Origin of the sequence: Shewanella sp. Isolate7 (assembly GCF_022398425.1) — a bacterium.
GTDB lineage: Bacteria > Pseudomonadota > Gammaproteobacteria > Enterobacterales > Shewanellaceae > Shewanella.
Genome location: NZ_JAKEVJ010000002.1, coordinates 1 through 57,671, shown reverse-complemented (window position 1 = coordinate 57,671; position 57,671 = coordinate 1). Strand labels below are relative to the sequence as shown.

Sequence of the window (57,671 nt, the reverse complement as noted above, 5' to 3'; positions counted from 1 at the left end):
AGACGCCATCCGGGTTAGGGAATTCGGCCCTTAGGGTTACCGAGCCGGTGTTTTCATCCACGCTCACCTCGGCGAACCTTAGAGAACCCATATGCTCATATTCTGTGCCATCTTCCAGGATCAGACGCACATCGGCATTGTCGGCCGCCTGAAGTTGTCCCTGCTTAAGCTTGGCCTTGAGGCGCAGTAGCTGGGCGCTAGACTGGGCGATATCGACATTGATGGGATCCAGCTGTTGAATCGTCGCCAGGGCATCGCTCTGATTGGCGGTGACCAGGGCACCGGCAGTCACAGACGACTTACCGATACGGCCCGAGATAGGCGCCTTCACCTGGGTGTATTCCAGGTTAATCTTAGCGGTATTGATCGCTGCCTTAGCCACGGTCACGTTAGCCAGCGCCTCTTTATAGAGGGCGTCGGCCTCGTCGAAATCTTGTTGGCTGATGGCATCTGTCTTGATTAGGGCCTTATATCTGGCCGCCTTGGCCTTGGCCGAGACGAGACTGGCATTGGCACGGGCCAGATCGGCCTCCGCACTGACCAGCGCCGCCTTATAGGTCGACGAATCGATTTGATAGAGAGATTGACCCTCGGTCACCTCACCACCCTCGACAAAACCGCGCTCTGTGATGATTCCCGTAACCTGAGGACGTACCTCGGCTTCAAGGTAGGCCTTGCTGCGACCCGGTAGCTCAACCTGAATAGCCTGGGACTGTTCGACAACCTGAACCACCCCAACCTCCATGCTTTGTGGAGCTGCCGCCGAATGACCTGGGTTCTCGTCCTGGCCACAACCTGTTATCCATAACGCCACACTAACTAACGAGGCAATTTTTACTATTTGCCGCATGAGAACTCCTGATCAAAGCCGCAACAAAAAGTCCCCATGCACGATCGAGGTGCTATGGGATATTTAATGTGAGCAAAATTAAAAAAAGATTTAGAAACTATTTATCTCACACCTCGCTTAGTGCAACAAGAACAAGTAGGCGGAGATATTGTAAGTTAATGCAAATTTTTATTTTTAATCATGTTTTCTTGTTAAGAAACAGTTAAAGATTGCAACTTTGGGCTCAGTTTTAGCGTTTTTTGTGTCTAAATAGTGATCTTCGTTATTCGATCATGATGAAAAATAACACCATATGAAACATGAGGTTAAATCAAAGTTATTCATAATTGTTCACATCTTTATTTGATCAGTTCATCTGTGCCAACAAGGCCATTCACAACTTGGACTTATAGTCGCCTCATCAGCCAAACAACAGCTAGATGAGATGAAGATGATGAAGACCTTAACTCAGTTAAAATGTTCGATACTCCTTGGCAGCCTGTTAGCCGCTGGCGGCGTCATGGCCGAGCCGCAAAGCACACAAGTCTTAGGTGGCAATATCATAGGTAAGCTGACCTTTGCTTCCGATTATGTCTTTCGTGGTGAGTCAGAGACCATGGATGGCGATGTCCCTGTTGTGCAAGGCACGCTGGGATGGGGAAATGATCAAGGTTGGTACGGCGGTGTTTACGCTTCAAACATCAAGTTTGCCGATCCTAACCTGGAAATCGTCACGGCTCCCTACATAGGTAAGGCTGGCACCTTCGGCGATTCAGGCATTACCTATGATGTCATGCTCTTCTCCTATCTCTATCCTGGCGCCTCATACTCTAACTACACTGAGTTATGGCTCAAGGTGGGCAAACAATTTGGCCAGGCCAACCTGCAACTAGAGGTTACACCCACCGTCGATGACTGGTTTGGCGTGGACGGCTGGCAGGGCGTCAACTATGCCATCCACCCAAGCTATCAGTTTGAAAATGGCATTAGCCTCTCGGGCAGCGTAGGTTATCAGGATCTCGATGGTAATGGCGCCGAGGGCTGGGGCCATTGGAACCTGGGGGTAAGCAAGACTTTCGCGGGCCTCAGTTTTGATCTCAGATACCACGGCAGCACAGTGGATGAGAGCCATAAGGTATACGGCACACAGACCAAGATTTTTGATGACCGAGTCGTTATCGGCGTCAGCAAGAGTTTCTAAGCACTCGCAGTTTCCAATCTCTGCACGTTTTGCCAGCCCTCGGGCTGGCTTTTTTGTATAGGGATATACTTATCCCCAGTGCTCAGGGATGAGCATGGAGGGGATTTGTACATGGCCAAAAATGTTCCCTACATTTTCTGGCATTCCACCTTCCATGGGGGTCAGCTCCTTCTCCCCTAAGCACAGGGGGGAGCACTTAGTTATATCCTGTTGTCGCCCACGCCACAGGCGAGAATACGGCTGATATCTGCCAGGGAGCGACCCGATTGAGCCTGCCAGTCGTTGAAGGTTTCCTGCACCTGAGCCAGACCCCGCTTCGAGGTAAAGCCGGCGTCGACCAGCTTATGGGCCTGAAAATACCCCTTGATATCCTCAGTCAGCAGAAAGGTATCTTTGCCTATGGTACGCAGAAAATAGGGCCCAGTGTTGCCGCCTAGACGGCATCCCAGGCGTTTCAACTCGGCCCAGAGTCCGACGATATTCTCGCTGGGCCAGTCGGCAATAAACTTGGCAAAGCTGCCGTGGGCGAGCTTAATATCATGCAGCATCAGGGCGTTGTCATAGATCGCCATGGTCTTTTTCAGGTGACGTATTAGCTCAGGGTCGCTGGCACGCTGCTGAATCTGCTCCGGCGACAACATCAAGATCTTATGGGGCTCGAAATTGAAGAAGGCCGCCTCATAGGCGGGCCACTTGTTGTCGACGATGCGCCAAACAAATCCTGATTGAAACACCTTCTTACTCAACTCGGACAGCAACTCGGCATCCGAGTATTGAGCGATCTTCGCCTGAGGTAACACCTCTGGCAGACGGGCAGCTAGGCCCTCTTCTCCGCCTTTGCGCTCACAGGCACGCTGATAAATACTGTCGAATGATTCTAATCGCGCCATACTGTTGGCCGCTCCTTAAATACTTTTTGAACCCTGATTACGTGTCACGCCTTGCCATGGATCACCCACCAGCAGACTCGCCATCACGCATCAGACTTTGACTTATTGGTTATCATCAACAATAAATAACCCATATATGGGATTATTTTTACAACATTAGTAAACAATAACCAGAGATGATTGTTATCGGCTTGCCCTAAAGCTGGTGAGGTTAATTATGGACGCATCACAACTCTACCGCATGTTGGTCTTTGCCAGCGTGGTCGAACAGGGCTCGCTAACCCGCGCCGCCGAGTCACTAAACATTAGCCGCTCTATGGTGAGTCAGCACCTGAAGAAGCTGGAACACAGGTGTCAGTCGCGCCTGTTAAACAGAACCACCCGCAGCCTGTCTCTGACCCAGGAGGGTCAATCCTTTTACCGCTACTGCGCCGAGCTGCTCAAACTCGCCAAACAGGCGGAGACCTCCCTAAATCCCAGCGATGCCGAGCTGCAAGGCAGCATCACGCTTGCCGTTCCTCAAGCCCTAGGCTATGAGGTCATCGCCCCCATCATCAAGGAGTTTCATCGAGATTACCCTAAGGTGCATCTCTCCTTGCTGATACAGGACAGACAACTGGATCTGGGCGAACACCAGATCGATGTGGCAATTCAGATAGGCGCCGCCAGTCAGCCCGGTGTTAAGGAGATCAAGCTGGGCCGCTTCGATGAGTTACTGGTCGCCAGCCCGGAATACCTGGCCCACCATAGTGCGCCATTGCACCCAGATAATCTCAACCATCATCATTGGATCGGTTTAGCCGGCGACAGGCTCCCCAGGCACTGGCAGTTTGAAAACAGCGAGGGTGAGCGCGTCCGCCTGCAGCTCACCCCCTTCTTCAACTGCAACAGCCTACAGGGTACCCTGAGCCTGGTGCGCCAGGGGCTGGGGGTGGCCCTGCTGCCCGCCCCCTTGATAGACCAGCACCTTGCCAGTGGGCAGCTGGTGCATCTGCTACCCGACTATCACCTGGGACGTGGCGCCCTCTACCAGGTGCATCCCTACCTTGAGGTGATCCCACCCAGAGTCAGGGCGCTGATCGAGTTGCTGACCACCCGTCTGACACCGCGCACGACGGCATAAAGCAAGGTAAAAAGCAGGCCAGATGCAGGATTTCGGACTAAGATTAGCTTATCGGTTCTGGGCAAGTGGGAGGTGCATTTGATGGAACTGTTTTACCATCCCCTGTCTCGATATTCCCAGAAAGTCTTGATCGCCCTATACGAGAAACAAGCCAACTTCTATCCCAGGGTGATAGAGCTGAGCGATCCCTTTTCCCGTAACGAATTTAAACAGCAATATCCCCTGGAAAAATTACCCCTGCTCAAGACACGTACCGGTGAGCTCTTGCCAGAGTCCAGCATCATCATCGACTACATAGACCATGAGTTTTCCACCGGCACCCGGCTGCTGCCACAGGATTACCCACAGCGCCTACAAGTGCGCCTGTATGACCGTCTCATCGATAACGACCTGAATAATCCCCTCTACCTGCTGGAGCAGATGGATGCACGAGAAGAGGAGAATCCGCTCAAGGCGAGACAATTAGAGAATGAGATCATGCTGCTTCTAAGCGAGCTGAACGACAAGTTAAGAGAGAATCACTGGCTCTGTGGCGATGCCTTTACCCTGGCAGATTGCGCGCTGATCCCTTGCCTGAATCACGCCAGAAACCGCTTCAAGCTGTACCAGCTAGATCCCATCGACAGATACCTGAATCAGGCTAACACTCGGGGTGCCTGGATCCAGGTACAGGAAGAGATAGAGTTAACCAGCGCCGCGGTGCAGGCGGGTTTTCGCCCTATCCCTTAGTTGGCAGGTAAATTACGCTCTTTCTTCAGCGTGAGGAAGGCTTTCCACTTCTCGACTTCCGGTGGCAGGCTCGGCGCTGGGCCATCGAAGCCCGCCTCTTTCAGCATATCCGGAATAGGCACCTGTTTACGGTTATTCACGAATACGCCTCGCACATGCACGATACAGTGGAGCGTGTCGTCGCTGACGAAGCGCTGCTCGATATAGAAATATTTCTCGTCCCACCCCACCAGCCGGCTCTCGATATCGAAACGACGCAGCGGTTTGATGTCGCGGATATAGGTAAACTCGGCGGCGTTGACTATAGGTAGCCACTTGAGCTTCAAGAAACGTTTCAGCAGCCCCATCTCGGCCAGCATATAGGTGCGAGCCAGGTCCATCAGGGCGGGATAACGTGAGTTGGTCAGATGCAGGTTGATGTCACAGTCCATAGGCAAGGCGCGATAACTGATCTTACTCGTACCCAGAAAATCGATACTCCGGCAATGGCGCACCCGCCAAAACATCAACCAAAACAAACGAAAATAGAGGTTCATCTCACCTGGCTCCCTTAAATGAAGGGCAAAGGCTACCAGAGGTCTGACCAGGTGACAAGCAAGATTGCGCCGAGGCAAGCTTAGGGCCTGTTTATCTTTCGCATTCATTTTTGCAGCATTCTGTATCGCTTTTATACGAGGCAGAGCGATTGTAATCTAGTGTGCTAGATCAATGAGCGATAACGCAGTAGAAAAATGATACAGACGCTGCCCGCAGGGTTCGTCTTGAGCACGTTCAACGCTTTGTTACTCGGCTTTTTATATAGAATAACTATAACTGCAAGCCTCATGCCGCGATTTGAACGTGCTCAATTGGAACAAAATTTGTTCTCAAAAGGTCAACAGGCCCTAGTCACCCTGGCGCGATAGGCGGACGATTAAGGCTAATCCTTGAGAGTCAGCAGGTGCTCGCTGTAAAGCTTAACGTCTTCCCAATCGGTGTAATCAATCACCGCCTTGGGATCTGTTGGGCCGTCGGTGATCTTCATGATCAGCTGGATCATCCACCTGTCGTACCAACGCCAGGAGGGGTAATCCACCTTACCGGCGATCACCTTGACATCATCAGGCTTCCAGGAAGAAAGCTCGATAAACTTCTGTAGATACTTGTTGTTCTCCGGAATCCGCTTCTCCGGGTTACGGGCCACCACGTTGACACTAAAGAAGCTGTTAGGCTTGGCCGCCAACTCGGCCTGATAGCGGGTCACAAATTCGAACACTGACTTGTGGTAGCTGCCATAGAGCACACAGGCACCTACGGCGACATAGTCGTATTTTTCCCAATCTATACGCTCAAACTCGCCAATGCGCAGGGCATCACAGCTATGTCCCAAGGTGTTCAGGTGCGCCGTCATAGCCTGGGCTATCTTGGCCGTATGACCGCCGCGAGAGTAATAAACAATTAGTACTGAGGCCATAAACGACTCATCTGTATTGGAAAAGAGAGTCACATTGTTGCAGCAAAGCGCGGGAGAAACCTCAAATTGGATCACAATTTAGTTAAGGTTTTTGTGAAATACACCACCAATTGGATATTTAACTCGGGGTAAAATAACTACAAAATTATGAGCAATCCTAAAAGGACACAGGTCGGCTCTCGTTGAGTTACCCAGGCTGGCTGAGTATCATTGCTTTCACTTCCCCATTCAATTAGAACAATCTAATTAATAGAGTACAAGAGAGTTGCCGTATGCAAAAAGATATTGATGTAGATGCAATGGTCACCAATGCCCAGAGCGCAGCCAAGTGGCTAAAGGCAATAGCAAATCCCTATAGACTGATGATCTTGTGCCAGCTACTCGACAACGAACTGAGTGTGACACAGCTGAATGAAAACGTCCCCCTGAGCCAGTCGGCGCTGTCACAACACCTGGCGGTATTGCGCGCCGAAGACTTGGTAGCGACCCGTAAGAGCTCACAGATCGTCTACTACACACTGAAGAACGAGCAGGTCACCGAGGTGATCTCCATCCTCTACAAGCGTTACTGCGCATAAGCCCTGGGAAGATGAAAGCCTTTAACGTTCGCTAAAGGCTTTCGCAAACTCCTGCACCTTATCCCAATCGGTAAATTCAAACGTGCCCGAGGTATCTGTTGGGCCCTTGGTGATCCACATGATGAAACGGATCATGAACTTATCGAAGAATCGATACTTGGGATAATCTATCTTACCGGCAAACACCCCCAGCTGCTGCGGCTGCCACAGCGACAGCTGCAAAAACTTCTTCATGTAGGGATTGGTTTCCGGCGTGTTTTTCTCCGGCTTTCTCGCCACCACGTTTACGGTAAAGAAGGCGTTCTTCTTGCTGTCTAACACGGCTCTGTGACGATTCACATACTGGAACAGTTCGGGTCTGTGTTTACCGTAACGAATGCTCGCCCCTATGAGGACCTTGTCAAAATAGGACAGGTTGACCGACTGTGCCTCTTCCAGGCTAACCATGGTCACCAGCTGATTGTCCGATTTGCACTGCTCGGCAATCTGATCACAGATAGCTTTCGTCTGACCGTCTACGGTCGAATAGATAATTAGGGTACGACTCATTAATTCTTCCAAAATGTCGGTGTAAACAACACCAATAAGGTAAACACTTCCAATCGGCCGAATAGCATGGCCACCACCAACACCCACTTCTCGCCATCGCCTATGCTGGCATAGTTACTGGCAACCTCACCCAGCCCGGGCCCCAGGTTATTCAGACAGGCCGCGGTGGCGCTGAAGGCGGTGATATTATCCATGCCCAGCGCCATCAGGATCAACATGCAAACCACAAAAACGAGGGCGTAAGCAGAGAAGAACCCCCACACCGCATCTATGATGCGGTCCGGTAGCGCCTTGCCATTGATGCGGATGGAGAACATGCCCCTTGGGTGCACCAGGCGTTTGAGTTCTCGGGAGCCCTGCAGCAACAGCAAGATCATCCGCATCACCTTGATGCCACCCGCGGTCGAGCCACCACAGCCACCGATAAAGCTGGAGAAGATCAGCAGCATAGGCAAAAACAGCGGCCACATGTGGAAGCTTTCGGTACCAAAACCGGCCGTGGTAGAGATAGACACCGCCTGGAACAGGGCGAAGTCGAAGGTCTCTTCGGCACTGTCATAGATACCCGTATGGTACAGGGTCGCAAAACAGATCAGCGTCAGCGCCAGCTGGATCACGATGAGCGCCTTAAACTCGGCGTCTCTCAGGTAGACCTTGAGGTTGATGCCGCGGCGGGTAAAGGCCGCAAAGTGCAGGCTGAAGTTCAGCGCCGCGATCAACAGAAAGACCACACACACCATATTAATCGCCGTGCTGTCGAAATAGCCCATGCTGGCATCATGGGTCGAGAAGCCGCCGATGGCGATGGTCGAGAAGGAGTGACTGATGGCATCGAACACATCCATGCCGGCGATCCAATAGGCGATAGCACAGGCGATGGTGAGCGCCAGATAGATATACCAGAGCGCCTTGGCGGTCTCCGCGATTCGCGGCGTCATCTTACTGTCTTTCACCGGCCCGGGGATCTCCGCCCGATAGAGCTGCATGCCCCCGATCCCCAACACGGGCAAGATGGCCACCGCCAACACGATGATCCCCATGCCACCCAGCCATTGCAACAGGTGGCGGTAGAAGAGGATCGCCTTCGGCAGGCTGTCCAGCCCCACCAGCACGGTCGCACCCGTGGTGGTGAGCGCCGAGAAAGACTCGAAGAAACTGTCGGTGAGCGAGAGATCGGGCTGACTGGAGAAGATAAAAGGTACGGCACCTATGGAGCCCAGCACTCCCCAGAAGAGCACCACCAGCATGAAGCCTTCACGGGTACGCAGATCCTTCTTATGGCGTCGGTTGGGATACCAGAGCACGAAGCCGAGCAACAGGCTGAGAAAGAAGGCCTGCAGAAAGGCGGTGCCCCCGCCATCTTTGTAGATCACGGCAACTAGCGCTGGCGGCAGAAGCGACAAAGAAAACAGACCCATGAGCAGGCCTGTAATTCTTATTATGGTTCTATATTGCATTAGGGCGTTTTTATTATTCCGTTTGCGAAGACGCACTGGCACATTCTCGCATAGTTTATCCCGGCAGTTGTATAAAATTTATTGGCACTTTGTGACCCGAGGCAAAAAGCCCTTTGCGAACATGTTAGCCTGCTCCCGAATTAGTCGGAAAACTCCGCCTTAAGGCGTCCCTGGCTTAACGTCGCCAACTCCTGATTGAAACGATTCTGGTTCGCCCTGGGCATCTCGAAACTCAGGCTCACCCTGTCGGTAAATATCTTGTCGCAGATCTGGCCGTCGCAAAGTTCGAGAAAGTGCTCCACATCTTTGAGCTGATGATAGTCACACGCCAGCCTTCCAGGATATCGGATCTGTTTAACCTCTGTCTCCAGCTGTGCCAACCCCTGTTTAACGCCAGAGCTGTAGGCGCGCACTAAGCCGCCGACCCCAAGCTTGGTGCCGCCAAAATAGCGCACCACAACCGCACATATCTCACCTATCCCGGCACCTTGCAGGCTCGCCAACATAGGGCGGCCTGCACTGCCAGAGGGCTCACCATCATCGCTACTGCCCATGGCCACATTATTGTCGGGCGCACCGGCGATAAAGGCATAGCAATAGTGATTCGCCCCCGGATACTCCAACTTAATGTTAGCAAGTGCACACTTCAGCAATTCTTCAGACGGGCAATGAAAGAGAAAAGAGATAAAGCGGCTATGCTTTATCTCTTCTTCTATGGTGATCGGCTGAGCCGGAATGGGATAACTCTCGCTCAAAAACGCCTTACCTGTTAACCATGCAGACCCAGATCACGGGTCATATTCTCGTTACGATCGCTATGGACAATCACGTTGTCTTCGATACGAATGCCACCGAAAGGACGCACCTGATCCACCATAGCCCAGTTAATCGACTCGGCGCGGCCATCCTGCTTAAACTCGTTGAGCAGGGTATCTATGATGTACAGGCCCGGCTCAATGGTCAGCACCTGGTTGGCCACCAATGTACGGGTGCAACGTAGAAACGGATGCGCATCAGGCGGCGCAATATGCGTGCCGCGCTCGTCGTGGAGGAAGCCCCCCATGTCATGCACCTGTAGGCCCAACATATGCCCCAGGCCGTGAGGGAAGAAGGCGCTGGTGATCCCCTGCTCTATTAGTCCCTGCACATCGCCTTGCACCAGCTTGAAGTTCAGCAGCAGCTGCGCCAGCTTCTCGTGAGTCGCCAGATGCAGATCCACATATTTCACGCCGGGACGCATCATGTCGATGATATCCAACTGTAGCTTGTCCATGGCGGCGATTAGGTCGCCGAACAGGTTCTTCTCAAAGGCATAGGTACGGGTGATATCCGAGGCATAACCATGGAAACTGCCGCCGGCATCGATAAGGAAAGAGAGTCGCTGCTTGGGCGACACATGCTCAAGCGCCGTGTAGTGCAGTATGGCCGCATTTTGGTTCAGCGCTATGATGTTGCCATAGGGCACATCGTTCTCACCCATATCGGTCGCGGCCAGATAGGCCTGCTGGATCTCAAACTCGCTGGCCCCCGCATAAAAGGCGCTCTTGGCCGCCACATGACCACGCACACCTATCTCACTCGCCTTGCGCATGCAGGCCAGCTCATATTCTGTCTTGCTGGCTCTGTGATAATGTAGGTAGCTCATTACCGCTTCAGGGTTGCGACTGCCAAAGCTGAGTACATCGGCGACATCCAGGTGCTCACCAATATAGGCCCACTCTTGCAAGTTAGTCGGCAGAAGATCCGCCACCTTATCCGCCTTGGTCAACACCTTAATCTCTATCTCTGCAGTCCAGAAATCATCGGGCAGATCCGCGACCTTATGCCAGAAATCCACCGGACGATAGAAGATGAGCTGCGGCTTGTCCCGACCATTCACTATCAGCCAGCAGTGGGGATTATCGATAACCGGAAGCCAGGCCTTGAAGTGGGGATTAACCTTAAAAGGGTAATCCAGATCATCGAGAAACTGACGATGGGGCTGACCCGAATGAATCACTAAGCCGGCCAACTGCTCTCTTGCGGTGATCTCGGCGACACGCCGGTTGAGTTCGGCAATATGGGCGGGATAAAGGGTGGCTAAGTTTTCCATAATAGGCTTCCTGTTATTCTTTTTCGGCCCCTTCTTTCACCCCTCCCTTTGGCTGAAAAGGTGTAATGAAAAGGCGCTATTTTTAGTACAGCGACTATGATCTAGTGAGTCTAACATAAGGGCAAAAATCCCCCTAATCGAACAAAATTAAACGAGTGTTTAAATTGGGTGTTGAAATTTATCTGATTTAGACGCACACTGAGCAGCAACTGGTCAAATGATGGCCTGCTGTAAGATAGAGATTTTTACCCACGCTATAAGATTCTAATAGTGGGTGGCGCTCTTTAAGCAATAAGGAAGCAAGCAATGATCTACCAAAGTCCTACGATTCAAGTGGAATTACTTGAAGACAATATCGCTCGGCTCTGTTTTAACGCCGAGGGCTCAGTCAATAAGTTTGATCGAGAGACCCTCAATTCTCTTAACGACGCACTCGATGCCCTGACACAAACTCAAGGCGTCAAGGGTCTGATGCTCACCTCGGGCAAAGATGCCTTTATCGTAGGCGCCGACATCACAGAATTCCTGGGACTTTTTGCACAAGAAGATAGCGTGCTACAGGGCTGGTTAGAAGACGCCAACAAGGTGTTCAACAAGCTCGAAGATCTGCCATTCCCCACCCTGTCGGCCATCAAGGGTTTCGCCCTGGGCGGTGGTTGTGAAACCATCTTAGCCACGGACCTGCGTATCGCCGACACCACGGCGCGCATCGGCCTTCCCGAGACCAAGCTAGGCATCATTCCAGGCTTCGGCGGTACCGTTCGTCTGCCTCGCGTGATTGGTGCAGACAACGCGCTGGAGTGGATCACCACAGGTAAAGATCAACGCCCGGAAGCCGCCCTCAAAGTTGGCGCCATCGACGCGGTTGTCGCCCCCGAAATGCTAGAAACGGCTGCGCGCCAGATGCTACAAGATGCCATCGCCGAGAAGATAGATTGGCAGGCCCGTCGTCAGCGTAAGTTGTCGCCACTCACCCTGCCTAAGCTGGAAGCCATGATGTCTTTCGCCACTGCCAAGGGCATGGTATTCAAGGTTGCCGGTAAACATTATCCGGCGCCTATGGCCGCCGTCGAGGTGATCGAGCAGGCCGCCGAGAGTGAACGTGCCGAGGCTCTGCAGGTAGAACATCAGGCCTTCATCAAGCTGGCCAAGACAGACGTGGCCAAGGCGCTTATCGGCATCTTCCTCAACGATCAGTTAGTAAAAGGCAAGGCCAAGAAGGCATCCAAGCAGGCAAGTTCGGTTGACTCGGCCGCCGTGTTGGGTGCGGGTATCATGGGTGGCGGTATCGCCTACCAGAGTGCCAGCAAGGGCACGCCTATCGTAATGAAAGATATCAATCAGGCGGCATTGGATCTTGGGCTAAATGAGGCGGCTAAGCTGCTCACCGCACAGATCAATCGCGGCCGCTCTACACCGGCCAAGATGGCGGGTGTACTCAACAACATCCACGCCACCCTGGACTATGACGCGCTCAAGCAAGCCGACGTGGTGGTGGAAGCCGTTGTCGAACATCCTAAGGTCAAGTCGACCGTACTGGCCGAGGTAGAGCAAGTCGTTGCCGACGATGCCATCATCACCTCTAACACCTCGACCATCTCCATCAACTTACTGGCCAAGAGCCTACAGAAGCCAGAGCGTTTCTGTGGCATGCACTTCTTCAACCCGGTACACAAGATGCCGCTGGTTGAGGTTATCCGCGGCGAGCACAGCTCTGAAGAGACCATCGCCTCCGTCGTGGCTTACGCCGCCAAAATGGGCAAGACGCCTATCGTGGTCAACGACTGCCCTGGCTTCTTCGTTAACCGCGTACTCTTCCCCTACTTCGCCGGCTTTAGCGGCCTGCTGGAAGATGGCGCCGACTTCGCGGCCATCGATAAGGTGATGGAGAAGCAGTTTGGCTGGCCTATGGGCCCCGCATACCTGCTCGACGTAGTCGGTCTGGACACGGGTCATCACGCCCAGGCTGTAATGGCCGAAGGTTTCCCAGACAGAATGGCGAAACAAGGCAAAGACGCCATAGATGTCATGTTCGAGGCCGAGCGTTTCGGTCAGAAGAACGGCAAAGGTTTCTATCAATATTCGGTGGATCGCCGCGGTAAGCCTAAGAAAGAGGTCGACCCGCTCAGCTATGAACTCCTCGGTAACGCCTTCGGCGAGCAGAAGGAATTCAGCAGCGACGAGATCATCGCCCGCACCATGATCCCTATGATCATCGAGACGGTACGTTGTCTGGAAGAAGGCATCATCGCCACGCCAGCCGAAGCCGATATGGGACTCGTTTATGGACTCGGTTTCCCTCCATTCAGAGGAGGTGTGTTCCGCTACCTGGACACCTTAGGTGTCGCTAACTTCGTCGCCCTCGCCGATCAGTACGCCCATTTGGGTGGCCTGTATCAGGTAACCGACAAGATGCGTGAACTGGCCGCCGCCAACGGCAGCTACTACCCAGCCTAATCACCCGGAAGGAATAGAATAATGAAACAAGCAGTTATTATAGATTGCATCCGTACTCCCATGGGCCGCTCTAAGGCTGGAGTATTTAGAAATGTACGCGCCGAGACGCTCTCTGCCGAGCTGATGAAGGCGCTGTTGGTGCGCAATCCTCAACTAGACCCTAACACCATAGAAGACGTCATCTGGGGTTGTGTACAGCAGACGCTGGAACAGGGCTTCAACATTGCACGTAACTCGGCGCTACTGGCCGGTATCCCGAAACAAGCCGGCGCCGTCACGGTAAACCGTCTGTGTGGCTCGTCGATGGAAGCCATCCACCAAGCCGCGCGCGCCATCATGACAGGCATGGGTGATACCTTTATCGTCGGCGGTGTCGAGCATATGGGTCATGTGCCGATGAACCACGGCGTCGACTTCCACCCCGGCCTGGCCAACAATGTCGCCAAGGCCTCTGGCATGATGGGTCTGACCGCCGAGATGCTGGGTAAGATGCACGGCATCACGCGTCAGCAGCAAGATGAGTTTGCGGTACGTTCACACCAACGTGCTCACGCGGCCACCATAGAGGGACGCTTTGCCAACGAGATCCATGCCATCGAAGGTCACGATGCCAACGGCGCACTGGTCAAGGTGATGCATGACGAGGTTATTCGTCCCGAGACCTCACTGGAATCATTGGCAACACTGCGTCCGGTATTCGACCCGGCCAACGGCACTGTCACCGCAGGCACCTCGTCGGCACTGTCAGACGGCGCCTCGGCCATGTTGGTGATGGAAGAAGAGAAAGCCAAGGCACTGGGTCTGCCGATTCGTGCTCGCATCCGCTCAATGGCGATAGCTGGCTGTGACGCGGCCATCATGGGCTATGGTCCAGTACCGGCCACTCAGAAAGCCTTGCAGCGTGCAGGCCTTACCATGAATGACATAGACCTTATCGAACTCAACGAGGCCTTTGCCGCGCAGTCGCTGCCTTGTGTGAAGGATCTGGGCTTGATGGATCTGGTCGATGAGAAGGTTAACCTCAACGGTGGCGCCATCGCCCTGGGTCACCCGCTGGGCTGCTCGGGTGCACGTATCTCGACTACGCTAATCAACCTGATGGAAAGCAAAGATGCGACCTTAGGTCTGGCAACTATGTGCATCGGCCTGGGCCAAGGCATAGCAACGGTATTCGAGCGCGCATAACCCGCCCCCCGAATATTAGCCTGATAGAAGGAGCGACCGAGTCGCTCCTTTTTTGTTTCACGTGAAACCTGATGATCTAGGGCCTGTTTATCTTTCGCGTTCATTTTTGCAGCATTCTGTATCGCTTTTATACAAGGCAGAGCGATTGTAATCTAGTGTGCTACATCAATGAGCGATAACGCAGTAAAAAAATGATACAGACGCTGCCCGCAGGGTTCGTCTTGAGCACGTTCAACGCTTTGTTACTCGGCTTTTATATAGAATAACTATACTTCAAGCCTCATGCCGCGATTTGAACGTGCTCAATTAGAACAAAAATTGTTCTCAAAAGGTCAACAGGCCCTAGGGTTAGCACTCTCAGGACTTTCACTTCATCGCCACACCTGTAATACCAATCACAGTAAACATGTGATCAGAAATAGCGCAGGAAAAACGCTTGAGAACAGAGCAGGATTTTTAGATAAGTAGTTATTCTACAATTAAAAATACTAATACAGTTATCACGCGTTTTAACAAGCTAGAATGATCAATTGTTTATTACGATTGGTATAATATCTTTACTGGAAACCCTAACGGAGATGAATGCAGATGGAGATAGTCCGGCTGATCGACAAGCCCGAGGCCATAGCGCAGGTCGCTGCTTGGTATCACGAGGAGTGGGGGCACTTAGGTGCCAATCGCACTCAGGCTGAGTTGACTCATACGCTAAGCCAATATCTGCAACTCTCGGGGATCCCGTAACTCTGGCTCGCCTTAGAGGACGGCCTTCCCGTCGGCGCGATTCAACTCAGATATCAGGAACACCCAGAGTATCCAGTCGATAGCGTGTGGCTAGGCGGCATCTATGTAATATCTGCTAATAGAGGACAAGGCATTGCCAAGAGACTGATAGCCACCGCAGAGCATTACGCATTAGCCTCAGGCGCCGACAGCCTGTACCTGCAAACGGAAGCAAAAAACCTCGCCCTCTATCACAGCCTCAACTGGCGGGTTATCGCTACACTTCCCTACTCAGACCTTTTGGTCAAGGTTATGCGTAAATCGCCAATAAGAGAGAATCATGACACCCGCAACTAAGATGCTCGATAAGGCCAAGATCCCCTATCGTCTCCATCAATATCAACACGACGCCAATGCAGGCGCCTATGGCCTGGAGGCCGCCGAGAAGCTGAATCTTGCTACCGAGTTAGTCTTCAAGACGTTAGTGGCCGAACTGGACAGTGGCAATCTTGTGGTCGCCATCATCCCGGTAGCTAAGAAGTTAAACCTTAAACAGCTGGCCAAGGCGGCAAAGGCTAAGAAGGCGGCCATGGCTGCGCCGGATAAGGTTCAACGCAGTACAGGCTATGTGCTGGGTGGGGTTAGTCCGATAGGACAGAAGAAACGTCTTGCCACCTTTATCGATACAAGTGCCGAGCACTTGCCCGAGATCTATGTCAGTGGCGGGCGCCGTGGCCTGGATATCGAGCTCACTCCCACAGACCTTCAAGAGGTGACTCAGGCACGTTTCGTCGCCTTGGTATGATCAGGCCTGTTTCACGTGAAACGTCCTTAGAAGGATCACAAATCCAGGGGGCATGACTTGGCTTAACCGTCCGGCTAGCGTAATATTAGCCCCCTCTATTTCATCCGGTCTCACTTCAATTAAGGTTTACGATATGAGCGACCCTTTTGCACAAGCACAACACCAACTCGATGCCCTAGGGCTACGTTGTCCCGAGCCAGTGATGATGGTGCGAAAGTCGGTGCGCAAGATGAGTGACGGAGAGACGCTGCTGATCATTGCCGACGACCCTGCAACCACACGTGATATTCCCAGCTTCTGCGAATTTATGGATCACACCTTAATCGCCAGCCAGACAGACTCTACCCCTTATCAGTACCTGATCAAGAAGGGGCTCTAAGCCAGCACTTGCCCTAGCGTTCAAGGCTGTAATGCATTCGGCGCAGCCTTATCTGCAATCCTTTTCCCTCGTCCCCTAGCCTCGCTCGGCACACTGCCGAATCCCCTTGCCAGCGGCTCGAGTCACGGTTTACACTGAGATTCGGCATTCAAAAGGATTTTAAATAAAATGGCAAGTTTACAAGGCATTAGCTACAAGGTAGTCAAAGGTGGACCCATGCTGGAAACCTCGGCGGCACTCGTCACCACCAGCACAGGAGTCGCACAAGATGTATTTGGAAAGCCAGGTAAACGTCAGGTCACCCTACTGTCGGCGCAGCAATGGCAAGATGCCTGTCAGACACTCGATACCGAACTCCCCTGGACCACACGTAGAGCCAACTTACTCATAGACGGCATCAGCTTCAGCAAGCAAGACCTAGGCAAAATCATTCGAATCGGCTCGCTCGAACTGGAGATCACCGGCGAAACCGATCCCTGCAAGAAGATGGAAATGGCTTATGCGGGACTCGAGGCAGCCCTGCGTCCCGACTGGCGCGGTGGCGTCACCTGCAGGGTGCTTAACGATGCCGAGATCAGTATCGGCGATAGCGTAGAGCTAGCCGAATAGCTCGGATTAAGCATCCTCCTCTGGCAGCCACCCTGGCTGCCAAACTATCCGCCCTCCAGGGTTAGCTTAAGCTTCAACATAGGCTTCGTCCCTGGCCAAAACTCCCCTGTCGTATCAACATTCACAATGCCTCTCGAGCCCGCCAAACTTAAACCGGATTTAAGCCCAACTTAAGCCACCCAGGCTATGCTCACCATTCACCAAATGTCACAGAAATTAGGTTTTACTGTTATCGAATTTATGCGATAACTAGGGCTGATTATATACAACACCTCTATGTAGCCACTCTAAGGCGCCCAACCAAGGATAATAATGAAACTGGGAACTCCTATGCTAAAACAAAAATTAACACCCCTCTGCGCGGCGATCGCCCTCAGCCTTTCCCTGCCCAGCTGGGCGGCGGACAAAGATGCCGACTCAGCCTGGCAGGTGAATGCTCCGACCAAGGCCCCACTGGAACAGGTTAAGATAGACGTCACCGAAGGCACCTGGATGAACGTCAGTGTCAGCCCAGACGGCAAACATATCGTATTTGACCTACTGGGTGACATCTATCAGATGCCTATCGAAGGCGGCGAAGCCAAGCCACTGGCTCAAGGCATCGCCTGGCAGATGCAACCCGTCTATAGTCCCGATGGTAAGCATATCGCCTTCACCTCGGATGAAGATGGCGGCGACAATATTTGGGTGATGAATGCCGACGGTACAGATCCTCGCCCGGTCACCAAGGAAACCTTTCGCCTGCTCAACAGTCCAGCATGGAGCCCGGATTCTCAATACCTCATCGGCCGTAAACACTTTACCGGTAGTCGCAGCCTGGGTGCCGGCGAAGTCTGGCTCTATCATGTTGCCGGCGGTACAGGGGTTAAGTTAACCGAACGCCCGAACGAACAGAAAGACCTGGGCGAGCCCGCTTATTCACCGGATGGTCGCTATGTCTATTTCAGTCAGGATGCCACCCCGGGTAAGACTTTCCACTACTCCAAGGATTCGGTCAAAGGCATCTACAAGATCAAGCGCTATGACACCCAGACCGGCGACATAGAGGTACTGATCGAAGGTACCGGCGGCGCGATTCGCCCAACCCCTAGCCCGGACGGCACTAAACTCGCCTACATCAAGCGCGATGGTTTCCAGTCGACACTCTATTTGTTGGATCTTAAGTCGGGCAAACAGACCAGGCTCTATGACAAGCTCGACCGCGACATGCAGGAAACCTGGGCCATCCACGGCGTTTATCCAAGCATGAGCTGGACGGCAGATAATGAAGAACTGGTCTTCTGGGCAGGAGGTAAGATCAACCGCCTAGACATTGAGAGCAAGTCGGTTAAAGAGATCCCCTTCAAGGTGAAAACAGAGCTCGCGGTGCAACCCTCGGTGCGCTTCAAGCAGAATATCGATCAAGACAGCTTCGACGTGAAGATGCTGCGCATGGCGCAAGTATCACCGGACGGTGATAAGGTGGTTTACGAGGCACTGGGTAAGCTGTGGATCAAGCGTCTTCCTGAAGGTAAGGTTAGCCGCCTGACCAATTTAGACGATGAGGTAAGAGAGCTCTATCCTCAATGGTCTCGTGACGGTAAGAAGATAGTCTTCACCACTTGGGACGACGACAAGCAAGGCAGCGTCCGCATCATCAATGCTCGTGGCGGTCGCAGCAAGACACTGACCCAAGAGCCTGGCAAGTATGTAGAACCCACCTTCTCTCCCGATGGCGATCTCGTGGTTTACCGTAAGATCAAGGGCGGTTATATCACGCCGCGCACCTGGTCACAGGAACCCGGCCTCTATGTTGTCGACATCAAGGGCAAAGAGAGCCGCAAGATCACACCCGATGGCTTTCAACCCCAGTTTGGTGCCGACAGTGATCGCGTCTTCTTCATGGATCATGGCGAGACACCTCAGCTAGCCTCGATCAACCTACACGGTTTCCAGAAGCGAGTGCACTACACCAGCAAGCATGCTACCGAATTCAGGGTCTCTCCAGACGGCAAACAGCTGGCCTTTGCCGAGCGTTTCAAGGTATGGGTCACCCCATTTGCCAAGCATGGCGAGACCATAGAGATAGGTCCTAAGGCCGATAACCTACCTGTGACTCAGCTCAGCATTCGCGCCGGTGAAAGCATTAGTTGGAACGGCGACAGCTCGCAACTCTACTGGACACTTGGCCCAGAGTTGTACCAGATGGATGTCGACGCCGACTATCAGGCCGACAAGAAAGCGCCGACTATCGAACCTAAGATCACTCAGATTGGCTTCGAGAAGAAGGCCGATGTTCCACGTGGAACCATAGCCTTCGTCGGTGGACGGGTGATCACCATGGAGGATGACAAGGTGATCGAAAACGGCGTGGTGATCGTCGAGAACAACAAGATCATCACCGTCGGCGACGCCAACACTCAGGTGCCTAATGGCGCCCAGGTTATCGACATCAAGGGCAAGAGCATTATGCCCGGCCTGTTCGATGCCCACGCCCACGGCGCTCAAGGAGAGAATGAGATCATTCCTCAGCAGAACTGGGAGCTGTATGCCAACCTGGCATTGGGTGTGACCAGCATTCACGACCCATCTAACGACACTACTGAGATCTTCGCCGCATCTGAGCAGCAGAAGGCGGGTAATATCGTCGGGCCGAGAATCTTCTCAACGGGCACCATTCTCTATGGGGCGAACTTACCCGGCTATACCTCTCACATCGACTCGGTAGACGACGCCAGGTTCCATCTGGAGCGCCTCAAGAAGGTTGGCGCCTTCAGCGTGAAGAGCTATAACCAGCCAAGGCGCAATCAGCGCCAGCAGGTGATCGCGGCCGCGAGAGAACTTGAGATGATGGTGGTACCAGAAGGCGGCAGCCTGCTACAGCATAACCTCACCATGATCGCCGACGGCCATACCACGGTAGAGCATTCTCTGCCCGCGGCCGCCATCTACAGCGATATCAAACAGTTCTGGAGCCAGACAGAGGTTCACTATACGCCAACCCTAGTGGTGGCCTATGGTGGTATTTCGGGTGAAAACTATTGGTACGATAAAACAGATGTCTGGTCTCACCCTCGTCTGTCTAAGTATGTGCCGAGCGATCTGCTAGAGGCGCGCTCCATGCGTCGCCCTACCGCACCGGACGGTCACTATAACCACTTCAATGTCGCCAGAGTCGCAAACGAACTCAACGACCTTGGTGTGAAGCCAAACATAGGTGCCCATGGCCAGCGTGAAGGTTTAGCCGCACACTGGGAGATGTGGATGTTTGCCCAAGGCGGCATGGATAACATGGAGGTGTTAAAGACGGCCACCATCAATCCGGCGGAAACCTTCGGCATGGATCATCAACTCGGTTCAATCAAGTCGGGCAAGCTGGCCGACCTGATCGTTATCGATGGCAATCCGCTGGAAGATATCCGAGTCACAGACAAGGTGAGTTACACCATGGTCAACGGTAAACTGTTCGACGCCGAGTCGATGAATCAACTCAATGGTGACAAGAGCAAACGTAAACCATTTTTCTTCGAAAATTAAACGTTTTGAATTTTAAAATCTGGCCAATATCCGCCACGAATTTTAATTTCAGAAAAATTTAAAAACAGAACAAAAATGACCTAAAAGGCAAAAAGGGTGTTTCACGTGGAACACCCTTTTTTATATCTTGTATTTACACCCGGCAGTAAATTAGCCTAAGCTAATCGACCACAGCTAAATCAGGAAGAGCGCACCCCAAAAGGACACTGGAAATGAAATCCGTAAAACTCCCCCTACTCATACTATTATCCGTCTCGGCCATCGGCTACTTGATGCTAGAGGCATACCGAACTCAATCAAGAAATGAGGCAAGGATTGCCACCGCCCAGGTTAACCAAGACAAGAGTGATCAAAATCAGTCTCCGGACCAGACTAGCAGCAAGGTAGAAACAGCAGGCCTTATTAGTGGAAACAGCGACAGCGGGAATAAGGTCGATACAGATACAGACGAATCGAATGAAGTAAAGGACGACAATCTGACCTCAGCCAAGCAACTGGTGGCACAAATCATTGATGCACAGGGGATCATTAATGGTGAGCAGATAAAACAGCTACTCAATCAAGATCTGCAAGCCTATGTCGAGCTCATCGAGTCCCTCGACAACTATGATACCACCAGCCAACAGCGCCAGACGGTACTGGCCGACAGACTCGCTCATTTTCTGGAGGCCATATATAGTGAAAAATATGCCTGCGGAGACAGAATCTGTGCCCTAAGCCTTACAACAGACACTATAAGCCAACAAAGCATTGATAAATTAAGTGAATTTGATAAGAACTACGCATTTATCAAGCAGACTCGACTCGACACAGGGGAGACACAGTTTCAGGCCATCTATCTGCAGACAGATGACCCTTCCACCATGCGCTTTAAGGGTTACTAATGCGCTTAACTGGACTTGTCTTGGTAGCAAAAACAGTCGGCGGTATGGTCGTTGACCATGCCAACCGCCTGCATGAAGGCATAGCAGATGGTCGGGCCGACAAAATTAAACCCAAGCTTTTTTAATGCCTTCGACATAGCTTCCGACTCGGGGGTCTGCGCGGGTAGCTGATCCAGCCGCTGAAAATGATTCAACTTGGGCTGCCCGCCAACAAAACTCCAGAGAAATTCGGAGAAATCGTTGCCCTGCTCCACGAAAGCAATGTAGCCCCTGGCATTCTTGATGATGGAGTTCACCTTGAGCCGGTTACGAATAATGCCAGGATTTTGTAGTAATTCCTCTACCTTTTGCTCATCAAACTTAGCAATAACGTAAGGGTCAAAATCCGCAAAGGCAGCCTCATAATTTTGCTGCTTCTTGAGTATGGTGATCCAGGAGAGTCCTGCCTGCTGCCCGTCCAGGCAGAGCTTGGCAAACAGTTCCTTAGCGTTATACACGGGACGCCCCCAAACCTCATCATGATACGCCTGATATAGCGGATCTTCGCCGACCCAGCCACAACGCTTAACATCCATGGTGTTTTTTCCTATTTTTCCGCCGTTAAGGTAAAAAATAACCTACATAAGCCTTTTTCAACAAGGTATAATCGAAACCATTTTCTATCACAAGCCGACAGTAGTAGACATGACGACGAAACATGACGTAAAAACATTCCAGGGTTTCATCTTAACCCTGCAGGAATACTGGGCGCAGCAAGGTTGCGCCATCGTTCAACCGCTGGACATGGAAGTAGGTGCGGGCACTTTCCACCCTATGACCTTCTTGCGTTCTCTTGGCCCTGAGCCGATGAGCAGCGCCTATGTTCAGCCTTGTCGTCGTCCTACCGATGGTCGTTACGGTGAAAACCCTAACCGTCTGCAGCACTACTACCAGTTCCAGGTGGTCCTTAAGCCGTCGCCAAGCAATATTCAGGAACTCTACCTGGGTTCTCTCGAGGCCTTAGGCGTCGACATGAATATCCATGACGTTCGCTTCGTGGAAGACAACTGGGAATCTCCTACCCTGGGCGCCTGGGGTCTGGGCTGGGAAGTCTGGCTCAACGGCATGGAAGTGTCTCAGTTTACCTACTTCCAACAGGTAGGTGGCCTAGAGTGTAGTCCGGTTACCGGTGAGATCACCTATGGTCTAGAGCGTCTGGCCATGTATATCCAGGAAGTCGACAGCGTCTATGATCTGGTATGGACCGACGGCCCTATGGGTAAGATCATGTATGGCGACGTGTTCCATCAAAACGAGGTCGAGCAATCGACCTACAACTTCGAACACGCCAACGTCGAAGTGCTGTTCAAGCAGTTTGACGATTGTGAGAAGGCCTGTAACGAGCTGTTAGCATTAGAAACGCCACTGCCATTGCCTGCCTATGAGCAGGTAATGAAAGCGTCTCACGCCTTCAACCTACTCGATGCCCGTCATGCCATCTCGGTCACCGAACGTCAGCGCTATATCCTGCGCGTGCGCACCATGGCCAAGTCAGTGGCTGAGTCCTATTACCAAGCCCGTGAAGCACTTGGCTTCCCAATGTGTAAGTAGAGGTATATTAGAATGAATGTTGAAAACTTACTCATTGAAGTAGGCACTGAAGAGTTACCGCCAAAATCCCTGCGCACCTTAGCCGAGTCTTTCCTGGCTAACTTCGAAGAAGAGCTGCAAAAGGCCGAACTAAGATATGAATCGGCTACCTGGTACGCGGCGCCACGTCGTCTGGCCCTTAAGGTCAACGCCCTGGTTACGGCCCAGGCCGACAAGGTGGTTGAAAAGCGTGGCCCTGCCATCGCCCAGGCATTCGACGCCGAGGGTAACCCAACGAAAGCCGCCATGGGCTGGGCCCGTGGTAACGGCATCACGGTCGACCAGGCCGAGCGCCTCACTACAGATAAGGGCGAGTGGCTGCTACATAAGGCCAAGGTTGTCGGTGTCGAGACTAAGTCACTGGTTGCCGAGATGGCTCAGCGCGCCCTGGACAAGCTGCCTATTCCTAAGCCTATGCGTTGGGGCAGCAACAAGACACAATTTATCCGTCCGGTACACACGGTAACCATGCTGATGGGCGATGAGCTGATCCCGGGTGAACTACTGGGTATCGAATCGGCGCGCACCATACGCGGCCATCGCTTCATGGGAGTCGATACCCTGGAGCTGGATCATGCAGACAACTATCTCACCGCACTGGAAACCCAGGGCAAGGTGATGGCCGACTATCAGGCGCGTATGGCCGTGATCAAGGCCAATGCTCAGGCCGCTGCCGATACCATTGGTGGCACAGCCGAGATAGATGAAGATCTACTGGAAGAAGTGACCTCTCTGGTCGAATGGCCAGTCGTGCTTACCGCAAACTTCGAAGAGAAGTTCCTCGATGTGCCGGCAGAAGCCCTGGTCTACACCATGAAAGGCGATCAGAAGTACTTCCCGGTATTCGATAAGTCAGGCGCCCTGCTACCGCACTTCATCTTCGTGGCCAACATCGAATCTAAGGATCCGGCGCAGATCATCGCGGGTAACGAAAAAGTGGTTCGCCCACGTCTTGCCGACGCTGAATTCTTCTTCAATACCGACAAGAAGCATAGCCTGGAATCTCGTCTTGCCAGCCTGGAAACCGTGGTATTCCAGCAACAGCTTGGCACCATCAAAGACAGAGTCGAGCGCATCTCTGCCCTCGCCGCCTTCGTCGCTCAAGGCATTGGCGCCGACAGCGAGCAGGCAGGCCGTGCCGGTCTACTCTCTAAGTCAGATCTCATGACCAACATGGTGATGGAGTTTACCGATCTGCAAGGCACCATGGGCATGCACTACGCTCGCCTGGACGGTGAAACCGAGGCAGTTGCCCTAGCCCTGGAAGAACAGTACAAGCCTAAGTTCTCTGGCGACACAGTGCCGACTCAAGCTATCTCAATCTCGGTCGCACTGGCTGAGAAACTCGATACCTTAGTGGGTATCTTCGGTATAGGTCAGGCGCCTAAAGGCGCGGCGGATCCTTTCGCCCTGCGCCGCGCGGCAATCGGTATCCTGCGTATCTGTGTCGAAAACAACTTGCCACTGGATCTGGTTGACCTGATTGCCAAGGCACAGGCACTTCATGGTGCTAACCTGAGCAATGCCGACACCGCCGAGCAGGTGCTCGAATTTCTCATGGGTCGCTTCCGCGCCTGGTACCAAGATCAAGGCATCAGCGTCGATGTGATCCTGGCGGTATTGGCACGTCGTCCAACTTCACCTGCCGATTTTGACAGCCGTATCAAGGCCGTTACCCACTTCAGAAGCCTGGAACAGGCCTCTGCACTGGCCGCGGCTAACAAGCGTGTGTCTAACATCCTGGCCAAGGTCGAGGGTGAAATAGCCAGCGAAGTTAACGCGACTCTGCTACAGGAAAGCGCCGAACAGGCACTGGCCAGCAAGCTTAACGAGCTGCAGCCACAGCTGGAGCCACTGTTTGCCAATGCCGACTACCAACAGGCACTGGCTTTGTTAGCCAGCCTGCGTGAGAGCGTAGACACCTTCTTCGAAGACGTGATGGTGATGGCCGACGACGAAGCCCTCAAGCAGAACCGTCTGGCGCTGCTAGCTAAGCTTAGAGCCCAATTCCTGCACGCGGCAGATATCTCGCTGCTGCAGTAAGTCGCTGCTCGTTAAACAAAAAACGCATCCCTAGGGGTGCGTTTTTTTATGTCCGAACATGGGATTAATGGCTATTGGGCCTCAAGCTGGGTAGACTCAGATGATTAGTGTCAGTCACAGGTTAATGCCCGCTTTGCAGACAAGTATCTACCCCCTGGGCGAACGCGCCCTGGTTCTCGATCCCGCCCCCCAAGCCGCACTCTCTTGGGCGCTGCAATCCAAGCTCTGCTGGATAGCCGAACAATTGCGCCATTTACCGAGCGTCGAAGAGGCCATTCCCAGCATGAACAATCTGACGATCGTCGTCAGGGAGAGCAGACACTTAAAAGCCCTGCAGGCGAAACTCGACGCCCTTTGGCACAGCGCGCCAACTGAGGAGATCGACAGCCGCACCATAGAGATCCCTGTGAACTATGGCGGTGAGGCGGGGCCGGATCTGCATGCCGTCGCCAAATACCATAACCTCAACCCGGAAGAGGTGATCAAGCTTCACAGTCAGGCCTGTTACCGGGTGTTTTTCATCGGCTTTCAACCTGGGTTTGCCTACCTCGACGGCCTGCCCGAGGCGCTACACACACCCAGGCTGGCAACCCCAAGACTAGAGGTTCCCGCAGGCTCTGTGGGGATAGGCGGTGAACAGACGGGGATCTACCCTCTGGCCAGCCCCGGTGGCTGGCAGATCATAGGTCAAACAAAGGAAGTGCTGTTCAACCCCAAGAGTGAGCATCCCAACCTGCTCAAGCCTGGTGACAGAGTAAGATTTACACCCGTGGAGATCTGCCTATGATACGGCTAGATAGCATAAACGGCCTGGCCAGCATTCAAGATCTCGGCAGGCAGGGACAGGGGCATCTCGGCGTGCCGAGCGGTGGCGCCATGGACAGGTACTCGCTCATTCTCGCCAACCGCCTGCTGGGCAACGAGGACAATACCCCCGCCATCGAACTCGCCAGCGGCAGCTATGAATTGACCTTCGAGGCCCCAAGCTGGGTCGCCCTTTGTGGCGCCACCTTCGAGGCCAAGATAGATGATCGTCCCCTGTGGCATGGCTGGCGTGGGCGGATTAATCCAGGGGAACGCCTGACGCTGAAGGGACCGAGACAAGGCGTGTGGGGTTACCTGGCCATCTTAGGCGGCGTGGTTGTGCCCGAGCTACTTGGCGGCTGCGGCACCTTCCTGGCCGGACGGTTCGGTGGCCATAGAGGAGGCCGGCTGGCATCCGGTGACACCCTCAGTATCAAGCTTGAGGCCAAGGCGAGTTTTAGCCGCCCCGTCGGAGCAATGCACAGAGCCAACGACGGTATCTTGCAGGCCCTGCCCGGCCCGGAGATGAGTCAGTTTAGCGATCAGGATCGTAAGGCCTTCTGGCACTATGCCTGGACAGTCTCGCCCGAAAATGATCGCATGGGCGCCAGGCTAACCGGTGAGTCACTCGACTCGGCCAAACAGCTGAGTCTCCGCTCCCACGCCGTGCTGCCGGGTGTTGTCCAGGTGCCGCCCGGCGGTCAACCTATCGTCTTGCAGGCCGATGCGCAGACCAGCGGTGGCTACCCGAGAATGGCGGTGGTTATCGAGGCCGACAGATGGAAACTGGCCCAGGCCAGAGCGGGGCAGGCGATCCGCTTTCAGCATGTGAGCCCCAACCAGGTGGAAGATGCTAACCTTGAATGGCAACACTATTTCTACCGCTTAGCGAGGGCAATGGATGGAAGTTAAGCCACTAAAAATCGACCTCAACGCCGACCTCGGCGAGGGCGGCGCCCAAGATGAGGCGCTGTTAGCCCTAGTCACCTCGGCCAATGTCGCCTGCGGCGGACACGCCGGCGATCACCAGAGCATGCTGGCGACCGTTAAACGTGCCAAGGCATATCATGTGAATGTTGGCGCTCACCCCAGCTACCCCGACAGGGCCAACTTCGGGCGGCAGTCTATCGACATGGATGCCGAACAGCTTTTTGACTCACTAATACAACAGATTAACGCCTTAGGCGCCATATGCGAGGAGCTGGGCGTCGAACTTCACCACGTTAAGCCTCACGGTGCCCTATACAACGACGCGGCCCAGGATCCCCTCCTGGGCGGTATTCTCATTCGAGCCATCAAGGCGATCGATCCTGATTTGAAGCTGATGATACTGGCCGGCAGCCCCTTGGTCAGTCAGGCAAGGCTGGCAGGACTTGAGGTGATAGAAGAGGCCTTCGCCGATCGCGGCTACCTGGCCGATGGCACACTGGCCCCCCGCGCACAGCCTGGTGCCCTCATCAAAGACACACAAGGGGTACTTGCCCAGGTCACATCTATTGTAAAGCAGCAACGAGTGAAGGCATTAAGCGGTGAAGTCGTTAGCTGCCGGGCCACCAGCCTCTGCCTTCATGGCGACAATCCAGAGGCTCTGGAGTTTGCCAGGGCGATAAGAGCAAGCCTGGAACGATAACCAAAAGCCTGTGGCAAGCGTGAAGCACTAAGATAGCTTTGCTTTGCGTCGTACACATACAAAAAAGCCCCGGTCTTCCGGGGCTTTTCACATTCGCAACCTGTTATACGTCCAGGTTGGCCACGTTGAGGGCGTTAGACTCGATGAAGTCACGACGCGGCTCAACCTGATCACCCATCAAGCAGGTAAACAGTTGATCGGCGGCGATGGCATCTTCGATGGTCACCTTCAGCATACGACGCGACTCAGGATCCATGGTGGTTTCCCACAGCTGCTCAGGGTTCATCTCGCCCAGTCCCTTGTAGCGCTGGATGTAGAGGCCACGCTTAGAGTCGTTCATCAGCCAATCCAGGGCTTCGACAAACGAAGAAACCTCTTTCACTCGCTCGCCACGCTTCACATAACCGCCCTCTTCGATCAGACCTTCCAGAGCTTCGGCCAGTGCCGTCATACGCTGGTAATCGCTCGACTGCAAGAAGTCGTATGAGAACAGATAGTGGGTATCGATACCATGCTTACGTACCGTCACCTTAGGCAGATAGACCTGACGCTCAGGGTCGAGGAAAGGCTCGGCGCTAAAGATAAAGCCACCGGATTCCGCCTCGGTCAAGGCCGCCACATAGTTGTCACACCACTGCTTCACCTTAGCTTCGTCGGCCAGGGTATCGCTGGTCAAACCAGGCTGATACAGCATGCGTTCGGTCAACATGATAGGGAAACGTTGCTCTAGGCGATCGAAAATCGCTTCCACTTCGCGATATTGATAAACCAACTTCTCGAGTGGCGCGCCAGACATTGCCGGTGCGTCTTGAGACGGATGGATCTCACCGCCGTCCAGTGCCAAGTTGGTCAGGTATTCGGTCAGTGCCGGATCATCTTTCAGATACTGTTCCTGCTTACCCTTCTTCACCTTGTACAGTGGTGGCTGAGCGATAAACACATAGCCACGCTCAATAAGCTCAGGCATTTGACGGAAGAAGAAGGTCAACAGCAAGGTACGAATGTGCGAGCCGTCGACGTCAGCATCGGTCATGATGACGATGTTGTGATAACGCGTCTTATCAGGGTCATATTCGTCACGGCCAATACCACAACCTAACGCCGTGATCAGGGTTGCCACTTCCTGTGAAGAGAGCATCTTGTCGAAACGGGCCTTCTCCACGTTAAGGATCTTACCCTTAAGCGGCAGAATCGCCTGGTTCTTACGGTTACGACCCTGCTTGGCACTACCACCCGCAGAGTCACCCTCCACTATATAAATTTCAGAAAGCGCAGGGTCTTTCTCTTGGCAATCCGCTAGCTTACCTGGCAGACCACCTAAATCTAATGCGCCCTTACGACGGGTCATCTCACGGGCCTTACGCGCCGCTTCACGGGCACGAGCCGCATCGATGATCTTACCGACGATCAGCTTAGCCTCGTTCGGGTTCTCCAGCAGGTAGTCACCCAACTTCTCACCCATGGTCTGCTCAACGGCCGACTTCACTTCGCTCGACACCAGCTTGTCTTTAGTCTGAGAACTGAACTTAGGATCCGGTACCTTAACCGAGATCACCGCAGTCAGACCTTCACGGGCGTCGTCACCTGTGGCAGAGGTCTTGCCTTTCTTGTTAAAGCCTTCCTTGTCCATGTAACTGTTGAGGTTACGGGTTAAGGCGGCACGGAAACCGGCAAGGTGAGTACCACCATCACGCTGAGGAATGTTGTTGGTGAAACAGAAGATGTTTTCCTGGAAGCCGTCGTTCCACTGCATCGCCACTTCTACTGTGATGCCGTCTTCACGCTCCTGCACGAAGTGGAAGATCTCTTTGTTGACCGGTGTCTTGTTCAGGTTGAGGTAATCGACGAAGGCACTGATACCGCCCTCATACTTGAAGAACTCATCCTTGTTGTCGCGCTCATCGATCAGGCGAATACCTACGCCCGAGTTTAGAAATGACAGCTCGCGAACACGCTTAGCCAGGATATCGAAATGGAAAAGAGTGTCCGAGAAAGTCTCTGGGCTTGGCCAGAAACGGATCTCTGTACCTGTGTTGGTAGCCTCGCCTATCTCGGCGATTGGCGCATCGGGCTCACCCATGGTGTAGAACTGTTCATACAGCTTGCCGTCACGGCGAATGGTCAGCTTAAGCTTCTCAGACAGGGCGTTAACCACGGAAACACCCACGCCGTGCAGACCACCAGATACTTTATAAGAGTTATCGTCGAACTTACCGCCGGCGTGCAGTACCGTCATAATAACCTGAGCCGCCGAAACCCCCTCTTCAGGGTGGATAGCAACCGGAATACCACGTCCGTCATCCTTTACCGATACCGAACCGTCGGCATGAATAGTAATGATCACGTCATTACAGTGGCCCGCTAACGCCTCATCGATAGAGTTATCGACCACTTCGAACACCATGTGATGCAGACCCGTACCGTCGTCGGTGTCACCAATATACATCCCTGGTCTCTTCCGTACCGCATCAAGGCCTTTTAGTACCTTAATACTCGAAGAATCGTAACTATTCTCTGACATATTATTCTCTCGTCGGTTATTCAATTACCGTTACACGCCCTTGTTCCACATGGAACACCTTAACGGGTGGCGTGTTTAACGAATCCATTATTGCCGCAGGCTCGATGGCGGTGACAAAGACTTGTGCGCCCGTATCGCTTAGCTGCTGCAGCAAGAGTTGCCTGTGCCTAGCATCCAATTCCGATGGCAGATCATCCACCAGATAAATACTGTTTTTATCTATTTGTTGTTTGAGCAACTTTCCCTGTGCAATACGCAGTGCGCATACGAGCAACTTCAATTGCCCTCGGGATAGGGCATCCTGTACAGGCAAAGTCCCGACCCTTAATCTGAGGTCGGCCTTATGAGGACCACTGGCCGTGTGTCCCGCCGCTACATCTCTGGGATATTGTGCCTGCAACAGGGTCTGATAATCAGTTTTACTATCCCAGCCTCGGGTAAAGGAAACCTTAACATCAACCTGAGGTAAAAACTCTTCGATTATACCCTTAAGTCGTTCATTTAACGAGCCTACATATCGCTTTCGTATCTCAGTCACGATTTCGGCATAGCGCACCAATTCCTTATCCCAAAACTGAATTTGTTGATAAGGAGTTTCGCTTTTAAGTATCTGATTTCTATGCTTTAAAATTCGTCTTACATTCGCCCACGCGGTGTAGAAGCCTTTGTCGGTATGAAAGGCTCCCCAGTCGATAAACTGACGACGGGATTTTGGCCCCTCAAAAAGCAGCGAAAAACTCTCGGGAGTGATCACCTGAATGGGCAAAGTTTCGGCTAAGGTGGACAGACGTTTCACCTTCTCGCCGTTCATCTTGACCTCGGTTTCCCCGGAGCGATATCGCCTCAGCCCTATCTTGGTCTCCTGCTCGCAATGTTCCAGATGGGCAAACAGGGTTAGCTTGTCCTGATCGTTCTGAATCACCCGCTGAGACAGGTGACTGCGAAAGGAGCGCCCCATCCCCAGAAAGAAGATGGCCTCGAGAATACTCGTCTTGCCGCTGCCGTTCTGGCCATAGATTAGATTCAGGCCGTCACCGAGCTGCAACTGGGCACTGGCGATATTACGAAAGGAATCGATATGAAGGCGAGATAAACTCATCTAATACTCATGACAATGGCACAGGGGCCATCTAAGAAGAGGCACGCCCTTGTGGGCGCGCACAGCTTAAGACTAGAGTCGCATCGGCATCACGACGTACATGGAATCTTCTTCGACGTGATTTTCGATCAGGGCACTGGAGTTACCATCGATCAGCGTGATACGCACGTCATCCGATGGCAGGTTGTTGAGCACATCCAGCAGATAGCTGACGTTAAAGCCGATCTCCAGGGGCGCGTTGTCATATTCGATATCGAGAATCTCTTCCGCTTCTTCCTGCTCTGGGTTATTGGCGGTGATCTTAATCAGATTCTGTTCTAACTGAACGCGCACGCCACGAAACTTCTCGTTGGAGAGGATCGAGGCACGCAGCAGCGCCTGCTTGAGCTGATTACGGCTGGCGATAACTATCTTGTCACCGCCCTTAGGCAGCACGCGGCGATAATCCGGGAAGCGACCATCCACCAGCTTACTGGTAAACACTGCGCTCTGAGTCGTCGCGCGAATGGCATTTTCACCGATAGCCAGGGTGACATCGAGATCTTCACCCTCGAACAGGCGCTGGAGCTCCAACACGCCTTTACGCGGCACGATCACCTGCTTCTCTGGCAGTGAATCTTCTACCATGCGATGGCTCAGGGCCAGACGATGACCGTCTGTCGCGATGGCGCGCAGCACATTGCCTTCGGTTTCAAGCAGCAAACCATTCAGGTAGTAACGTACATCCTGGTTAGCCATGGAAAACTGAGTGGCATCGATGAGTGACTTGAGGGTGCCCTGCTTGAGGGTAAATTCGATATCGGCCTGGAAGGCATCCACATTGGGATACTCTTCTGCCGGTAGGGTCGCCAGGGTAAAGCGGCTGCGACCCGAGCGTAGCAAGAGACGATTGTCCTGCTGCTCAATTTTTAATTCAACTTGATCGGGAAGTGACTTGACGATATCGAGAAATTTCTTCGCTGGTACTGTGGTACGGCCCTCTTGGACCTCGCCTTGCAGCTGCGCCTGGCCGACTAATTCGACCTCTAAATCGGTACCGGTTAACTTAAGTGAGTGACCACTTACTTCAACTAAAAGGTTTGCCAGAATCGGTAAATTATGTCGTCTCTCCACCGCCCCACTCACGAGTTGAAGCGGCTTTAATAGGGCATCCCTATCAATTGAAAATTTCATCAGTTTCAATTTCCCAGAGTTTATGAAGATAGCGTACGGATTAAGTTAGCATAATCTTCTTTAATGTCATGACTTTCTTCACGTAGCTGGGCAATTTTGCGACAGGCGTGTAGCACTGTCGTATGATCACGGCCACCAAAGGCATCGCCAATCTCGGGCAGACTCTGGTTAGTTAATTCTTTCGACAATGCCATCGCCATCTGTCTCGGTCTGGCGACACTGCGTGAGCGACGCTTCGACAGCATGTCGGCCATCTTGATCTTATAGTATTCAGCTACGGTTTTCTGAATGTTATCTATAGTGACCAATTTTTCCTGCAGAGCCAAGAGATCTCTTAGGGCTTCACGCACAAAATCGATAGTGATCGGACGACCGGTAAAGTTAGCGTTGGCGATCACACGATTGAGTGCGCCTTCCAGTTCACGCACGTTAGATCGCAGACGCTTGGCAATAAAGAAGGCCACCTCATCAGGCAGGTTAATGCCACTCTCCTGTGCCTTTCGCATCAGGATCGCCACACGGGTTTCTAACTCAGGCGGCTCGATGGCTACCGTCAGACCCCAGCCGAAGCGAGACTTGAGACGATCTTCCACCCCATCGATCTCCTTAGGATAACGATCTGAGGTCAGGATCACCTGATGATTACCTTCTAACAAGGCGTTGAAGGTATGGAAGAACTCTTCCTGGGATCTGTCTTTGTTAGCAAAGAATTGAATATCATCGATAAACAAGGCATCGACGCTACGGTAGTAACGTTTGAACTCTTCGATCGCGTTGTTTTGCAGCGCCTTCACCATATCCTGCACGAAACGCTCTGAGTGCATGTAAACCACCTTGGCATTCGGATTGTTCTTGATAATGCCATTGCCCACTGCGTGCAACAGGTGGGTCTTACCAAGACCCGTTCCACCGTAGAGGAACAAGGGGTTATAGGCGCCACCCGGGTTTTCAGACACCTGCAAGGCGGCCGCTTTACCCAGCTGGTTAGACTTACCCTCGACGAAGTTGTCAAACTGGTAAGTGGGGTTCATATTGCTTCTATGATTCGTCGTAGACGCGGGTTCGTTGCTATTAAATGACGGCTTGCTTGGGGATTTTGCCGCGGGTGCAACGGGGCTCTTGGTCGAGGCAGCCGGCGCCACCGGTTTGCTCGCCGGGCGACTACCGATGTCGAAACGCAGCTTGGGGGCATCGCTACCCATCTGTTCGGTGAAGAACTGATTGATGGTGTTGAGGTACTTATCTCTCACCCAATCGAGTACGAATCGATTCGGTGCATAGAGTACTAGTGTTTCCCCATCCATTTCGGCTTGTAACGGTCTGATCCACATGCTGAATTGCTGAGCGGAAAGCTCGTCCTGTAGTCGTCCGATACATTGCTGCCAAAGTGAAACCGCCACGTACTTATCCCCAAAAGATCATACAAAAGAGGTGTATTCTATAGCGAGATCACTAGGATCGCTATCCTTTAAATAGATTTATCCCCAGTAAGATCATCTTTATTTATTTACGCCGATCCAAAACGATCCTTAACGATCAAAATAATCTGACAAAGCAGCAAACTCAGCTTTATTAAGCGATCCAGATCGATCTATAATTGGCGACCTTCGATCTGGCTAATGATCACTAGATCCACAAGATGTAGTGGCCATTCACAGAGTTATCCACACTAGATAGTGTGTAAGGATGACAAGATAGGAAGATTTAGAGGCAGATTTTACCCACTTGAATGTTTTGCTTGTTGACGGGCTTAACTAAAGTGATTACAATTCGGCCTCTTTTTTGCCCTTACCTCTTTTATAGGGATAAGGTTTATTCACCTAACAAAGACGGATTGCCATAATGAGTAAACGTACTTTTCAACCTAGCAACCTGAAGCGCAAGCGTTCTCACGGCTTCCGCGCTCGTATGGCTACTGTTGGTGGCCGTAAGGTTATCGCACGTCGTCGTGCAAAAGGTCGCGCTCGTCTTTCTGCTTAATAAGTAGAAATGCAAGTGACCAGCTATACCTTTACGCGGGAGTTACGTCTGTTAACTCCCGCGCAATTCAAATCTGTATTCTCCAATCCCATCAAAGCTTCTTCAGCTGAAATAACCTTACTCGCCATACCTAATGAGCTACAGCATCCTCGTATTGGATTAACTGTTGCAAAGCGTTATGTTAAGCGAGCCAATCAGCGCAACCGAGTTAAACGTATCATCCGCGATAATTTTCGTTTGCACCAACACGAATTACCGCCACTCGATATTGTCGTGCTCGTCAGAAACGGCGTATTGGATATGGATAATGCAGCATTGCACAAACTGGTAGAGAAGCTATGGCGCAAGCTCAGTCGCCGTTACAATGGCTAGCCACTAAGCTGATCCGAGGCTACCAAATCTTTATCAGCCCTATACTGGGGCCAAAGTGCCGTTTTAACCCCACATGTTCCAATTACGCTCTCGAAGCGATTCGATTGCACGGATTTGTGAAAGGGAGTTGGTTTGCAGGGAAACGCGTATTAAAATGTCACCCTTTACATCCGGGCGGAGAAGATCCCGTCCCTCCAAAAAATAACAGGTGTAATAAATAGGCTATGGAATCTCAACGCAATATATTGCTCATCGGTCTGCTTTTTGTCAGCTTTTTGCTGTGGCAGCAATGGCAAACAGACAAAAATCCGCAACCGGTTGCCACTGAATCTTCAGTTGTAGCTTCAACCGTCACAGATGCGCACAGTGCTGACGTTCCTGATGCCGACGCTGCTCTTCCCGAAGCAGTGGCCGCCTCTAAAGAACTCATTAGTGTCACAACTGACCAACTGAACCTGAAAATTAACCCAGTGGGTGGCGATATCGTCTACTCTGCGCTGGTGGGTCATAAGCTAGAGCAAGACAAGGAAGAACCTTTCGTCCTGCTGCAGCAAACCAAAGATATCTACTACATCTCTCAGAGTGGTCTAATTGGCCGTAACGGTATCGACAGCAGCGCTAAGGGCCGTGCTCACTTTACCAGCCAATCTCAAGCCTACAGCCTAGCCGATGGCCGAGATACCCTGGAAATCCCACTGAGCTATGTTGCCGACAACGGCGTGACCTATACCAAGGTGTTCACCCTGCATAGAGGCAAGTTCGATGTAGGCGTAGAATACCGCATCAACAACACCTCAGCAGAGCAGCTTCAGGTGCAGATGTATGGCCAGATCAAGCACAGCATCAAGAAGAGCGAAAGCAGCATGATGATGCCGACTTATCGTGGCGCCGCCTTCTCAACGGCAGATACTCGCTACGAGAAGTACAGCTTCGAAGATATGGCTGACAAGAACCTGGACAAGAAGACGCTTGGTGGTTGGGCGGCAATGCTGCAACACTACTTCGTATCGGCCTGGGTACCACCAGCGAACGATCAAAACACCATCTTCTCTAGCGTAAGCGCCGGTGGCCTGGCCAATATTGGTTTCCGCGGTGCCGTCTATGATATCGCACCGGGTGCAGAGCAAACGATTAGCGCCCAGTTCTACGTAGGTCCTAAGGATCAAGAGGCCCTATCGGCCATCTCTGAATCCCTGAACCTGGTAGTCGATTATGGCTTCCTATGGTGGCTGGCTATCCCTATCCACTGGTTGTTGATGTTCTATCAGTCCTTCGTGGGTAACTGGGGTGTAGCAATCATCCTAATCACTCTGACCGTACGTGGTATGTTGTACCCGCTGACTAAAGCGCAATACACCTCTATGGCCAAGATGCGTAACCTGCAACCTAAGCTGCAGGAGATGAAAGAGCGCTTCGGCGATGACCGTCAGAAGATGGGTCAGGCCATGATGGAACTGTACAAGAAAGAGAAAGTGAACCCTATGGGTGGCTGTCTGCCTATCTTGCTACAGATGCCAATCTTCATCGCACTCTACTGGGTACTGCTGGAAAGCTACGAGCTACGTCACGCGCCATTCATGCTATGGATCACCGACCTTTCGGTACAAGATCCTTACTATGTACTGCCGCTGCTGATGGGTGTTTCTATGTTCGCGATGCAGAAGATGCAGCCTATGGCACCTACCATGGATCCTATGCAGCAGAAAATGATGCAGTGGATGCCGGTTATCTTTACCGTCTTCTTCCTCTGGTTCCCAGCGGGTCTGGTGCTTTACTGGTTGGTCGGTAACTTGGTGGCCATTACCCAACAGAAGATCATCTATGCCGGTTTGGAGAAAAAAGGGTTAAAATAACCTCTAGCTCCAACTAATGAAAAAGCGGTCGGATACTTTGTATTGACCGCTTTTTGCTTTTAATGAAGACAGCTTTTCACTCCATCAGCGCAGGAAACACAGTAATGACGACAGATACTATCGTGGCACAAGCAACCGCACCAGGCCGCGGCGGCGTAGGTATCATCAGGGTCTCTGGCGACAAGGCCAGCGACGTAGCCATGGCCGTACTCGGGCACCTGCCGAAGGTACGTTATGCCGACTACTGTGACTTCAAAGACGCCGATGGTGCAGTGATAGACCAGGGCATCGCCCTCTACTTCAAGGGCCCTAACTCCTTCACCGGCGAAGATGTCCTCGAGCTGCAGGGCCACGGTGGCCAGGTGGTACTCGACATGCTGATCAAGCGCGTCATGGATGTCGAGGGTGTACGCATCGCCAAACCAGGCGAGTTCAGTGAGCAGGCCTTCATGAACGATAAGCTGGATCTGACTCAGGCCGAGGCGATTGCTGATCTTATCGATGCCACCAGCGAACAGGCGGCCAAGAGCGCCCTTCACTCGCTACAGGGTGAGTTCTCCACCCAGGTACACGAGTTGGTGGATCAGGTCACCAACCTGCGCCTCTATGTGGAAGCCGCAATAGACTTTCCCGACGAGGAGGTAGACTTCCTCTCAGATGGCAAGATTGCCGGCTCGCTCAGCAGAATCATCACTAAACTCGACTCGGTGCAATCCAGCGCCAAGCAAGGCGCCATCATACGCGAAGGGATGAAGGTGGTGATTGCCGGTCGCCCAAACGCGGGCAAATCTAGCCTGCTCAATGCCCTCGCAGGTAAAGAATCGGCCATTGTCACCGAAATTGCCGGTACCACCCGCGATGTGCTGCGCGAACATATCCATCTCGATGGCATGCCGCTGCACATCATAGACACGGCCGGCCTACGTGATACCACAGACACGGTAGAGCAGATAGGGATAGAACGCGCCTGGGCCGAGATAGACACCGCCGATCAGGTACTCTTTATGGTTGATGGCACCACCACGGATGCAGTCGATCCTCATGATATCTGGCCAGATTTTATTGACCGCCTCCCCAAAAACTTAGGGGTTACTGTGGTGCGTAACAAAGCCGACCTCACTGGCGAGGCACTCGATGCCACCGACGAGCAGGGCCATAAGGTATTCCGCCTGTCTGCCAAGACAGGTTCGGGGGTCGAGGAGCTCAAGGCACACCTGAAGTCCCTGATGGGCTATCAGAGCAATCTCGAAGGGGGCTTCCTGGCCCGTCGTCGCCACCTGGAAGCATTAGAGCTCGCCAGCAGCCACCTGGCGCTCGGACAGGAACAGTTAGAGGTCTATCAAGCGGGTGAACTCCTGGCAGAAGAGCTGCGCATGTGTCAATTGGCGCTATCGGAAATCACCGGAAAGTTCACCTCAGACGATCTCCTCGGCAAGATCTTCGGCTCCTTCTGTATCGGCAAGTAAGCATACTTATTGCACTATAGATGAGCGTTTTTCAAACAGCCATTTATGAAGCCCAAGGCCGATAGCTGTAAGCAGCGGCTTTTGCGATATACAGACAAGATAATTTAAACAAGCAGACAAAGATCCCGGCGGGATCTTTCCTCATTTTGGTGCATAAACATCCAAGATGGCGATCGAATTAATCAACAGAGATATCAACAAGTAATTCACTTAGCGATCAAAATTGGTGAATAACTCCCAGCCAAAGCTAATCCATTGATTATATTCATTTTTCATTCTTGCTTATTTTACACTCTGCTAAATTTCGATCCCGCAACGGGATCGAAAGTAAAAAGTTATACTCAAAACCATGTCATGAATTTTGAATAAGATCTTTAGGGATCGAACCGCTAGTTGACCTCTACTACCCGACTGGCTTTCTTATACTTGACCCGCCAGCCCTGCCAGCGAGGCAATTCCCAACGTTTGGGACCAGATTTTCGCTGCCCACTCAGGTACTCACACACCACCCATTTCCCCTTGATCTGATAGCTGACACTGAGCTCAAGATCCGCCAGCGTCACTTGCATTGGATAAGCCAGATCAAAGTCTTGCCGCAACCAGTCGGGGATCCCCGCAAACTCGAGATCCCCTGCCTCGATTAGCTCAAGATCGGCTAGTGTTTCGACGCCAAGACTCGACAGCCGCTGCGCCAAAAATGTCTCCAATGTCTGGGGCTTAGGTGCAGGTAAGGCGACACCACTGGCCTTAGCCTCCTCATAACCACCAAGCTCGAGCCAGATGTTCCAGGCCGCAATATCCAGTGCAAGACGCTCACCAAGACCGGGAAACAACAGATTCTCGACAATACTGTTGATGATGGAGGGGATAACCTCTTGCGCCTTTACCTTCTCACGGCGCGTCTCTATCACCCTGCCTGCATAGCGTCGCTCGATACGCACCTCATCTGGACTCAGCTGCTCGGCAACACTGTCTTCTCCCAGTCCTGCCTGCAACAAGGCATCTAAGGTTATCGGCGCCATACAGAGTGCCAGATTGATGGTCTGTTTCACGCCGCGACCTGCAGTTACATGTTGATCAAACACCACGGCCGCCATTGGCGACGACTTGTCCTTGTCTGTTGGGCCGAAACGAGACTCCCGGCCGATAAGCACTTCACTCAAGCCATTCCCGAGCGCCTGTTGACGCTTAAGCCGGCAGATATAGGCGAGTTCGGGCTGGGCACGCATCACCGCAAGCAGCCAGTTACGCCTAAGTAGTGAGTCAGTAAGATCAGCCTTAGGAAGGGTGGTGAGCCGCAGCGCGCCGCGGATCTGCCCGGCCAAGTGTCGGGCCTCGACTATCGCCTGATGATTAATATCTTTAAGGGGGATCTCATCGGCTTGCTCATCACTCCTAACTAGCTTGATCAAGCAATAGGCATCGCAACCAAAAGGCTCCCATTGCGACAACCTGTGTCGCTCATGTTCATCATTGGGCAGCCGGTAGAGACGCCCAGGCGTGACCAAGGCTGCGGCCAGGTCTATCATCAAATCCAGGCAGTTGTCGTCAGGCATGACGCTAATCAGATGAGCAAATAGCGTATCTATGGGAAGCGGAAACAGACGCCGCCCATGGTCGGTGGCACGGCCCGTAGCATCCAATGCCCCCATGGCGATTAATCTCTCCTTCGCCAATTGCAGTGACCTCTCCGGCAGAGGATCCACAAAATCCAGCTGCGCCAAGTTGGCGCAGGCACAGGCTGCCGCCAGCATGGGCTCGACGAGCTCCTCCCGCCTAAGCTCAGGCGGAGTGTTCGCCAGCAAAGGCGCCGACCGTCCCCAGAGACGGATACAGATGCCCGCCTGAACGCGCCCGGCCCTGCCCATACGCTGATCGCTACTGGCCCTGGAAATATGAGACAGGGACAAGACGGTACGACCATTGCGTTGATGAGTACGACGCTCCAATCCTGAGTCGATCACCGCAGTCACACCGGGAATGGTCAGGGAGGTCTCGGCAATATTGGTGGCAAAGATCACCCTGCGATGCTCGCCAGTCTGTAGCACCTTGGCCTGTTCCTGGGCATCTACGCCTCCATGCAGTGGCAGCAGAGTGATATGTCCATCGACTTCGGCGAGTGGCGCCCGGCAGGCCTGTATCGCAGATGAGATCTCCCCCTTGCCCGGCAGAAAGACCAAGATATCTCCCTGGGTCGACGCCAAGGCTTGCTGCAACGCGGGGATCAGGCGCTGCTCTAACCCATGAATATCCGGCAGATGGTGACTCTCTCTTGCCAGGTAGCTTAGTTCCACGTGAAACTGCTTCCCCTCAGCCCTCAGGCTGATGGCATTAACATCATGGTTATCAGATAGATAGTCTGCAATCACCCTACCCGCTATGGTGGCCGAGGTGATGATCAGCCTATGCAGCCCTCTGGCCTTAAGTAGCGCTAGAAGCAGGTCGGTATCCCAACGACGCTCATGAAACTCATCGATCATCACGGTATCAAAATCGCCAAGGCTGGCCATGTCGCCAGACAACCAGCGCAGGGCAATACCTGGCGTGACAAAGGCAATTTGGGTTTCGGTCGTTATGCTGCAATCGAAACGGATGGCGTAGCCGACCCTTAAATCTGTCAGGCCTTGTACATATTCAGCCAACGCCAAACATGCCACCCGCCTAGGTTCCACCACTAATACTCTGGGACGCCTCCCCTGCTCGTCGGGTTCGGCGCACCACAGAGGCAATCGAGTAGACTTACCCGAGCCCGTATCGGATTCGATCACCAGATGATGCCCTGAATAGGCTGCTTTAAACTCTGTGTAGAGGGTATCGATGGGTAGAAATGGATTCGTCATGGCAACAATTATCGGCAAATTATTCACCCAGAATAATAACCCACTGCAGACCCGAAACGAAAACCACCTTAGTTAAGCAATTGCTGATACAGTTTAGATTTTGTAATTGAAATACTTACGATTTTCTGGCCCAGCCAGGTTACTGCTTATCTTTAGCTCGTGCTTATATTCATCCCAGCTGGCCACATTGCGGCCCCTATTAAGATGGGGAAACGCTTGCTGATGGCTGACAACCAGGGGATCGACACCGATGAAGTTGGCTAATTGCGACAAACTCTGGGGCTGATCCAGCTGCAGGCTCAAAAACTGCTGCGTCATCGTCTGACTTTGATGAAAATAATCAAATACCTACTGCTTATGCGCCAGATAACAAGTCTTTAAATGCTCGGCATCCATGGGATTCGCCGCTCGATAGATGTCAAAGGTATGGCCAAAACTGCGCTTGAGCAGCGGGTGAAAACGCCCTCGTCTCTCATCCAAATGCACCAGCATTCGGCCGAGTAGCATCTGCATCGAAGGTACCCAGGCATCTAGTGGCCGATCCAGATAAACAAATCTGGCGTCAGGATAGAGACGATGCAACTGATGATAATCGCTGAAACAGGGGGCATCGGAAATCGCGTCGGCGAGCATGACAGCCTGCTTGGTAAATGCCTGATGCGCTACCTTGAGTCCCATCTCTAGCATGGCAACACTGACGCTGGTGGTGCCGGTACGTGGCAATCCTATGATGAAGGTTTTACTCGCAGGTCTTACTTGACGATCCGTCGATGTAGGCTGGTAATTCATAGAGATGGCTCGGGAGAAATAGCTCGGGACAAATAGCTCGTGAGAAATAGGGGGCAGTATAATGAAAAGAGCTGAGCAGGAAAACAGGCGCTAGCGACCATAGACAGTACCTCTCAAGCGTAAAGCTTAGCTGCCAACGAGATAGCGGCTTTAACTAACAGATCACTGTTAATCTAACACCAACCCTGTACAATCCGCGCCTTGTTTGACCCTAGACGGCATATTTGTACACCCACCATGATAGATCTGGCACTACTCCCCCTCTACTTAACCACGGTAATCGCCCTACTCTTGATCCCCGGGCCCGACATGCTACTGATCGCCAGCTCGAGTCTCAGCTATGGTAAAAAGGTGGGCGTCTATGCCAGCTTCGGTAATGCCACCTCGGGATTGATCTTGACCCTGTTGGCGGCATTAGGTGTCTCTGCGCTGATCGCACTCAACCCGGTAGCACTCGAAGTGTTAAGGATCGCCGGCGGCCTCTACTTACTGAAGATGGGCTGGGACTGCATGCGCGCCGCCCCGAGCCAGGCACCAGAAATTGCAGGGCAGAATAAATTAGCCAGACAGCTCTACCGCCGCGCGGTGATCAGCAACCTGTTAAACCCCAAGGCGCTGATCTTCTTTGTGTTGTTTTTACCTCAGTTTGTCTCCAGCCAACTGACTGCCAGCTCGGCGGAGCAGATGCTGGCCCTGGGATTGCTGCTCAACATCATGGGACTCAGCTTCAACCTCTTGCTGGTGGCCCTGGTTGGCAGCTTAGGCAAGAATCTGCTTAACAATGAAAAGTTCAGAGCCAATCAGAACAAGTTCATGGGGCTCATCTTCTTCGTCCTGGCCATCTGGCTACTGGCCTCACAGCTACAGAGCATAGGCTAGGCAGCCCTGTTACACCGAGACCCGCTTACCATAATCCACTAGGGTGTCCCAATAGAGGGCGAGTAATCGCTTGTCCTCCACTGCCACCCCGATGCGCTGAGACGGCTTGTCCTGCCACTCATCGTGGGGATACGGGCGGCCATCAAATTTCTGTATGGTATGGCCTTCGGCCGGCCCATCTGTGACCACACGAACCGGGCCCTCTCGCAGGGTAAATAGACTCTTGTCGATCACATAGGCGATGGCCGATGGATCATGCACATGGCAGCCTTCCAGCCCCAACTTCTGGGAATAAAACTTGAGGTAGAAGCGGCTAATCTTCCAGATAAACTCACCCGGCTCCCCGGCCGCACCGCGCAGTTCATCGAGATATTGGCGGGTAAAGAAACTCTGCTGCGTCACATCCAGACCTATGATGGTCGTTGGCCAACGCGCCGTGAAGACCAGATCCGCCGCATGGGGATCGTCATGGATATTGGCCTCGGCATAGGGCGTCACGTTGCCTCTGTGGCCGTTGACACCGAAGGCACCGCCCATCACCACCACCTCTTTCACCAGATCCACTATATCCGGCGCCGCCTTGAGGGCGAGGGCCAAATTGGTCAGCGGCCCGACAGCCACCAGGGTGATCTCGCCGGGCTGAGATCGCACGCTATCTATGATGTATTGATAGGCGGGTCTTGGATCGGCCTTAAGATCTTCTATCTTAGGCGCATGAAAGTCACCAAATCCCGTCTCACCATGGACTATGGTTGTCGCCCCGACCGGTGGCCGCTCAAGGGGTTTGTCTGCGCCTTTAACCACATCGGCCTTAAGCGAATATTTCTTTTTTAAAAACAGCGCATTTGCCGTGGCATTTTCGATTGTCGCGTTACCATAGACACAGGTAATCGCCTCGAGGGAGATATCGGGATGCGCCTCGGCAAACAAGATGGCCATGGCATCGTCTATGCCAGGATCTGTATCTAAAATAATTTTCTGTACCATGATCTTCACTTCCTTGAACAGACGTATAAAGTGACACAAGCTTAGCCTGCTCCTGGACAAACTAACGTGATCCAGCTTTTAGCTCATCAAAGTCACCGGGAGCATCACCTATAATGCAGTGATAAACAGCGGTTCTCCTGTTTTTGACTAGATGCTTAGACTCGAGTAGCCGCCTTTATCGCCACAGACTAAGGCATTAGCCCATGTTAGACAAAAGCCAACTGAGCCGCTTCAAGACCAAGATAGACAGCCAAACGGAGATCGCCAAGTTCGATGCCCTGGCGAAGGAGTGGCGCGATCCCCAAGGTAAATTTAAGCATGTGCTCGGCTTTAACCAGACACGCCTCACGGCCATAGAAGATCAAATAGCCAGCCACTTTAACCGCGATCTCACCCAGGACATCCCCTTCGATGGGCTCTCGCTTTTAGATATCGGCTGCGGCGTCGGCCTCTTGTGTGAACCCTTAGCCAGCCAGGGCGCCCAGGTAACAGGAATAGATGCCAGCGAACACAACATCACCCTGGCCCGTCGCCACGCCAACAGCTGGTCAATTCCCATAGATTATCGCCACTGCTTAGCCGACGATCTGCCAGGGGATCAGCCTCAATATGATGTGATCTTAAATACCGAGGTGATTGAACATGTGGAGGATCAGGCCGCGCTGGTGGCCACCTGTTGCCATCTGTTAAAACCAGGCGGTCTCTTAGTGATGGCGACCCTTAATCGCACCCTGAGATCCTATATCATTGGCATAGTGGGCGCCGAGTACATCATGCGCTACCTGCCCATAGGCACACACGACTGGCACCATTTCGTTACTCCGAAGGAGTTAGACGAGATGCTCACTCCCCACGGACTGTCGACTAAGGCAGTCGAGGGAATGGTCTTTAATCCCTTCACCCGCCGCTGGAAGCTGTCCGGCAATTCGGCGGTCAACTATCTACTCTACGCCAGCAAGCCCCCTTCAGGGCATAAGCGCTTTCAGCTCGCGAAATAAGCGATGCAGAGAAGACCGCTAGCAATAATTGGCTTATGATGGCTGCAATCCGCAACTGACAGCATTAGCTGTCTGGTTAGTGTCTGTTTATCTGTCTGGTTTATCTTGCTCAATCAAGGTGCATCTTGCGCGAGGCGAGAGCCATGAAACATAGTAGCACTATGTGAATAGCAAACAAGCAGGTCAACAGGAAATAAGTTAACCATTTGAATTTAGGAAATATAATGGCAAAAATTGAACTTATTGTCGGCACCACTCTGGGAAGCGCAGAGTATGTCGCCGACGAGTTAGCCGCCCAATTGGAAGATCAGGGCCACGAAACCCAGGTACATCTAAAGGCAGAACTGAGCGATCTGGATCCCAAGAGCCTGTGGTTGATCGTCTCATCGACACATGGCGCTGGCGATCTACCCGACAATATCCAGCCATTTTTCGATGAGATCGACAGCAAAAAACCGGATCTGAGCCGAACCAAATACGCCTTATGCGCCATCGGCGACTCGAGTTACGACACCTTTTGTCAGGGCCCGGAGAAACTGATTGAAGCGATGGAAAATTGCGGTGCACAAGTCTATGTGGATAAGATCCAGATCGATGTGCAATACGATCCCATTCCCGAAGAGCCCGCCCAGGCATGGTTGAGCAGCTGGCAAGATAAACTTTAGATCCCCTCCCCCTTAATCAAAGCGATCTCACCCACAGATTAGATCTACCTTATCCACAAATTGCGATCTTAAATGATAAATATGTGGATAAGGTATTATTTTGATCTGATCTAACTCTGCATTATTCAACCCCTATCGACGAGTAAGATCGGCATTGTGGATAAGTAGGGGATCTACCCACAAGCTTATTTCATTTAGATCGCGATCAGATCACAGGATCGAATGCCTGTTATCTATTGATTTTAAATGATAAATAGACTTACCCACAGAAGATCGCGATCCTAATAGTAAACATAATAAAAGATCTATATAAAGATCTTAAGATCTATAAGCCAGATCCTTTGGCGATCGAAAGGCCTAAATTGATCTTTCACCTATGGCTTTCCAGATGCTAAAATACTCGGCTACTCGATGAGTAACTCTGTCCGATCTCGGGGCAGTATCATTTTTATTTTCGATATAGGTTTTAAGGTAATCTGATGCATTTTCATGAGCGGTTTGATGTAATTGTTGTTGGCGGTGGTCATGCAGGAACCGAAGCAGCATTGGCATCTGCTAGGATGGGATCCAAGACATTATTGTTAACCCATAATATCGATACCTTAGGCCAGATGTCCTGTAACCCGGCGATTGGTGGTATTGGTAAGGGTCACCTTGTTAAGGAGATCGATGCCTTAGGTGGCGCCATGGCCACTGCAACCGATCATGCCGGTATTCAATTTCGTACCTTAAACTCGAGTAAAGGCCCTGCGGTGCGTGCAACCCGTGCCCAGGCGGATCGCGCCCTCTATCGCGCCAAGATCCAACAGATCCTGCAAAACCAGCCTAATTTACGCCTGTTCCAACAATCGGTAGACGATCTAATCGTTGAGAATGATCGTGTTATCGGGGTCGTTACTCAGATGGGACTCGCCTTCGAGGCGCCTGCTATCGTACTGACTGCGGGAACCTTTTTGAGCGGTAAGATCCATATTGGTCTCGAAAATTACAGTGGTGGCCGTGCTGGCGATCCACCGTCGATCTCTCTTGCCGATCGTCTACGTGAATTACCGATTCGTGTTGGTCGCCTGAAGACAGGTACCCCACCGCGTATTGATGCCAACACGATTAATTTCGATCTCATGACTGAGCAGAAAGGTGACGATCCTTTACCTGTGATGTCTTTTATCGGTGACGTTAAGGATCATCCAAGGCAGATCTCCTGTTTTATTACCCATACCAATGAGCGCACCCATGAGATCATTCGTGGCGGCTTGGACAGAAGCCCTATGTATTCAGGGGTGATCGAAGGGATTGGCCCGCGCTACTGCCCTTCTATCGAAGATAAGATCAACCGTTTCGCCGATAAGAGTTCGCATCAGATCTTTATCGAACCTGAAGGCTTGAACACCAACGAGATCTACCCTAACGGGATCTCCACCAGCCTGCCTTTCGATGTACAGCTGAATCTGGTGCGCTCAATTCAGGGGATGGAAAACGCCGAGATCATTCGTCCGGGTTACGCCATCGAATATGATTATTTCGATCCGAGAGATCTGAAAAACTCTTTAGAAACCAAAGCGATTTCAGGTTTATTCTTCGCCGGTCAAATCAACGGTACCACGGGCTACGAAGAGGCCGGTGCCCAAGGTCTGTTGGCGGGCATGAACGCCTCATTGCAGGTACAGGGCAAAGAAGCCTGGTGTCCGCGTCGTGACGAGGCCTATCTCGGGGTATTGGTTGACGATCTGTCGACCCTAGGCACCAAAGAGCCTTACCGTATGTTCACCAGCCGCGCCGAATACCGTTTGTTGCTGCGTGAAGACAATGCCGACCTGCGCCTCACTGAGAAAGGCCGCGAGTTAGGACTGGTGGATGACGATCGCTGGGCCAAGTTCAATGCCAAACGTGAGTCAATTGAGCTCGAGTTACAGCGTCTGCGTAACCAGTGGATCCATCCTAATTCGCCACTGGTCGATGCGCTTAACCCGCATCTTAAGACGCCAATCACCCGCGAAGCTACCTTTGAGGAACTGCTGCGCAGACCCGAGCTGGATTACCCCAAGCTGATGAGTGTAGAGGGTTTCGGGCCGGCCATCGAAGATCAACGCGCCGCCGAGCAGGTGCAGATCCAGGTGAAATACTCGGGTTACATTCAGCGTCAGCAAGACGAGATCGACAAGGCGATTCGCCACGAGAAGACCGGACTGCCACAAGATCTCGACTATCAAGAGGTACCAGGTCTCTCCAACGAGGTGATCGCCAAGCTTAACGATCATAAGCCAGATACCGTGGGTCAGGCCTCGCGTATCTCTGGGGTCACGCCGGCGGCTATCTCGATCCTCTTAGTTCACCTGAAGAAACGTGGCCTGCTCAGAAAGAGCGCCTAAACCACTAAAAAATCTATTTTGATGACCGGGATGGGAGGTCTAACACTTCCCATCCCTGCGACTCGGCTTCATAATATCCCATTGTTTATCGAGGATACCCCAGTGTTAGCAGCCCAATTAGACAGCTATCTTGCCGACATGCAGATGACGGCTACTCCTAAGCAGAAGCAGCAATTGCTTGATTTTGTTGCCATGCTTGCCAAGTGGAACAAGGCCTACAACCTGACATCTGTACGGGATCCCGAGCAGATGTTGATCCGTCATGTCATGGACAGCCTGGCGGCCAGCCCTCATCTGGTAGGTGAGCGATTCATCGATGTGGGAACCGGGCCTGGCCTTCCTGGGATCCCGCTGGCCATCATGAATCCAGATAAAGAGTTTGTGTTGCTCGACAGCCTGGGCAAGCGGATTCGTTTTCAAAAACAGGTTCAATTTGAGCTGGCGATAGGTAATATTAGTTCGGTCGAGAGCCGGGTCGAAGCCTATCAACCCGAAGAGAAGTTTGATGGCGTGCTCAGTCGCGCCTTTGCGTCGATTCAGGACATGTTGCAGTGGTGCCACCATCTGCCAAAGCCCACAGGCTGTTTTTACGCCTTGAAGGGGCAATTGAGCGATGAAGAGATGGCGAACATGCCCGAAGGATTCGCGCTGACAGATGTCTTCGAACTGCGCGTACCTCGCCTCGACGAACAGCGCCACCTGCTACGGGTGGTCAAAGCGGCTTAGTCCCCTGGGTTAAGAGTTGCATTATTTAACCAGTTCAAGCAATTTGATGGAGCGTTTTATACCAATCACAGTAAGTATTTGCTCAGAAATAGCGCAGGAAAAACGCTTGAGAACAAAGCAAGATTTTTAGATAAGTAGTTATTCTACAATTAAAAATATTAATGTAGTTATCGAGTGTTTTAACAAGCTAGAATGATCAATTATTTATTACGATTGGTATTACTATCTAATCGACGAACGTGATAGACAGGATGATATTGTGGGTAAAGTGATAGCCGTGGCCAACCAGAAAGGTGGCGTCGGAAAAACAACAACTTGTGTGAACTTAGCGGCCTCTCTGGCTGCCACCAAGCGAAAAGTGTTGCTTATCGATCTTGATCCTCAAGGTAATGCGACTATGGGGAGTGGTGTCGATAAGTACAGTGTCGAAAACACGGCCTATGAACTCTTGGTCGAGGAAAAGTCGGTGGACGAGGTGGTCTATCGCGACACCGCCGGCAAATACGATCTGATCGCCGGCAATGGTGATGTGACCGCGGCCGAGATCAAGTTGATGGAGTTCTTTGCCCGGGAGATCCGCCTGCGTAACGCCCTGGCTCCGGTCAAAGATTACTATGATTTTATCTTCATCGATTGCCCGCCTTCGCTGAACATGCTGACGGTTAACGCTATGTCGGCTGCCGATTCGGTGTTAGTGCCTATGCAGTGTGAATATTATGCGCTGGAGGGATTGACGGCCCTGATGGATACCATCAGCAAGCTGGCGGCCATGGTGAATCCTGGGCTTTCCATCGAAGGGATTCTGCGTACCATGTACGATCCCCGTAACCGACTCGCTAACGACGTGTCGGATCAGTTAAAACAGCATTTTGGCGATAAAGTTTATCGTACAGTGATCCCGCGTAACGTGAGGCTAGCCGAGGCGCCAAGCTTTGGTGCGCCCGCGATGTATTACGATAAGTCCAGCGCCGGTGCCAAGGCATATCTGGCGTTGGCAGGCGAGATCATTAGACGCGCTGAGCAGCATACTCAGTTAGAGCAAGCTTAAGGAACAACAGATGACACCCAAGAAACGTGGTCTAGGCAAAGGATTAGACGCACTGTTAAGCACTAGCCATGCGGCGGCAAAACAGGCCCCGAATCAAGAGGCCGAGCCGAGCAACAATGAAGAGCTTAAGATGATTGCTCTGGATCTGTTGCAGCCAGGCAAGTATCAGCCCCGTAAGGATATGTCGCCCGAAGCGCTTGAGGAGCTGGCAGAGTCGATCAAGACCCAGGGGATCATTCAACCTATCGTGGTGCGCAAGGTGTCGGACCAGGGATATGAGATCATTGCCGGTGAGCGTCGTTGGCGTGCGTCGCAATTGGCCAAGCTCGACAAGGTTCCCTGCATCGTCAAACAGGTACCGGACGAGGCCGCCGGTGTTATCGCTTTAATCGAGAACATTCAGCGTGAAGATCTCAACGCGATGGAAGAGGCTATTGCGCTTGAGCGTCTGATCAAAGAGTTCGATCTGACTCATCAACAAACCGCCGATGCCGTGGGTAAGTCGCGTACGACTGTATCAAATCTTTTACGTTTGAATGGCTTAGAAGAGCCTGTTAAGCGTATGCTCGAGTACGGTGACATCGATATGGGTCATGCCCGAGCCCTGCTCGCATTACCTGGAGATGAGCAAACCAACCTGGCCAGAGCCGTGATAGCCAAAGAACTAACTGTTCGTGAAACTGAACGATTAGTGAATAAAACCTTAAATCCACCTGAAATTGTCGATAAACCCGCAAAAGATCAGGATGTCACCCGCCTGGAGAGCCAATTAATTGAAAAATTAGGGGCAAAAGTTTCCATTAGCCATAACAAAAAAGGCAAGGGCAAAATGGTAATTAACTATCAAAATTTGGCTGAATTGGATGGTATTATTGAGAAAATCCGTTAATTAGCCCAAGTTAACGTAATATTATGTAACTTTGTGACATCTGTTAATCTTTCACTTTTAGACTTTTGGCGTAGATCACGTTAAAAGTCCCTATTTTTACTTACCTTGAACTTGCTTTGAATGTGCGAAAAGGTATACTTTCGCAAGCTTTTTGTACCTCTAAGATGGCCTGATAATTTGTCGTCCGGTCATAGAAACAAAAAGTAAGAATGCGGAGAAGATGAATTGAGCAAGGTTTTAGCACGTCGTGGCCGGTGGTCTGCCTATAAATTGGTGTTGATGCAGGCGGCGGTGGCTGGGGGTGTTTCGATTGTCTTTTTCGCCGTGTGGGGAGCTCAGTACGGACTGTCTGCGTTAGCAGGTGGCGCCATTGCTGTACTCCCTAATTTTGTATTCGCGACCCTCGCTTTTTCCCATACGGGAGCAAGTTCAGCAGGAAAAGTAATGAAAACTTTTTACTGGGGGGAAGCGGTAAAGTTGCTGTTAACCATAGCAATGTTTTCGCTGGTGTTTATCAATCTAAAAGTGGTCTTTATGCCGCTTTTTGTTTGTTATATCTCGGCGCTAATAGTGCATTGGACAGCTCCTTTATACTTCAAGCAAAGTTAAGTGGGATGAATCATGGCTGCAACTGGTGAAGCGTTAACACCGCAGGGCTATATCCAGCACCACCTTACCAACTTACACGTTGGTGAAGGCTTCTGGACATGGCACATTGATTCGTTGTTCTTTTCGGTTGGGCTTGGTGTTCTATTCTTGTGGCTATTCCGCAGCGTTGGCAAGAAGGCAACGACAGGTGTTCCCGGTAAGCTTCAATGCTTTATCGAGATGATCGTTGAATTCGTCGATGGCAGCGTGAAGGAAACCTTCCATGGCCGCAATCCTGTTATTGCTCCGTTGGCACTAACGATTTTTGTGTGGGTATTCATGATGAACTTCATGGATATGATTCCAGTTGACTGGATTCCTGAGCTGGCAGCTGCTGCCGGTATCCCATACATGAAAGTGGTTCCAACGACCGACCTAAACATCACCTTCAGCTTAGCTATCGGTGTGTTTGTGCTGATTATCTACTACAGCATCAAGGTCAAGGGCGTTTCAGGCTTTGTTAAAGAACTGACATTACAGCCTTTTAACCATAAGGCAATGATACCCGTCAACCTCCTATTAGAGTCGGTTACCCTCATCGCTAAGCCTATTTCATTGGCATTGCGTCTGTTTGGTAACTTGTACGCAGGTGAGTTGATCTTCATCCTTATTGCGCTGATGTATGGTGCTAACTTGGCGTTATCTGCCCTAGGTGTGACTCTACAACTAGGTTGGTTAATCTTCCATATTTTGGTTATCACTCTGCAGGCGTTTATCTTCATGATGTTGACGATCGTGTATCTCAGCATGGCACATGAAGATCATTAAGGGTTGCTGAAGAAATTTTTTTTAAGCTAAATCACAAACTAACTAAAGATTTAGAATATTGGAGATAGAGATGGAAACTGTATTAGGCATGACAGCTATCGCTGTTGCTCTACTGATTGGTATGGGTGCTCTAGGTACCGCTATCGGTTTCGGCCTACTAGGTGGCAAGTTCTTGGAAGGCGCTGCGCGTCAACCAGAAATGGCTCCTATGCTACAAGTTAAGATGTTCATTGTTGCTGGTCTATTGGATGCGGTAACCATGATCGGTGTAGGTATTGCACTATTTATGCTGTTTACTAACCCACTGGGTGCAATGCTGTAATCAACGCTTCTGTCTTTAATCTAAATAGGAGGCTGTTGTGAATATCAACGCTACCCTAATCGGTCAGACGGTTGCCTTTATTATCTTCGTGTGGTTCTGCATGAAGTTTGTTTGGCCCCCTTTGATGAATGCCATCGAAGAGCGCCAAAAAAGGATCGCCGACGGTCTAGCTGATGCTGATCGTGCTGTAAAAGACCTAGAGTTGGCACAGGCGAAAGCCACTGACCAACTAAAAGAAGCTAAGGCAACTGCTAACGAGATCATTGAGCAAGCTAATAAGCGTAAAGCTCAGATTGTCGATGAGGCCAAAGCCGAAGCAGACGCTGAGCGTGCGAAAATCATCGCTCAGGGTAAAGCAGAAATTGAAGCTGAACGTAATCGCGTGAAAGAAGACCTGCGTAAGCAAGTCGCTGCTCTGGCTATCGCCGGTGCAGAGAAGATCCTTGAGCGTTCGATTGATGAAGCCGCCCACAGTGACATAGTTAACAAACTAGTTGCTGAAATTTGATTAGGGAGTGAGTTATGGCTGAATTAAGCACCATCGCTCGTCCTTACGCAAAGGCAGCATTTGACTATGCTATTGAGAAAAATGCAGTAGAAAGCTGGGCACAAATGCTTAGCTTTGCCGCTCAAGTCAGTGAAAACGAGACGATGAAGCCGCTGCTGTCTGGTGCTCTCGCGAGCAGCCAGCTTGCCGACCTTTTCATTAAGGTATGTGGTGAGCAGATCAATGAGCAAGGTCAAAATCTGATAAAGGTAATGGCTGAAAACGGTCGTTTGGAAGTACTTCCTGCTGTATATGAACTCTTTCATGAGTTCAGCAACGAGTGGGCGAAAGAGGTTGAAGCAACTGTTGTTTCTGCCACTGAGCTTAGCGCAGAGCAACAGCAACAAATTAGTGCTTCTCTAGAAAAACGTCTCACACGCAAAGTTAAGCTGAATTGCAGCGTAGATGCCAGCCTGGTGGCTGGTGTAATCATCACGGCAGGTGACCTAGTCATAGATGGCTCGGTCAGCGGTAAACTAAACCGTCTGTCTGATAAGCTGCAGTCGTAATTGGGAGTTTGAGCATGCAACTGAATTCCACTGAAATCAGCGATCTGATTAAACAGCGGATCGAGCAGTTCGAAGTCGTTAGTGAAGCTCGCAACGAAGGTACTATCGTTGCAGTAAGCGACGGCATTATTCGCGTTCACGGCCTTGCCGATGTAATGCAAGGTGAGATGATCGAACTGCCTGGTAACCGTTATGCGATCGCGTTGAACTTAGAACGTGATTCTGTCGGTGCCGTAGTTATGGGTCCTTATGCCGATCTGGCAGAAGGCCAAAAAGTTAAGACAACTGGTCGTATCTTGGAAGTGCCTGTTGGCCGTGGTCTACTAGGCCGCGTTGTTAACACTCTGGGCCAACCAATCGACGGTAAAGGACCTATCGACAACGATGGTTTCTCTCCTGTTGAAGTGATCGCACCAGGCGTTATTGAACGTAAGTCGGTTGATCAGCCAGTACAAACTGGTTATAAAGCCGTTGACTCTATGATCCCAATCGGTCGTGGTCAGCGTGAGCTGGTCATCGGTGACCGTCAGACTGGTAAGACAGCACTGGCGATCGATGCCATCATCAACCAAAAAGATTCAGGCATTAAGTGTGTATACGTAGCGGTAGGCCAAAAGGCTTCTACTATCGCTAACGTGGTACGCAAACTTGAAGAACACGGCGCACTGGCTAACACAGTGGTTGTTGTGGCTACAGCTTCTGAAGCTGCGGCGCTACAATACCTGGCTCCGTACTCAGGTTGTTCAATGGGTGAATACTTCCGTGATCGTGGTGAAGATGCGCTGATTGTATATGATGATCTTTCTAAGCAAGCTGTTGCTTACCGTCAGATCTCATTGCTACTGAAGCGTCCACCAGGACGTGAAGCATACCCAGGTGATGTTTTCTATCTTCACTCTCGTCTACTTGAACGTGCTTCACGCGTTAACGCTGAGTACGTTGAGAAGTTCACTAATGGCGAAGTTAAGGGCAAAACTGGCTCTTTGACTGCACTGCCTATTATTGAAACTCAAGCGGGTGACGTATCTGCATTCGTACCGACCAACGTAATTTCGATTACCGATGGTCAGATCTTCCTTGAAACTGACCTATTCAACTCAGGCCTACGTCCTGCGGTTAACCCAGGTATCTCGGTTTCTCGTGTTGGTGGTGCGGCTCAGACTAAGATCATCAAGAAACTGTCAGGCGGTATCCGTACTGCACTTGCACAGTATCGAGAGCTTGCAGCGTTCTCTCAGTTTGCATCTGACCTTGACGATGCAACTCGTGCTCAGCTTGAGCATGGTGAGCGTGTTACCGAACTCATGAAGCAGAAGCAATACGCGCCAATGAGCGTAGCCGACCAGTCTGTGTCTATTTTCGCAGCTGAAAAAGGTTACCTAAAAGGCGTTGAGCTGAACAAGATCGGTGATTTCGAAGCTTCTTTGCTCTCTTACATGAACAGCGAGCATGCTGACCTAATGAAGACTATCAACGAGACTGGCGACTACAACGCCGACATCGAAGGTGGTTTGAAGGCTGGCCTCGACAAGTTCGTAGAAACCCAAACCTGGTAAAGACACGGAGGTGTCTTAAGGCACCTCAGGTCCAGATTGGAGAGTAAAGATGGCCGGCGCTAAAGAGATTAAAACCAAGATCGCGAGTGTTCAGAACACTCAGAAGATCACATCCGCAATGGAGATGGTTGCAGCCAGCAAAATGCGCAAGGCGCAGGAACGCATGGCAGCGAGCCGTCCATACGCGGAAAATATGCGTAAGGTGATCGGTCACGTGGCGCAGGGTTCTCTCGAATATAAGCATCCATATTTGGAAGTGAGAGAAGCCAAGCGAGTTGGTTACATTGTTGTGTCAACCGACCGTGGTCTTTGTGGTGGTCTTAACGTCAACCTATTTAAGAAGGTTGTCGCGGACGTGAAGAAGCAGCGTGAAGCCGGAGCGGAAGTTGAATTCTGCCCAATCGGTGCACGCAGCGTACAATTCTTCAACAGCTTTGGCGGAAAAGTGTCTGCTCACACGTCAGGACTCGGCGATGCTCCTAAGCTCGCTGACCTGATCGGAACAGTACGCGTAATGCTAAAAGCATACAACGAAGGCACGCTAGACCGTCTGTATGTGGTATTCAACAAGTTTGTGAACACCATGAGCCAGACGCCTGTGATCGAACAGCTGCTACCTTTGCCTAAGTCAGAAGATGATGAGATTGCTCATCACTGGGACTACCTATACGAGCCAGATCCAAAAGAACTTTTGGAAACCTTATTGGTTCGTTATGTGGAGTCGCAAGTGTATCAAGGTGTTGTTGAAAACATCGCATCAGAGCAGGCAGCCCGTATGGTTGCTATGAAGGCTGCGACAGACAACGCTGGTGAACTTATCGATGACTTGCAGTTGGTCTACAACAAGGCCCGTCAGGCTGCGATTACGCAGGAACTGTCGGAAATTGTTTCTGGTGCCGCTGCGGTTTAGGCTGGGTAACGAATACAAGTTTTAGAGGATTAATCATGAGCACAGGTACTGTTGTCCAAGTAATTGGCGCGGTTGTGGACGTTGAGTTTCCACATGATGCCGTACCTCAGGTCTATGACGCTCTAGAGATCAAAAGTGAAGGCTTGGTGCTGGAAGTTCAGCAGCAGCTTGGTGGTGGTGTAGTTCGTACCATCGCTATGGGTTCTTCTGATGGTCTGCGTCGTGGTATCGAGGTAGTAAACACAGGTTCACCTATTACTGTTCCGGTTGGGAGTGCAACTCTTGGCCGTATCATGAACGTACTAGGTCAGCCAGTTGATGAAGCGGGTGAAATCGGTGAAGAAGAGCGTTATGAAATTCACCGTGAAGCGCCTTCATATGAAGATCAATCAAACACCACTGAACTTTTAGAAACTGGTATCAAGGTAATCGACCTTGTATGTCCGTTTGCTAAGGGTGGTAAAGTAGGTCTGTTTGGTGGTGCGGGTGTTGGTAAGACAGTTAACATGATGGAACTGATCAACAACATCGCTAAAGCACACTCTGGTTTGTCAGTATTCGCCGGTGTAGGTGAGCGTACTCGTGAGGGTAACGACTTCTACTACGAGATGGAAGAATCTGGCGTACTCGACAAAGTGGCCATGGTTTATGGTCAGATGAACGAGCCTCCAGGAAACCGTCTTCGCGTGGCACTGACCGGTCTGACTATGGCTGAGAAGTTCCGTGACGAAGGTAAAGACGTACTATTGTTCGTCGATAACATCTATCGTTACACCTTGGCGGGTACAGAAGTATCTGCACTGCTAGGCCGTATGCCATCAGCGGTAGGTTACCAGCCAACACTGGCTGAAGAGATGGGTGTTCTTCAGGAGCGTATTACCTCTACCAAGACAGGGTCTATTACCTCTGTTCAGGCGGTATACGTACCTGCGGATGACTTGACGGATCCGTCACCAGCAACAACCTTCGCTCACTTGGATGCGACCGTTGTATTGTCACGTAACATTGCTTCTCTGGGTATCTACCCAGCGGTTGACCCACTGGATTCGACTTCACGTCAGCTAGATCCACAGGTTGTTGGCCAAGAGCACTATGACGTAGCAAGTGGTGTACAGAACGTACTACAGCGCTATAAAGAGCTGAAAGACATCATCGCGATTCTGGGTATGGACGAACTATCTGATGAAGATAAGACTACCGTTGCCCGTGCGCGTAAGATTGAAAAATATCTTTCTCAGCCATTCTTCGTAGCAGAAGTATTCACCGGTTCTCCAGGTAAGTACGTTTCCCTTAAAGACACTATCCGTGGCTTTAAAGGTCTATTGGAAGGTGAGTTCGACCACATTCCAGAGCAAGCGTTCTACATGGCAGGTTCAATCGACGAAGTTATCGAGCGAGCTAACAAAAAATAATCAGGCATTAGCTTGATATTTTAAGGAGAACGGATGGCAGCCATGACAGTACAACTTGATATTGTAAGCGCAGAAAGCAGCATCTTTTCGGGTCTAGTAGCACACCTACAAGTCTCAGGTGCTGAGGGTGATTTAGGCGTTATGCCTGGCCACGCGCCTCTGCTTACGCATATCAAACCTGGCATGGCGCGCATCGTCAAGCAAGATGGTAAAGAGGAAGTGTTTTACCTTTCGGGTGGTATCCTGGAAGTACAACCTTTCTCAGTATCCGTATTGGCTGACGTAGTATTGCGTGCCGAAGAGATTGATGAGCAGGCAGCCGTAGAAGCCAAGCGTCGTGCAGAAGCCCATATGGCTAACGCTGGCGCAGACTTTAACTATGCCGCTGCAGCGATTGAATTAGCTCAGGCTATCGCTCAATTGCGCGTTGTAGAGACCATCAAGAAGAACATTGCCAGATAAGGTTATTGTTTGATGATAAAAGGCGGAAACCGCGAGGTGACCGCCTTTTTTGTATCTGTTTTTCTTCCCCAAACTTTCTATTTGCTTCCTTTACGTGATCGGGCCAGACGTTTCGTATTGATTGCAATGATAGGCTGATGCTCCTGTTTTTATACCAATCACAGTAAGCATGTGATCAGAAATAGCGCAGGAAAAACGCTTGAGAACAAAGCAAGATTTTTAGATAAGTAGTTATTCTACAATTAAAAATATTAATGCAGTTATCGAGCGTTTTAACAAGCTAGAATGATCAATTATTTATTACGATTGGTATTACTGGGG

Annotated in this window: 53 protein-coding genes and 1 pseudogene (1 of these 54 running past the window's edge); 38 read left to right on the top strand and 16 right to left on the bottom strand. The window is 51.7% G+C overall.

All coding sequences use genetic code 11. The features are described 5' to 3' along the window. On the bottom strand, positions 1 to 850 hold the 5' portion of the coding sequence (locus tag L1D47_RS00870) for an efflux RND transporter periplasmic adaptor subunit (RefSeq protein ID WP_041509633.1). Its footprint begins 311 nt before the window's first position; 850 of the gene's 1,161 nt are visible here — the first part of the coding sequence; its start codon is at positions 848 to 850; the stop codon falls past the left edge of the window. Between the two features lie 424 nt (positions 851 to 1,274). Between L1D47_RS00870 and L1D47_RS00865 the strand changes: the two genes are divergently transcribed. Next, entirely contained in the window at positions 1,275 to 2,030 is a 756-nt protein-coding gene (locus L1D47_RS00865; RefSeq protein ID WP_239882193.1) for a TorF family putative porin, read from the top strand. Between the two features lie 200 nt (positions 2,031 to 2,230). Here L1D47_RS00865 and L1D47_RS00860 read toward each other — a convergent pair whose 3' ends face one another. Next, positions 2,231 to 2,920 (bottom strand): DNA-3-methyladenine glycosylase I, encoded by a 690-nt coding sequence (locus L1D47_RS00860; protein ID WP_239882192.1) that lies wholly within the window; start codon positions 2,918 to 2,920, stop codon positions 2,231 to 2,233. A gap of 217 nt (positions 2,921 to 3,137) precedes the next feature. Between L1D47_RS00860 and L1D47_RS00855 the strand changes: the two genes are divergently transcribed. Next, positions 3,138 to 4,043: a LysR family transcriptional regulator gene (locus L1D47_RS00855; protein ID WP_239882191.1), complete on the top strand. Its 906-nt coding sequence runs from the start codon at positions 3,138 to 3,140 to the stop codon at positions 4,041 to 4,043. Positions 4,044 to 4,124: 81 nt separating this feature from the next. Beyond that, positions 4,125 to 4,772: a glutathione S-transferase family protein gene (locus L1D47_RS00850; protein WP_239882190.1), complete on the top strand. Its 648-nt coding sequence runs from the start codon at positions 4,125 to 4,127 to the stop codon at positions 4,770 to 4,772. On the opposite strand, the gene L1D47_RS00845 is transcribed toward L1D47_RS00850, so the two are convergent. Further along, entirely contained in the window at positions 4,769 to 5,308 is a 540-nt protein-coding gene (locus L1D47_RS00845) for a thioesterase family protein (RefSeq protein WP_239882189.1), read from the bottom strand. The two genes, L1D47_RS00850 and L1D47_RS00845, sit on opposite strands and share 4 nt — an antisense overlap. Before the next feature lie 383 nt (positions 5,309 to 5,691). Next, on the bottom strand, positions 5,692 to 6,225 hold the full coding sequence (gene hemG, locus L1D47_RS00840) for a menaquinone-dependent protoporphyrinogen IX dehydrogenase (RefSeq protein WP_239882188.1): 534 nt from the start codon (positions 6,223 to 6,225) through the stop codon (positions 5,692 to 5,694). A 272-nt stretch (positions 6,226 to 6,497) separates the two neighbouring features. Here hemG (L1D47_RS00840) and L1D47_RS00835 point away from each other — a divergent pair, with 272 nt between their 5' ends. Continuing rightward, entirely contained in the window at positions 6,498 to 6,803 is a 306-nt protein-coding gene (locus L1D47_RS00835; protein ID WP_041509627.1) for a metalloregulator ArsR/SmtB family transcription factor, read from the top strand. 21 nt (positions 6,804 to 6,824) lie between these two features. Here L1D47_RS00835 and hemG (L1D47_RS00830) read toward each other — a convergent pair whose 3' ends face one another. From hemG (L1D47_RS00830) to pepQ, 4 genes are all read right to left on the bottom strand, one after another. Next, positions 6,825 to 7,352: a menaquinone-dependent protoporphyrinogen IX dehydrogenase gene (gene hemG / locus L1D47_RS00830; protein WP_239882187.1), complete on the bottom strand. Its 528-nt coding sequence runs from the start codon at positions 7,350 to 7,352 to the stop codon at positions 6,825 to 6,827. Continuing rightward, positions 7,352 to 8,809, bottom strand: coding sequence for a TrkH family potassium uptake protein (locus L1D47_RS00825; RefSeq protein ID WP_239882186.1), 1,458 nt, complete (start codon positions 8,807 to 8,809; stop codon positions 7,352 to 7,354). Before L1D47_RS00825 ends, hemG (L1D47_RS00830) begins: the two co-directional genes overlap by 1 nt. Positions 8,810 to 8,949: 140 nt before the next feature. Beyond that, on the bottom strand, positions 8,950 to 9,564 hold the full coding sequence (locus L1D47_RS00820; RefSeq protein WP_239882185.1) for a YigZ family protein: 615 nt from the start codon (positions 9,562 to 9,564) through the stop codon (positions 8,950 to 8,952). Positions 9,565 to 9,578: 14 nt separating this feature from the next. Next, the gene (pepQ, locus tag L1D47_RS00815; protein WP_239882184.1) at positions 9,579 to 10,901 is read right to left on the bottom strand and encodes a Xaa-Pro dipeptidase; all 1,323 of its coding nucleotides are present in this window, start codon (positions 10,899 to 10,901) and stop codon (positions 9,579 to 9,581) included. A 306-nt stretch (positions 10,902 to 11,207) separates the two neighbouring features. On the opposite strand from pepQ, the gene fadB reads away from it, so the two are divergent. The 8 genes from fadB to L1D47_RS00775 all read left to right on the top strand — a co-directional run bounded on the left by fadB (position 11,208) and on the right by L1D47_RS00775 (position 21,456). Further along, complete coding sequence (gene fadB, locus L1D47_RS00810; RefSeq protein WP_239882183.1) at positions 11,208 to 13,358, top strand: fatty acid oxidation complex subunit alpha FadB; 2,151 nt, start codon at positions 11,208 to 11,210, stop codon at positions 13,356 to 13,358. A 21-nt stretch (positions 13,359 to 13,379) separates the two neighbouring features. Next, entirely contained in the window at positions 13,380 to 14,543 is a 1,164-nt protein-coding gene (gene fadA, locus L1D47_RS00805) for an acetyl-CoA C-acyltransferase FadA (protein ID WP_239882182.1), read from the top strand. 582 nt (positions 14,544 to 15,125) lie between these two features. Next, positions 15,126 to 15,284 carry a hypothetical protein gene (locus L1D47_RS00800; RefSeq protein ID WP_239882181.1) on the top strand — a complete coding sequence of 53 codons (159 nt, stop codon included), beginning with the start codon at positions 15,126 to 15,128 and terminating at the stop codon, positions 15,282 to 15,284. Between the two features lie 319 nt (positions 15,285 to 15,603). Beyond that, the gene (gene ybaK / locus L1D47_RS00795; protein WP_239882180.1) at positions 15,604 to 16,068 is read left to right on the top strand and encodes a Cys-tRNA(Pro) deacylase; all 465 of its coding nucleotides are present in this window, start codon (positions 15,604 to 15,606) and stop codon (positions 16,066 to 16,068) included. Between the two features lie 133 nt (positions 16,069 to 16,201). Next, the gene (gene tusA / locus L1D47_RS00790) at positions 16,202 to 16,447 is read left to right on the top strand and encodes a sulfurtransferase TusA (protein WP_239882179.1); all 246 of its coding nucleotides are present in this window, start codon (positions 16,202 to 16,204) and stop codon (positions 16,445 to 16,447) included. Between the two features lie 168 nt (positions 16,448 to 16,615). Then, positions 16,616 to 17,056, top strand: coding sequence for an MOSC domain-containing protein (locus L1D47_RS00785; protein ID WP_041509618.1), 441 nt, complete (start codon positions 16,616 to 16,618; stop codon positions 17,054 to 17,056). 330 nt (positions 17,057 to 17,386) lie between these two features. Next, positions 17,387 to 20,572, top strand: a complete 3,186-nt coding sequence (locus tag L1D47_RS00780) for an amidohydrolase family protein (RefSeq protein ID WP_239882221.1) — start codon at positions 17,387 to 17,389, stop codon at positions 20,570 to 20,572. A gap of 212 nt (positions 20,573 to 20,784) precedes the next feature. After that, entirely contained in the window at positions 20,785 to 21,456 is a 672-nt protein-coding gene (locus L1D47_RS00775; RefSeq protein ID WP_239882178.1) for a hypothetical protein, read from the top strand. 5 nt (positions 21,457 to 21,461) lie between these two features. On the opposite strand, the gene L1D47_RS00770 is transcribed toward L1D47_RS00775, so the two are convergent. Then, a complete protein-coding gene (locus L1D47_RS00770; RefSeq protein WP_239882177.1) occupies positions 21,462 to 22,031 on the bottom strand; it encodes a DNA-3-methyladenine glycosylase I in 570 nt (189 codons plus the stop codon). A 109-nt stretch (positions 22,032 to 22,140) separates the two neighbouring features. Here L1D47_RS00770 and glyQ point away from each other — a divergent pair, with 109 nt between their 5' ends. The 5 genes from glyQ to pxpA all read left to right on the top strand — a co-directional run bounded on the left by glyQ (position 22,141) and on the right by pxpA (position 27,562). Continuing rightward, complete coding sequence (gene glyQ, locus L1D47_RS00765; RefSeq protein WP_011863820.1) at positions 22,141 to 23,046, top strand: glycine--tRNA ligase subunit alpha; 906 nt, start codon at positions 22,141 to 22,143, stop codon at positions 23,044 to 23,046. A gap of 12 nt (positions 23,047 to 23,058) precedes the next feature. Then, entirely contained in the window at positions 23,059 to 25,128 is a 2,070-nt protein-coding gene (gene glyS / locus L1D47_RS00760) for a glycine--tRNA ligase subunit beta (protein ID WP_239882176.1), read from the top strand. A 124-nt stretch (positions 25,129 to 25,252) separates the two neighbouring features. Then, positions 25,253 to 25,915, top strand: coding sequence for a 5-oxoprolinase subunit PxpB (gene pxpB / locus L1D47_RS00755; protein WP_239882220.1), 663 nt, complete (start codon positions 25,253 to 25,255; stop codon positions 25,913 to 25,915). Then, positions 25,912 to 26,844 (top strand): biotin-dependent carboxyltransferase family protein, encoded by a 933-nt coding sequence (locus L1D47_RS00750; RefSeq protein ID WP_239882175.1) that lies wholly within the window; start codon positions 25,912 to 25,914, stop codon positions 26,842 to 26,844. Before pxpB ends, L1D47_RS00750 begins: the two co-directional genes overlap by 4 nt. Further along, on the top strand, positions 26,834 to 27,562 hold the full coding sequence (pxpA, locus tag L1D47_RS00745) for a 5-oxoprolinase subunit PxpA (protein ID WP_239882174.1): 729 nt from the start codon (positions 26,834 to 26,836) through the stop codon (positions 27,560 to 27,562). The genes L1D47_RS00750 and pxpA overlap by 11 nt, the downstream gene beginning before the upstream one ends. Positions 27,563 to 27,665: 103 nt before the next feature. Here pxpA and gyrB read toward each other — a convergent pair whose 3' ends face one another. The 4 genes from gyrB to dnaA all read right to left on the bottom strand — a co-directional run bounded on the left by gyrB (position 27,666) and on the right by dnaA (position 33,755). After that, entirely contained in the window at positions 27,666 to 30,083 is a 2,418-nt protein-coding gene (gene gyrB, locus L1D47_RS00740) for a DNA topoisomerase (ATP-hydrolyzing) subunit B (RefSeq protein ID WP_239882173.1), read from the bottom strand. A gap of 16 nt (positions 30,084 to 30,099) precedes the next feature. Next, on the bottom strand, positions 30,100 to 31,182 hold the full coding sequence (gene recF / locus L1D47_RS00735; protein WP_239882172.1) for a DNA replication/repair protein RecF: 1,083 nt from the start codon (positions 31,180 to 31,182) through the stop codon (positions 30,100 to 30,102). Positions 31,183 to 31,254: 72 nt separating this feature from the next. Beyond that, positions 31,255 to 32,355: a DNA polymerase III subunit beta gene (gene dnaN / locus L1D47_RS00730; protein WP_239853839.1), complete on the bottom strand. Its 1,101-nt coding sequence runs from the start codon at positions 32,353 to 32,355 to the stop codon at positions 31,255 to 31,257. A 20-nt stretch (positions 32,356 to 32,375) separates the two neighbouring features. Continuing rightward, positions 32,376 to 33,755 (bottom strand): chromosomal replication initiator protein DnaA, encoded by a 1,380-nt coding sequence (gene dnaA, locus L1D47_RS00725; RefSeq protein ID WP_144202265.1) that lies wholly within the window; start codon positions 33,753 to 33,755, stop codon positions 32,376 to 32,378. A gap of 442 nt (positions 33,756 to 34,197) precedes the next feature. On the opposite strand from dnaA, the gene rpmH reads away from it, so the two are divergent. The 5 genes from rpmH (at position 34,198) to mnmE (ending at position 38,026) form a co-directional block, all read left to right on the top strand. Continuing rightward, the gene (gene rpmH, locus L1D47_RS00720) at positions 34,198 to 34,335 is read left to right on the top strand and encodes a 50S ribosomal protein L34 (protein ID WP_011867659.1); all 138 of its coding nucleotides are present in this window, start codon (positions 34,198 to 34,200) and stop codon (positions 34,333 to 34,335) included. 15 nt (positions 34,336 to 34,350) lie between these two features. Then, positions 34,351 to 34,707 carry a ribonuclease P protein component gene (gene rnpA / locus L1D47_RS00715; RefSeq protein WP_152619114.1) on the top strand — a complete coding sequence of 119 codons (357 nt, stop codon included), beginning with the start codon at positions 34,351 to 34,353 and terminating at the stop codon, positions 34,705 to 34,707. After that, positions 34,674 to 34,928 carry a membrane protein insertion efficiency factor YidD gene (gene yidD / locus L1D47_RS00710; RefSeq protein ID WP_239882171.1) on the top strand — a complete coding sequence of 85 codons (255 nt, stop codon included), beginning with the start codon at positions 34,674 to 34,676 and terminating at the stop codon, positions 34,926 to 34,928. Before rnpA ends, yidD begins: the two co-directional genes overlap by 34 nt. 3 nt (positions 34,929 to 34,931) lie before the next feature. Then, on the top strand, positions 34,932 to 36,560 hold the full coding sequence (gene yidC, locus L1D47_RS00705) for a membrane protein insertase YidC (protein WP_239882170.1): 1,629 nt from the start codon (positions 34,932 to 34,934) through the stop codon (positions 36,558 to 36,560). A 104-nt stretch (positions 36,561 to 36,664) separates the two neighbouring features. Then, positions 36,665 to 38,026 carry a tRNA uridine-5-carboxymethylaminomethyl(34) synthesis GTPase MnmE gene (gene mnmE, locus L1D47_RS00700; protein WP_239882169.1) on the top strand — a complete coding sequence of 454 codons (1,362 nt, stop codon included), beginning with the start codon at positions 36,665 to 36,667 and terminating at the stop codon, positions 38,024 to 38,026. Positions 38,027 to 38,415: 389 nt separating this feature from the next. On the opposite strand, the gene L1D47_RS00695 is transcribed toward mnmE, so the two are convergent. Beyond that, on the bottom strand, positions 38,416 to 40,866 hold the full coding sequence (locus L1D47_RS00695; RefSeq protein WP_239882168.1) for a helicase-related protein: 2,451 nt from the start codon (positions 40,864 to 40,866) through the stop codon (positions 38,416 to 38,418). A gap of 93 nt (positions 40,867 to 40,959) precedes the next feature. Continuing rightward, a pseudogene (locus tag L1D47_RS00690) lies at positions 40,960 to 41,655 on the bottom strand (sulfotransferase). Positions 41,656 to 41,892: 237 nt separating this feature from the next. On the opposite strand from L1D47_RS00690, the gene L1D47_RS00685 reads away from it, so the two are divergent. Then, positions 41,893 to 42,534, top strand: a complete 642-nt coding sequence (locus L1D47_RS00685) for a LysE family translocator (RefSeq protein WP_239853827.1) — start codon at positions 41,893 to 41,895, stop codon at positions 42,532 to 42,534. Positions 42,535 to 42,543: 9 nt separating this feature from the next. On the opposite strand, the gene L1D47_RS00680 is transcribed toward L1D47_RS00685, so the two are convergent. Then, entirely contained in the window at positions 42,544 to 43,521 is a 978-nt protein-coding gene (locus L1D47_RS00680; protein ID WP_239882167.1) for a nucleoside hydrolase, read from the bottom strand. Positions 43,522 to 43,724: 203 nt separating this feature from the next. Between L1D47_RS00680 and ubiG the strand changes: the two genes are divergently transcribed. From ubiG to L1D47_RS00605, 15 genes are all read left to right on the top strand, one after another. Further along, on the top strand, positions 43,725 to 44,519 hold the full coding sequence (ubiG, locus tag L1D47_RS00675) for a bifunctional 2-polyprenyl-6-hydroxyphenol methylase/3-demethylubiquinol 3-O-methyltransferase UbiG (RefSeq protein WP_239882166.1): 795 nt from the start codon (positions 43,725 to 43,727) through the stop codon (positions 44,517 to 44,519). 224 nt (positions 44,520 to 44,743) lie between these two features. Continuing rightward, a complete protein-coding gene (gene mioC / locus L1D47_RS00670) occupies positions 44,744 to 45,184 on the top strand; it encodes an FMN-binding protein MioC (RefSeq protein ID WP_239882165.1) in 441 nt (146 codons plus the stop codon). A gap of 479 nt (positions 45,185 to 45,663) precedes the next feature. Next, positions 45,664 to 47,553, top strand: coding sequence for a tRNA uridine-5-carboxymethylaminomethyl(34) synthesis enzyme MnmG (mnmG, locus tag L1D47_RS00665; RefSeq protein WP_239882164.1), 1,890 nt, complete (start codon positions 45,664 to 45,666; stop codon positions 47,551 to 47,553). Between the two features lie 102 nt (positions 47,554 to 47,655). Further along, positions 47,656 to 48,279, top strand: a complete 624-nt coding sequence (gene rsmG / locus L1D47_RS00660) for a 16S rRNA (guanine(527)-N(7))-methyltransferase RsmG (RefSeq protein WP_239882163.1) — start codon at positions 47,656 to 47,658, stop codon at positions 48,277 to 48,279. A 259-nt stretch (positions 48,280 to 48,538) separates the two neighbouring features. Continuing rightward, a complete protein-coding gene (locus L1D47_RS00655) occupies positions 48,539 to 49,327 on the top strand; it encodes a ParA family protein (protein ID WP_041509601.1) in 789 nt (262 codons plus the stop codon). A gap of 10 nt (positions 49,328 to 49,337) precedes the next feature. Further along, on the top strand, positions 49,338 to 50,216 hold the full coding sequence (locus L1D47_RS00650; protein WP_239882162.1) for a ParB/RepB/Spo0J family partition protein: 879 nt from the start codon (positions 49,338 to 49,340) through the stop codon (positions 50,214 to 50,216). Between the two features lie 225 nt (positions 50,217 to 50,441). After that, positions 50,442 to 50,825 carry an ATP synthase subunit I gene (locus tag L1D47_RS00645; RefSeq protein ID WP_011867642.1) on the top strand — a complete coding sequence of 128 codons (384 nt, stop codon included), beginning with the start codon at positions 50,442 to 50,444 and terminating at the stop codon, positions 50,823 to 50,825. Positions 50,826 to 50,837: 12 nt separating this feature from the next. Then, positions 50,838 to 51,632, top strand: a complete 795-nt coding sequence (gene atpB / locus L1D47_RS00640) for a F0F1 ATP synthase subunit A (RefSeq protein WP_144202236.1) — start codon at positions 50,838 to 50,840, stop codon at positions 51,630 to 51,632. Between the two features lie 70 nt (positions 51,633 to 51,702). Continuing rightward, the gene (gene atpE / locus L1D47_RS00635; RefSeq protein ID WP_011639455.1) at positions 51,703 to 51,954 is read left to right on the top strand and encodes a F0F1 ATP synthase subunit C; all 252 of its coding nucleotides are present in this window, start codon (positions 51,703 to 51,705) and stop codon (positions 51,952 to 51,954) included. A gap of 37 nt (positions 51,955 to 51,991) precedes the next feature. Beyond that, the gene (atpF, locus tag L1D47_RS00630; RefSeq protein ID WP_041509599.1) at positions 51,992 to 52,462 is read left to right on the top strand and encodes a F0F1 ATP synthase subunit B; all 471 of its coding nucleotides are present in this window, start codon (positions 51,992 to 51,994) and stop codon (positions 52,460 to 52,462) included. 14 nt (positions 52,463 to 52,476) lie between these two features. Further along, positions 52,477 to 53,010 carry a F0F1 ATP synthase subunit delta gene (gene atpH / locus L1D47_RS00625; protein WP_041509598.1) on the top strand — a complete coding sequence of 178 codons (534 nt, stop codon included), beginning with the start codon at positions 52,477 to 52,479 and terminating at the stop codon, positions 53,008 to 53,010. A 14-nt stretch (positions 53,011 to 53,024) separates the two neighbouring features. Beyond that, positions 53,025 to 54,566, top strand: a complete 1,542-nt coding sequence (atpA, locus tag L1D47_RS00620; RefSeq protein WP_041509597.1) for a F0F1 ATP synthase subunit alpha — start codon at positions 53,025 to 53,027, stop codon at positions 54,564 to 54,566. 49 nt (positions 54,567 to 54,615) lie between these two features. Next, positions 54,616 to 55,476 (top strand): F0F1 ATP synthase subunit gamma, encoded by an 861-nt coding sequence (gene atpG / locus L1D47_RS00615; protein WP_041509596.1) that lies wholly within the window; start codon positions 54,616 to 54,618, stop codon positions 55,474 to 55,476. A gap of 35 nt (positions 55,477 to 55,511) precedes the next feature. Beyond that, the gene (atpD, locus tag L1D47_RS00610) at positions 55,512 to 56,888 is read left to right on the top strand and encodes a F0F1 ATP synthase subunit beta (RefSeq protein ID WP_041509595.1); all 1,377 of its coding nucleotides are present in this window, start codon (positions 55,512 to 55,514) and stop codon (positions 56,886 to 56,888) included. A 33-nt stretch (positions 56,889 to 56,921) separates the two neighbouring features. Further along, positions 56,922 to 57,350 (top strand): F0F1 ATP synthase subunit epsilon, encoded by a 429-nt coding sequence (locus L1D47_RS00605; RefSeq protein ID WP_011867635.1) that lies wholly within the window; start codon positions 56,922 to 56,924, stop codon positions 57,348 to 57,350. Positions 57,351 to 57,671: the final 321 nt, after the last annotated feature.

Excerpts from the sequence above, each read along its gene's own strand:
- L1D47_RS00775 (WP_239882178.1), top strand. The coding sequence starts at position 20,785 with ATGAAATCCGTAAAACTCCCCCTACTCATACTATTATCCGTCTCGGCC.
- ubiG (WP_239882166.1), top strand. The coding sequence starts at position 43,725 with ATGTTAGACAAAAGCCAACTGAGCCGCTTCAAGACCAAGATAGACAGC.
- yidD (WP_239882171.1), top strand. The coding sequence starts at position 34,674 with ATGGCGCAAGCTCAGTCGCCGTTACAATGGCTAGCCACTAAGCTGATC.
- L1D47_RS00845 (WP_239882189.1), bottom strand. The coding sequence starts at position 5,308 with ATGAACCTCTATTTTCGTTTGTTTTGGTTGATGTTTTGGCGGGTGCGC.
- atpE (WP_011639455.1), top strand. The coding sequence starts at position 51,703 with ATGGAAACTGTATTAGGCATGACAGCTATCGCTGTTGCTCTACTGATT.
- L1D47_RS00835 (WP_041509627.1), top strand. The coding sequence starts at position 6,498 with ATGCAAAAAGATATTGATGTAGATGCAATGGTCACCAATGCCCAGAGC.
- L1D47_RS00685 (WP_239853827.1), top strand. The coding sequence starts at position 41,893 with ATGATAGATCTGGCACTACTCCCCCTCTACTTAACCACGGTAATCGCC.
- atpA (WP_041509597.1), top strand. The coding sequence starts at position 53,025 with ATGCAACTGAATTCCACTGAAATCAGCGATCTGATTAAACAGCGGATC.
- atpB (WP_144202236.1), top strand. The coding sequence starts at position 50,838 with ATGGCTGCAACTGGTGAAGCGTTAACACCGCAGGGCTATATCCAGCAC.
- L1D47_RS00785 (WP_041509618.1), top strand. The coding sequence starts at position 16,616 with ATGGCAAGTTTACAAGGCATTAGCTACAAGGTAGTCAAAGGTGGACCC.
- L1D47_RS00860 (WP_239882192.1), bottom strand. The coding sequence starts at position 2,920 with ATGGCGCGATTAGAATCATTCGACAGTATTTATCAGCGTGCCTGTGAG.
- glyS (WP_239882176.1), top strand. The coding sequence starts at position 23,059 with ATGAATGTTGAAAACTTACTCATTGAAGTAGGCACTGAAGAGTTACCG.
- mnmE (WP_239882169.1), top strand. The coding sequence starts at position 36,665 with ATGACGACAGATACTATCGTGGCACAAGCAACCGCACCAGGCCGCGGC.
- L1D47_RS00680 (WP_239882167.1), bottom strand. The coding sequence starts at position 43,521 with ATGGTACAGAAAATTATTTTAGATACAGATCCTGGCATAGACGATGCC.
- L1D47_RS00750 (WP_239882175.1), top strand. The coding sequence starts at position 25,912 with ATGATACGGCTAGATAGCATAAACGGCCTGGCCAGCATTCAAGATCTC.
- hemG (WP_239882188.1), bottom strand. The coding sequence starts at position 6,225 with ATGGCCTCAGTACTAATTGTTTATTACTCTCGCGGCGGTCATACGGCC.
- L1D47_RS00800 (WP_239882181.1), top strand. The coding sequence starts at position 15,126 with ATGCAGATGGAGATAGTCCGGCTGATCGACAAGCCCGAGGCCATAGCG.
- mioC (WP_239882165.1), top strand. The coding sequence starts at position 44,744 with ATGGCAAAAATTGAACTTATTGTCGGCACCACTCTGGGAAGCGCAGAG.
- mnmG (WP_239882164.1), top strand. The coding sequence starts at position 45,664 with ATGCATTTTCATGAGCGGTTTGATGTAATTGTTGTTGGCGGTGGTCAT.
- fadA (WP_239882182.1), top strand. The coding sequence starts at position 13,380 with ATGAAACAAGCAGTTATTATAGATTGCATCCGTACTCCCATGGGCCGC.
- pxpB (WP_239882220.1), top strand. The coding sequence starts at position 25,253 with ATGCCCGCTTTGCAGACAAGTATCTACCCCCTGGGCGAACGCGCCCTG.
- L1D47_RS00865 (WP_239882193.1), top strand. The coding sequence starts at position 1,275 with ATGAAGATGATGAAGACCTTAACTCAGTTAAAATGTTCGATACTCCTT.
- recF (WP_239882172.1), bottom strand. The coding sequence starts at position 31,182 with ATGAGTTTATCTCGCCTTCATATCGATTCCTTTCGTAATATCGCCAGT.
- L1D47_RS00650 (WP_239882162.1), top strand. The coding sequence starts at position 49,338 with ATGACACCCAAGAAACGTGGTCTAGGCAAAGGATTAGACGCACTGTTA.
- yidC (WP_239882170.1), top strand. The coding sequence starts at position 34,932 with ATGGAATCTCAACGCAATATATTGCTCATCGGTCTGCTTTTTGTCAGC.
- atpG (WP_041509596.1), top strand. The coding sequence starts at position 54,616 with ATGGCCGGCGCTAAAGAGATTAAAACCAAGATCGCGAGTGTTCAGAAC.
- ybaK (WP_239882180.1), top strand. The coding sequence starts at position 15,604 with ATGACACCCGCAACTAAGATGCTCGATAAGGCCAAGATCCCCTATCGT.
- pxpA (WP_239882174.1), top strand. The coding sequence starts at position 26,834 with ATGGAAGTTAAGCCACTAAAAATCGACCTCAACGCCGACCTCGGCGAG.
- L1D47_RS00605 (WP_011867635.1), top strand. The coding sequence starts at position 56,922 with ATGGCAGCCATGACAGTACAACTTGATATTGTAAGCGCAGAAAGCAGC.
- L1D47_RS00855 (WP_239882191.1), top strand. The coding sequence starts at position 3,138 with ATGGACGCATCACAACTCTACCGCATGTTGGTCTTTGCCAGCGTGGTC.
- L1D47_RS00850 (WP_239882190.1), top strand. The coding sequence starts at position 4,125 with ATGGAACTGTTTTACCATCCCCTGTCTCGATATTCCCAGAAAGTCTTG.
- atpH (WP_041509598.1), top strand. The coding sequence starts at position 52,477 with ATGGCTGAATTAAGCACCATCGCTCGTCCTTACGCAAAGGCAGCATTT.
- L1D47_RS00695 (WP_239882168.1), bottom strand. The coding sequence starts at position 40,866 with ATGACGAATCCATTTCTACCCATCGATACCCTCTACACAGAGTTTAAA.
- L1D47_RS00780 (WP_239882221.1), top strand. The coding sequence starts at position 17,387 with ATGCTAAAACAAAAATTAACACCCCTCTGCGCGGCGATCGCCCTCAGC.
- gyrB (WP_239882173.1), bottom strand. The coding sequence starts at position 30,083 with ATGTCAGAGAATAGTTACGATTCTTCGAGTATTAAGGTACTAAAAGGC.
- tusA (WP_239882179.1), top strand. The coding sequence starts at position 16,202 with ATGAGCGACCCTTTTGCACAAGCACAACACCAACTCGATGCCCTAGGG.
- fadB (WP_239882183.1), top strand. The coding sequence starts at position 11,208 with ATGATCTACCAAAGTCCTACGATTCAAGTGGAATTACTTGAAGACAAT.
- hemG (WP_239882187.1), bottom strand. The coding sequence starts at position 7,352 with ATGAGTCGTACCCTAATTATCTATTCGACCGTAGACGGTCAGACGAAA.
- L1D47_RS00825 (WP_239882186.1), bottom strand. The coding sequence starts at position 8,809 with ATGCAATATAGAACCATAATAAGAATTACAGGCCTGCTCATGGGTCTG.
- L1D47_RS00770 (WP_239882177.1), bottom strand. The coding sequence starts at position 22,031 with ATGGATGTTAAGCGTTGTGGCTGGGTCGGCGAAGATCCGCTATATCAG.
- glyQ (WP_011863820.1), top strand. The coding sequence starts at position 22,141 with ATGACGACGAAACATGACGTAAAAACATTCCAGGGTTTCATCTTAACC.
- dnaN (WP_239853839.1), bottom strand. The coding sequence starts at position 32,355 with ATGAAATTTTCAATTGATAGGGATGCCCTATTAAAGCCGCTTCAACTC.
- pepQ (WP_239882184.1), bottom strand. The coding sequence starts at position 10,901 with ATGGAAAACTTAGCCACCCTTTATCCCGCCCATATTGCCGAACTCAAC.
- atpD (WP_041509595.1), top strand. The coding sequence starts at position 55,512 with ATGAGCACAGGTACTGTTGTCCAAGTAATTGGCGCGGTTGTGGACGTT.
- rpmH (WP_011867659.1), top strand. The coding sequence starts at position 34,198 with ATGAGTAAACGTACTTTTCAACCTAGCAACCTGAAGCGCAAGCGTTCT.